The following is a 56,241-nucleotide window of genomic DNA, read 5'->3' as shown; positions in this document are numbered from 1 at the left end:
GCCGGAATCGCGGCGCGGTCCGTGGTTGAAACGCTGCGGGACGAGGCCGAACATGGCGGTATCCTGTCGCCTGTCGATTATGCCGATCTTTTCGGGGCAATCCTGTCGCAATCAGAGGTACGCAATCCGGACGAACCACATCCAAAAATTCTGATCTGGGGCACGCTCGAAGCTCGTGTTCAGGGTGCCGATCTGGTCATCCTTGGGGGCCTAAACGAAGGCAGCTGGCCAGAAATACCGACCCCCGATCCATGGCTCAATCGCCGGATGCGCCACGATGCCGGGCTGTTGCTTCCGGAACGGCGAATCGGGCTGTCTGCGCATGATTTCCAGCAAGCGATCGGCGCGCCACAGGTCTGGCTGACCCGATCAATCCGGTCGGACGATGCCGAAACGGTACCGTCGCGGTGGCTGAACCGGATGACCAACCTGCTGAACGGATTGCCCGGGCAGGGCGGGGATCAGGCACTGAGCGATAGCCGCCATCGTGGCAATACATGGCTGGCAATGGCGCGCCAGCTGGAAGACCCTGGCCAAACCACCCCGGCGCCGCGTCCGTCACCGCGCCCGCCGGTGATCGCACGGCCCAACCGGTTATCGGTCACCGAAATCAAACGGCTCATCCGCGATCCATATGCGATCTATGCCCGCCACGTACTGCGATTACGTCCGCTTGACCCGCTGATGCGCGCGCCCGATGCGTTGCTGCGCGGGATCGTTACCCATTCGGTACTGGAACAGTTCATTCACGAAGTCCGCGCCGATAACCGGGCGCTAACAGCACAGCGGCTGAATGAAATTGCAGAGACTATTTTGGCCGAAAACGTGCCTTGGCCGGAAATCCGTGCGCTTTGGTCAGCACGAATCGCGCGTATCTCGGATTGGTTCGTAAGCACGGAAAGACAACGTCAATCACGCGCCGTGCCAAGCTTTTTCGAAGAACAGGGCGAGGTGAAACTCAGCGAGGTCGATTTCACCCTTTCAGCCAAGGCCGACAGGATCGACATGGACGCGCAAGGTCGTGCCCATGTCTATGATTACAAAACCGGGGCGCCGCCCAGCGCCAAGCAGCAAAGGATTTTCGACAAACAGCTTCTGCTTGAGGCGGCAATGATCACCCGCGGCGGCTTTGCCGGTATTGGCCCTGCTGACGTGGCCGAAGCAGTATTTATCGGGCTGGGATCGAAACCGGCCGAGGTCGCCGCACCCCTGATCGAAGAACCAGTCGAACAGGTCTGGGACAAGTTCGAAACCCTGATCCAAAGCTATTTCAAGCCTGAACAGGGCTATACGGCGCGGCGGGCGCTGTTCAAGGATACCGACCCGTCCGATTACGATCAACTGTCGCGTTTCGGCGAATGGGACGTCACCACCGACCCCAAAGCGGAGGATCTGACATGACCCGGGACGAAGCCAGCGAAAAGCAGGTTCAGGCGGCGCGGCCAAAACATTCGACATGGCTGTCGGCCAATGCCGGGTCGGGCAAGACGCGTGTTCTGACTGACCGGGTAGCGCGGCTGCTGCTGGAAAAGGTACAACCGCAGCACATACTGTGCCTGACCTATACCAAGGCCGCAGCCAGCGAGATGCAGAACCGGCTGTTCAAGCGACTCGGTGAATGGGCGATGCTGGACGCAGGCAAGCTACGAGACCAGCTGAATGCGCTGGGCGTGGCAGGAACTGTCACCGATGAAGATCTGCGCAACGCCCGCACGCTGTTCGCCCGCGCCATCGAAACACCGGGTGGTCTGAAAATTCAGACCATCCATTCCTTCTGTTCCTCCCTGCTGCGCCGGTTCCCGCTGGAAGCACGTGTCAGCCCGCAATTTTCCGAAATGGAAGAGCGCGCGGCCTCGCTTCTGCGGGCCGAGATTGTGCAGGACCTGGCCGAAGGGCCCGAAGCGGGGGTTATCCGCCGCGTGGCGCATCATTTCACCGGCGAAGATTTCGACAGCCTTACCGCCTCAATCGTGCGTCAGCGTGCAGCGCTACAAACGCCGCTGGGGCCGGATGATTGTCTGAAACTATTCGACCTCGACCCCAGTTTCGACGAGGAAGCGCTGCAAACGCTGGTGTTCCTCGGCGGTGAAGACGACCTGCTGCGCGACGTTATTGACCATCTGGAAACCGGCAGCGCGGCCGATGTGAAAGCCGCGACCCGGTTGCGGCTGATTTCACAGCTCGACCTCAGCGCGTTACCGGATCTGGAAAGCGTTTTCCTGTATGGAGAGAAAACGAAATCACCGTTTGGGGCCAAGATAGGGTCTTTTCCAACCAAGAAAACGCAAAACGCGATGGGCACGCTTCTGCCCAAACTGGAAAATTTCATGCGCCGCGTCGAAGACGCCCGGCACCGACGGCTTGCGCTGGCGGCGGCGCACAAAACCCACGCGCTACAGGATTTCGCCCGCGTTTTCCTGCCCTCCTACGAGGCGCGCAAGCAGCAGATGGGGTGGCTCGACTTCGACGATCTGATCCTGAAGGCGCGTGATCTGCTGACCGATCCGGCGGTGGCGGCCTGGGTGCTGTATCGGCTCGACGGCGGGATCGACCATATCCTGGTGGACGAGGCGCAGGATACCAGCCCGGCGCAATGGAACGTGATCGAACTGCTGGCGCAGGAATTCACCTCGGGTGCTGGCGCTCGGTCGCAAGTCGAACGCACGATCTTCGTAGTTGGCGACAAGAAGCAGTCGATCTATTCCTTCCAAGGTGCCGATCCGCGCGAATTCGACCGGATGCAGGCCGAATTCGCCCAGCGCCTCGCCACGACCGATAAGCCGCTGAACGAAATGGAGCTGCAATTCAGTTTCCGATCGTCCCACGCAATTCTGTCGCTGGTCGACGAGGTTTTTCGCGATCGCGAAGCATCGGGTTTCCATTCCGGATCGGAACATCGGGCATTTAAGGACCGGATGCCAGGCCGCGTCGACCTGTGGCCAGTGGTGGAAAAAACCGACGAAGATGAAGATGACGACTGGGACAACCCAGTTGACCGGCTGGGCATGAAACATCACTCGGTTCTGTTTGCCGAACGGATCGCTCGGCATATCCGAAGGATGATCGCAGAAAAAGTGACTATTCCGGCTGAAATTGGGCATTCAGGCACATATCAGATGCGCCCGGTCAGCGAAGGAGATTTCCTGATACTGGTGCAGCGGCGCTCAGATCTGTTTGCCGAAATAATCCGTGCCTGCAAGGAACAGGGGCTGGCGATTGCCGGGGCGGACCGGCTGAAGGTCGGGGCGGAACTGGCGGTGCGCGATCTGGCCGCGTTGATGAGTTTCCTCGCCACGCCCGAAGACAATTATTCACTGGCCGTGGCGTTGAAATCCCCCCTGTTCGGCTGGGATGAACAGCGGCTTTTCGACTTTGCCCATCGGCGCAGCGAAAAATATCTGTGGCAGGCGTTGCGGCAGCGACGCGAAGAAATCCCCGAGGTCATGTCGGTTCTGGACGATCTGCGCAGCCGCGCCGATTACATGCGCCCATATGACCTGATCGAACGCATCCTGACCCGTCATGATGGCCGGCGCAATTTGCTGGCGCGTCTGGGGGCAGAAGCCGAGGATGGCATCAACGCATTTCTGTCTCAGGCCCTTGCCTTTGAACGCAGCGCAATTCCCAGCCTGATCGGGTTCCTGCAATGGATGGAAACCGACGAACTGGAAATCAAACGACAGATGGACAGCGCCGGGGATCGCATCAGGGTGATGACCGTACATGGTGCCAAGGGGCTGGAAGCGCCCATCGTGATTCTGCCCGACACCGCGAAACGAAACGTGCAGTTGCGCGACGATGTGCTGACCGACGAAGGTCAAGTGATGTGGCGCACGGCCAGTGGCCAGATGCCCGAACGCATGCAAGCAGCGCGCGACAAACGGCTGAGCGCGGAAGAAGCCGAACGTGACCGGTTGCTTTACGTTGCGATGACACGGGCAGAAAAATGGCTGATCGTGGCGGCCGCTGGCGATCTGGGAAAGGACGGGCAAAGCTGGTACGAAAAGATCGGCACCGCGATGGAAAGGATGGGTGCCCAAGCGCAACCCTTTGCGTTTGGTGACGGTCTGCGGCTTTGCCATGGCGATTGGAGCGGAGACGCCGCACCAACGCCCATGCCGGCGCAATCCGAAACGGTGATCTTACCCGATTGGGTCCAAGCCCCCGCCCCGGCACCGCAAACGGCACCGAAAACACTGAGCCCATCCGATCTGGGCGGCGCCAAGGCGCTACCGGGCGAAGATAATCTGGACGAAGACGCCGCCAAATTGCGCGGGAAACAAATTCACCTGCTGTTGGAACATCTGCCCGAGGCACCGCAAAGCGATTGGGCCGATCTGGCTGCGAGGGCGCTGGGACGGGATGCCGATGCAGCGGTAAGAGGTGACATCCCTGCTTTGCTGGCTGAAGCGACCAAGGTTTTGACTGAACCGGATCTGCAACCGCTGTTTACCGCCGACACCCTGGCCGAGGTTCCGATCAGTGCCACGATTGAGTCCCTGAATAACCAGCGTATTCATGGCGTGATCGACAGATTGATCATCACGGAAAAATCAATCCTGGCGGTGGATTTCAAAACCAACGCTGTTGTGCCCGAAAAAGCGGAAGATTGTCCGCTGGGTTTGCTGCGACAGATGGCTGCCTATGCCCATGCTTTGGCTCAGATTTATCCCGATCATCAGATACAGACCGCGATCCTGTGGACCCGGTCGGCACAGCTGATGCATCTGCCTGCGGCATTGACGACACAATCCCTTGAGTCGATCAGCCTGACTTGACGATATGTGGTTCCCTACCTAGGTTTGCAGCAACCCCAATTCGCAGGAGAAAACAAATGGCCACTGTAGCCGTCACCGACGATACCTTCGACGCCGAAGTCAAAAATTCCGACATCCCCGTAGTGGTGGATTTCTGGGCTGAATGGTGTGGCCCCTGTAAACAGATTGGCCCGGCTCTGGAAGAACTGGCCGCCGAAATGGAAGGCCAGATCAAAATCGCAAAGGTCGATGTCGACAGCAATCCGAACGCCGCTGCCGCCATGGGCGTTCGTGGCATTCCCGCCCTGTTCATCTTCAAGGATGGTCAGGTCGTGTCGAACCGGGCCGGCGCCGCGCCCAAGGCCGCGCTGCAAAGCTGGATCAAAGACTCGATCTGATCTGATCAGATCGTTTTTGGAAGTTTCGAGAAACCCCGGCCATTGTGCCGGGGTTTCTTATGTAGCGGCTTCAAGCCAGAACACTTTGATTGGCCGCACTCCATCTCAGGGCCTCGGGCAGGCTGCGGTCGGGCGGTCGTTCCAATCAGATCGGCCACCCATTCCGGCGCAGCGCCTGCCGTATCTTATTCTTGACCTCGGGCCGACCGGCATTGATCGACATGTCCTGCCAGAACCACCAGACATAGCGTTCGAAATCTGGCAGGTCCCCTTGCACCGTTTCGAAGGCGCGGTCCAATCCTTCGGTATACACATCCGCCGCGATGTGGTGAAAATCGACCCGCGCGAACAACACACAAGGTTTCCTGAAAAAATAGCCGTTGAAGGCTGCGCTGGAATTCTGCGTCACCACATAATCGCATCGCCTGAGCATGTCGATCATATCGGCCTTCTGCACCTTCAACCGGGGAAATCGCGTCACCAGAGTGTTCAGCTTGGACATTTCCGAGGCTGAATAGACCTCGTTCGGATGCAGGGCAGCGATCACCCGGCGGGCCGGATCGTGCTGCAAGGTTGAAACCAGCATTTCCAGCGGCGAACAGGTTTGAAATGACCGTCGTTCGGTCAAACGACCCTGCAGCGGCACATAGATAAACCCTTCTTTTGTCGGGTTTTCCGCAGACTCCGCAAACATACGCTTGCGCCAGTAAGTGTAGAATCGATGCGCTTCTTGCGGATCGACCTTTTCCGCATTGAACTTTTTTTCCGCTACCCGCCATTCCCAACGCTTGGTGGTCGGTTCGATTTGCCAGAACGGATAATGATAGACCCGGCGAAAGGTCAGCGTGCGTGGCCCCTCTGGTTCGTCCATGTGGAACATCGCGAAACCGGGCCGGTCACGGCTTGCACTTCGGTCCTGCAAGGAATTGCCGTGAAATCCAGTACTGAACCCGGCCTGTTCGACGACCTCTATAATCTTGCCGATGAAATTGTGCTGCCCCGCCCGGGCGCTCTGCAGAAGTTCGGGCTCGAGATAGAAATCGAGGTGTTTTATGCTGCTCATGGCGGAAAGCTACCCATCGCATTCACGGTGAGCAAGCACTACACTTGTGCCTAAGCTTTGCAACTTACATATATGCGGGCAATGACAGGAGGGTTTGATGGCAGAGGATAAATTCCCCGGGTGGCATGGCACGACCATCATCGGCGTCAAGAAAGGCGGCGAAGTGGTAATCGCGGGCGACGGACAGGTTTCGCTGGGTCAGACCGTGATCAAGGGCACAGCGCGCAAGGTGCGGCGATTGAGTCCGGGTGGCTATGACGTGGTCGCCGGTTTTGCCGGTTCAACGGCGGATGCCTTCACCTTGCTGGAACGGTTGGAAGCCAAGCTCGAAGCAACCCCCGGTCAGCTGGCCCGGGCCAGCGTCGAACTGGCCAAGGATTGGCGTACCGACAAGTATCTGCAAAAACTCGAAGCGATGCTGATCGTATCGGACGGGGCGGAAATATTCGTGATCACCGGGGCAGGCGACGTGTTGGAACCCGAACACGACGTCACCGCGATCGGATCGGGCGGCAATTACGCTTTGGCCGCCGCGCGCGGCATGATGGACAGCGATCTGAACGCCGAAGAGGTTGCCCGTAAAGCGATGGCGATTGCCGCCGATATCTGCGTCTACACCAATGGCAATTTGACGGTGGAGACGATCCGCAAATGATTTCCCGCGAAGATCTGCGCGCTGCTGTCGGGTCTGGCCTTCTGTCCGAAGCTCAGGCGGCTTCGCTGGCGGCCTTGGCCGACAGCCGCCGCGGCGCGCGCGAAGATCTGTCGCCGGGGGATGAACCGTTCGAATTGTTCCGTGGCTTCAATGAAATCTTCATCGTCGTCGGCCTGTTAATTCTGGCTTCGGGCTGGGCGGCGGTGACTGGCATCTCTCTGACCGGGCGCATTGTGAATGTTCAAACCGAAGTGGCAGGCGCTGCCGCGATTGCCGCCGTGGTGATCTGGGGCTTGTCAGAGTATTTCATCCGCCGTCGCCGCATGGTCGCCCCGGCCATCGCCTTGTCGGTATTATTCGCAGTCAATGCCGGTACCGGCCTGACCGCCTGGTTTTCCCAACCTTTCATGGTCGCGCAAAGTGATTTTTCCAGCCTGCCGATGCCACTGACGCTGACCACTTTCGCCATCGCGTTCTACTGGCTCCGGTTCCGGGTGCCTTTTGCCATGGCTTTGATCGCGCTGGGCGTTTTTGCGTTGGCGCTGCTGCTGGGCGCAAATCAGGCAGGCACTCCAGCGGACATTTCGGATTTCTTTCTACTGTCGAACAGCGGGCCCTTTGCCTGGATCACACTGTTGGTTGGGCTAGCGGTCTTTGCCGTGGCTATGATGTTCGACATGAGCGACCCGCACCGCGTCACCCGCCGTTCGGCGCAGGGGTTCTGGCTGCATGTGGTTGCTGCCCCAGCCTTGGTAAACACCCTTGCGCTCAGCCTGTTGAAAAACGGATCTTCCGGGGCTTACACCGGCCTTCTCGCCGTGTTGCTTTTGTTCGCCCTAGTGGCGATCGTAATCGATCGCCGGTCGTTCCTGATTGCTGCCATTGGCTATATCGTAACCTTGGCAGGAACGGTGTTCGAAGGCGGTGGCGCGGCGATCACTATCCTCATTCTGGGCCTGTTTCTTGTCCTGCTCGGCGCTTTCTGGGCGCGCATCCGCGCCGCGCTGCTTTCACCCTTGTCCGCGCTGCTGCCGATGCATCGGTTGCCGCCTTCTCACTGATACGGGATCAATATGACCAATCTCACCCCCCGCGAAATCGTTTCGGAACTGGATCGTTTCATCATCGGACAGAAGGACGCCAAGCGCGCCGTTGCTGTGGCGCTGCGCAACCGTTGGCGGCGTAAGCAACTGACGGATGACCTGCGCGACGAGGTCTATCCGAAAAACATCCTGATGATTGGACCGACCGGTGTTGGCAAAACCGAAATCAGCCGCCGTCTGGCGAAACTGGCCAAGGCACCGTTCATCAAGGTAGAGGCCACCAAGTTCACCGAAGTCGGCTATGTCGGTCGCGACGTGGAGCAGATCATCCGCGATCTGGTCGACAGTGCAATTTCCATGACCCGTGAAATCATGCGTGAAGATGTCAAAGCCAAGGCACATCAAGCAGCCGAAGAGCGGGTGATCAGCGCCATCGCAGGCGAAGACGCCCGCGAGGGAACCCGCGAAATGTTCCGCAAAAAGCTGAAGTCTGGCGAATTGGATGACACTGTCATCGAGTTGGAAGTGGCTGATCAATCCAGCCCAATGCCTATGCTGGACATTCCCGGACAACCCGGCAGCCAGATGGGCATGATGAATCTGGGCGATTTGTTCGGCAAGGCGTTCTCGGGCCGCACCGTGCGCCGCCGGATGACCGTCGCCGAGAGCTATGAGCTGTTAATCGGGGAAGAGGCCGACAAGCTGCTGGACGACGAAACCGTGACCAAGACCGCACTGGAAGCAGTTGAAGAAAACGGAATCGTTTTCCTGGATGAGATTGACAAGGTTTGCGCCAGGTCCGATGCACGCGGCGGCGACGTGTCCCGCGAAGGGGTTCAGCGCGACCTGCTGCCGCTGATCGAAGGCACCACTGTTTCCACCAAACATGGGCCGGTGAAGACCGATCATATCCTGTTCATTGCCTCGGGTGCCTTCCACATCGCCAAACCGTCGGACCTGCTGCCCGAATTGCAGGGCCGCCTGCCGATCCGGGTTGAATTGCGGGCGCTGACCGAGGACGATTTCGTCCGTATCCTGACTGAAACCGATAATGCCCTGACCAGACAATATACTGCCCTGATGGCAACCGAAGAAGTCACCGTCACTTTCACCGAAGACGGTATCGCAGCGCTGGCCAAGATCGCAGCGGATGTGAACCAGTCGGTGGAAAATATCGGTGCGCGGCGGCTTTATACGGTGATGGAACGGGTATTCGAAGAACTGTCGTTTACCGCGCCGGATCAGCCAGGCCGTGAGGTCATGGTGAATGCGGCATTTGTCGATGAAAATCTGGGTGAATTGGTCAAGTCCACCGATATCAGTCGTTACGTGCTGTAACGTCCGATCCCGGTCATATCTGATTGGACTGGCGTCCATTCTGAAAAAACGTCAGCTTTGGCAATTGTATCCCGTACCGGAGCTTTCGGTGTTGAGAAAAGCCCTTGTTTTCTGCCTGATCGTCGTTGCCGCCTGCAGCGACCGCGAAGCGGTTTTACTGTCGCCAGAAGCACGCGAAACCGGTCAGGTCTATACCACATTCGTCGCCACCAATCGGGGCCGTACCGAACAAGGCTGGTTCAACGACGAACGCAAAGAAAATCTGGACTATCTGAGCGTCGATGTTTCCGTACCGCCCAAACGCGAAGTCGGGGAAATCAACCTGAACCTACATCGGCTCGACCCGGAAAAATATTTCACGGTGGTCGGCAAACAAGACTTTGACGGTAGCCGGGATTTCACCAACGCTTTGCGGCAGACACTGCTACAGCAACCCGCTGACGACCGAGATGTGCTGCTATACGTGCATGGCTATAACAACAGCTTTACCGATGGTGTGTTTCGTACCGTGCAGATGAAGCATGATTTCGACCTGCCGGGGGTCATCGTTCATTATTCTTGGCCCAGCGCGGCGAACCCGCTGGCCTACCCCTATGATCGCGATAGCCTGCTCTATTCCCGTGACAGCCTGGAAAAACTGCTGCGCCAGATACGTGCGGCGCAACCGGGCCGGATCATTTTGGTCGGACATTCGCTGGGCACGATGTTGGTGATGGAGACACTGCGGCAGATCGAAATCGCCACACCGGGTTGGTCCAGACGGGCGTTGGGCGGGGCGATTCTGATATCGCCGGATCTGGATATCGATCTGTTCAAGATGCAGGCAAACCGGTTTGCCGCCCTGCCGGAACCTTTCGCGATCTTCGTATCGTCCCGTGACAGGGCGCTGCAACTCTCGGTGCGCCTGAATGGCAGCCGCAAACGTCTGGGCAGCCTCACCGACCCGCAAGAGCTGGCCGATTATCCGGTCACCCTGATCGATGTCTCAGAATTCGCCAAACGGGGCGGTACGCGGCATTTTACGGTTGGAACGTCCCCCTTGCTGATCGCGCTGCTGAGCAAAAGTGACGCCCTGAATGACGCCTTTGGTCGCGATCAAGCGGGCCGATCGGGGTTGTTGCCGGGCACAGTGATCACCGCTAAAAACGCGACCCAACTTATTCTGTCGCCGCTGTTGCTGCTGAACTAACGATTGCGTCGCAGGTAGACGTAGTAGGCACCCGACCCGCCGTGGTTTTGGTGAGCCTGGGACACCTGCAGCACAAGCGCCGATAACGGCGGCATCGACAGCCATTGCGGAACGCTATGTTTCAAAACGCCGTAACGCACCGGGATCGGCCCGCCCTCGTCGCGATGTTTACCCTTGCCGGTGATCACCAACACCAGCCGTTTGCCCTGCGCATGGGACCGCAGGATAAACCCGTTCAGCACCGGGTGTGCCTTGTCCAGGGTCATGCCGTGCAGATCGATACGGCCTTCGGGCAGCAGCTTGCCGCGCTTCATCTTGCCGAAGGTGTTGCGATCCATACGCATCGGCGTGTTGTCCAGTTGTTCTGAAATCGTCGAATTCAGATCAGTCTTGGCCAAAGCCGGCGCCGAACGGGTTCCAAGTTTAAAATCCGGCAGTCTCGGCCGAGCGGCTTTCTTCGGTTTTGGTTTGGGCTTTGGGTCTGGGCGGGAAGGATCGGAATGCAGCCGTTCGGCGGTATCGGCAACTTTCTTCCACAGCTCGATTTCCTCGGGCTTAAGGCGCCGGCGCGTCATTGTTCGTTCTCCGGCAGCAGCGCGTAGGCGCGCTGGATCGGCAACAGCACCATCATCCGCCCCGGATCGCGCAACCGTCCGGCGGCACGGCCTGCCGCATCGCCGGTGCCAAAGAATATATCGGCCCGTTGTGGCCCTTTGATGGCCGATCCGGTGTCTTGCGCAACCATCAGGCGCCGTAACGGATTTTCGCCATCTTTTTCTACCCAAACCGGTGCCCCCAGCGGCGTGTAACCGGCATCGACGGCAATACTGCGGCCACCCGTGACAGACCGGTTCATCGCACCCAATGGCCCGTCTTCGGGCGACACTCTATTGACCTTGCGAAAAAACACATAAGAGGGATTATGACGCAGCAATTCGAGCCCATCTTCCAGATTGCGCCGAACCCAGGATTTAATCACCTGCGCCGAAACCTGATGTTGTTGATAAATCCCGCGACGGATCATCTCGACCCCGACGGAACGGTAGTTATGCCCGTTCGACCCGCCATATCCGACCCGGATATGGTGTCCGTCGGGCAGGCGGATGCGGCCCGACCCCTGTATTTGCAAGAAAAACAATTCTACCGGATCGTCGACCCAGGCAATTTCAAGCCCACGGCCTTCCATCACGCCACTGCTTTCGATTTCGCGCCGCGACAACCAGACAGGGTTGGCCTTTGCTTCGCGCGGCATCCGGTACAATGGATAGCGGAAACGGTCTGTTCGCACCAAAGACCCGTCAAGTTCAGGTTCGAAATAGCCGGTGAACAGCGCCTTGGAACCATTTTCGATCAGAACCGGGCGGAAAAACAGTTCGAAAAAGGCCTTGGGATTTTCGATATTTTGAGCCACGGCGCAAAGCGATTGCCAGTCAGGGCCATCCATATCGGTACAGGTGTTCTGAAACACGCCTAATGCGGCAGCATGATCATCGCCATCCCAACCATCAAGATCCCCGAAATCGAGAACCCGATAAGACAAATCGTCAGACTGTGCAGCGCCTGTCATCAGCACCCCGGCCAAAACAGCGGCTGCCAGCCGCCGGATCATTCGCCTGTTGCGACCAGCTGCCAGTTCGGGTCGTCGCTTCCCATTTTACGGGCAAAGGTCCAGACATCTTTCTGACGCTTGATCTCGTTCGGCTTTCCTTCGACGATTTCACCAGCACTGTCGCGCACGACCGAGGTCAGTTCGCCGACGAATTTCACCGAAATTTCGGCCAGATTGTCTTCGAATTCAGCATCGACAAGCGCCATTTCACGGATGCCCACGAACTCGGACTCAACTTTCAGCCCCTGCGCTTCGCGGGCTTCGATCACCTGCGCAAAGCTTTGATACACGTCATCGCTCAGGAACGGTTTGATATCGGCCAAATCACCGCGCTCGAACCCGATCAGGATCATTTCATAGGCACCGCGTGCACCGCCCAAAAATTCCGTCACATTGAAGCTGGGTTCAACGCGCTTCATCTGGGCCAGCGCCTCCGCTGCGGCGCTGCCTTCGGCGACATTATCGGTGATATCGAGATCGGGACCGCCTTCGATCACTTCGAATTCCCGACGACGGTCGGATTTTTCCGGTGCCATCTGCACCGGCTTTTTCTCAAAACCTTCGCGGGTTCCCAAGACATTTTTCAAACGCAAAATCAAAAAGATTGCGATGCCGGCCAGAACCAGAAGCTGCAAAATCGGCGAATTCATTATATCCTCTCGAACGTTTGGACGTTTAAACCCGTCCGTTGGCTTCTTATGTAGGTGAGGCAGGCGGCCAAGTCCACTGCATCAACACTACAGGAGACTGCCAAAATGTGGCTGCTATTCGCTTTCATAGCTGTTCCGATCATCGAAATCGCGCTGTTTATTCAGGTCGGAGGGTTGATCGGCACATGGCCGACCTTGGGAATCGTCATTCTGACTGCGGTTCTGGGCACCTATTTGATGCGGGTTCAGGGGCGTATGGCAATCGGAAACCTGCAACGGTCGTTTTCTCAGCTTGATGACCCGACTGAACCTTTGGCGCATGGCGCGATGGTGCTGATATCGGGCGTTCTACTACTGACGCCGGGTTTTTTTACGGATGCTCTTGGGTTCGCGTTGCTGGTTCCGGCGATCCGGTCAGGGGTTTTCCATTATCTGCGCAAGCGGGTCAAAGTACAAAGCTTCTCGATGGGTGCACGCCAGGATTTTCCACCTCGTGAAGATGTGATCGACGGTGAATTTTTCGAAGTCGATCCGACAAAACGGCCTACCCATCAGCCTTCGGGCTGGACCAAGCATTGAGGCGCGCTTTCCTTCCTGCTAAGGACTGCTACAAGTATATTTTTTAGGAGCAAAAAATGGCTGAAAACGGCAGCGATCCGCAAGCCCCCACCTTCCGTATGAACGTGCTCAATCAGTTCATTCGCGACATGTCATTCGAAAACATTCTGGCGCAGAAAGGCGCGTCGGGCGAAGTGCAGCCGGATGTCAAAGTGATGGTTAATCTGGATGCCAAGAAGCGGACACAGGAAAACCAGTATGAAGTCGCCATCAAGCTGACGGTTGATTCATCTGCCAAGGATGCAGATACCAAGCTGTTCCTGCTGGAAATCGATTATGCAGGCGTTTTCAACATCGAAGGTGTGCCCGAAGACCAGATGCACCCTTTCTTGCTGATCGAATGTCCGCGCATGTTGTTCCCGTTCCTGCGCCGTATCGTCAGCGATGTGACCCGTGATGGCGGTTTCCCGCCGCTGAATCTGGAAAACATCGACTTCATGCAGCTGTATCGCAATGAAATCGCCCGCCGTCAGGCCGAGGAACAGCCTGCTGCGACGAACTAAGTCACTCTGACAGCTTTTTCCAAAGTGCACCGTCGCCCATCGCCTCGACAAAGGCAGCATGGGCGGCGGTTTCTTGTTCCGTGATCCGAGGCGGCAAGGGCGCGGGGCGCTGGAAGGGTCGCCAATCGTCCTGGTGACCGCTATCGACGGAAGACGTGGACGCCGTATTCAGCCCGAAATCGGGCTGTCGCCCACCGATCAGTTCCAGATAGACATCAGCCAGGATTTCGGAGTCGAGCAAGGCCCCGTGCAACGTGCGTGACGCGTTGTCGATCCCGAAGCGCCGGCAAAGCGCATCCAAAGACGCAGGCGAGCCAGGAAATTTCTTACGAGCGATTGCCAAAGTGTCGACCGCGCGTTCCCAGGCAATTTGCGGCAGTCCCATCCATTTCAGTTCAGCATTCAGAAATTTGACGTCAAAAGCAGCATTATGGATGACCAGCTTGGCGTCGCCGATGAAATCCAGAAACCCTTGCCCGACATCCTTGAACAATGGTTTGTCGCGCAGCGTAATCTGCCCCGGTTTCGGTTCCTGTGGCGGCTGCAGCAGATCGGCGCCGATGCCGTGCACGCCAAAAGCTTCGTCCGGCATAAACCGTTCGGGATTGATATAGACGTGAAAAGTTTCTCCGGTCGGCATGTGATTGTACAGTTCAAGACACCCGATTTCGACAATCCGGTCGCCCTGCTGCGGGTCAAAACCTGTGGTTTCCGTATCCAGAACGATTTCACGCATTTTTCAGCTTCTCCCGAATATCGCGGATCACGGCGTGAACCTGTTCGCGGGCATGATCCGGTGTATCGGTCACGATCACATAATCGGCGCGGGCGCGTTTATCGGCATCCGGCATCTGTTTCATGCGGATGGTTTCAAATTGTTCCGCGGTCATGGTACCACGTTCCATCACGCGTTTTCGCTGCTCTTCAGGTGAAACAGAGACTGTGGCAACCGCATCCATCGCGGCATCGCCACCGGTTTCGAACAAGATCGGGATATCAAAGACAAGAATTTCGGACTGCGCCGTAGAAATGAATTCAGCCCGGTCTTCGCCGACAAGCGGATGCACGATCGATTCAATCTGCTTCAGGGCATCGGGATTGCGACTAATGATCTGCTTGAGCACGTCGCGCGACACAGCGCCGTCGATGATCGCCTCAGGAAAGGCCTGCTCGAACGCCGTGACGGCCTTGCCGCCTTTGGAGTATAGCCGATGCACCGCAGCATCGGCATCCCACACGGCGCATCCAGCTTCAGCAAACATCCGGGCGGTGGTGGATTTTCCCATGCCGATGGATCCGGTCAGGCCCAGCTTGAAGCTCATCGCAGCAAAACCGCGCGGGTTTCAGCATCAATGGTCGGCCGGGTGCCGAACCAACGTTCAAAACCGGGCACCGCCTGATGGATCAACATGCCCAATCCGTCCACGGTGACACAACCCATTTCGGTTGCTTCGCGCAGCAGACGGGTTTGCAAGGGATTATAGACCAAATCAGTCACCAACGCGCCCTTACGTAGCCCATCCAGCGGCACCCGCAATTCCGGTTTTCCCATCATACCAAGCGAAGTGGTGTTCACCACCGTGGCGGCGTCTTCGAGGATATTGCCAGCTTGAATCCAATCGATCACTTTGATTTTCGCGCCAAAATCGCTTTGCAGGCTTTCCGCCCGCATCCTTGTCCGGTTGGTCAGCAGGATTTGGGGCACCCCCGCATCCAGAAGCGAAGCCACAATCGCCCGCGCCGCACCGCCCGCGCCCAGAACCACCGCCGGACCCGCCTTGGGGTCCCAATCCGGCGCATTCTGACGCAGGTTTTCGATGAACCCATAGCCATCTGTATTGTCAGCATGTATTTTGCCGTCTTCGCGGAAAATCAGTGTGTTCGCAGCCCCGATCAGCGTTGCGCGGTCGGTCACCAGATCGGCGATTTCCATCGCCGCAAGCTTGTGCGGAACGGTAATGTTGACGCCGACAAATCCCGCCAGCGGTAAAGCGCGCAAAACCGTTTCCAGATTTTCCGGAGCCACATCCATTGGAATGTAGTGACCCTTAATCCCAAGGGTTTTCAGCCAATGACCATGCAGTAACGGTGATTTGGAATGGGCAATCGGCGATCCGATCACGCCGGCCAGTGGGATACGCTCGGCAGTCATTGTTGCAGCTCTCCTCGCAGAGTCAGGTAGGACAGGAGTTCCAGAAGGGGCAACCCTAAGACTGTAAAGTAATCGCCGTCGATACGGGAAAACAACCTTACACCTTCTTCTTCCAACTTATAGGATCCAACACAATATCCGATTTCCGGCCAGTTGCGGTCGAGATAGCCATCGAGATAGTCATCCGAAAAATCGCGCATCCGCAATCGGACCTGACCGATATGACGCCAGATCGGTTTACCAGCCTGACAGATCACCGCAGCGGACAACAACATGTGACGTTCACCGCGTAACTGTTGCAGCTGACTGCGTGCATCTTGTCTTGAGGTTGGTTTCGACAGGATCAGACCATTGAAATCCAGAACCTGATCGCATCCGATAACCAAAGCGTCAGGAAATTTTTCGCTCACCTTCAGCGCCTTCATTTCCGCCAGCGTATCAGCGATATCACGTGGCTTGGCATCCTCGGCCAGCAGAGATGCCTTCACCATTTCTTCATCGACTCGGGGCTTTTCGATTCGGAATGAAACCTTCGCATTTCTGAGCAGATTCTGTCGTATCTCGGACCCGGACGCGAGGATGAGATCATCAGCCATGTGGATAAACCCGTGAGGAAAGAAGGGAATGTCTTGGTGATGAGTTCTGGATGCTTCGGCCAAAGTTTGCAAGCCGCGACAAACTCACCGTTTCGACCCCAGTTCACCCCGGTGTTTTCCATTCTGGGTAAGGATAAGTCCGATGATGTGCCTAAGCCGATCTACACAGTGAAAATCCAGAAACTATCCCCGGACACGGTTCCGCATCAGGTTGAACATAACGAATTGATACTATGGGCTAATTTTCAGAACATTCAGGTAGAATACCCAAGATGTCCATAACGTTTTCTACAGGCTTACTTGCCGGTTCAAAACCCTTGGGGTAACTCGATAATCCACAGAAATCCCGCTGCCTAATACGACTTCAAACCTTAAATCTTTCTAATATTATTTAAGGGGACCCAAGCCGATACCTTGCACTTACCGTGCCATGATCGGAATTGACTCAGAAAGGGCCAAGCCCTATATCCTTGGCCAAGCCCCCGTCCGGGGGATTTGTTTTTCCATCACTGTAAGATACAGCAGCCCTTTCTTGGGTTGATGCAGGATTATTCCATGACCCAAGAACGCCTGAACCTATCTGAACTCAAGGCGAAAAGCCCCAAAGACCTTCTGTCTATGGCCGAAGAGCTGGAGATCGAAAACGCTTCGACCATGCGTAAAGGCGACATGATGTTCCAGATCCTTCGGGAAATGGCGGATGAAGGTTGGGAAATCGGCGGTGACGGCGTTTTGGAGGTTCTTCAGGACGGATTCGGTTTCCTGCGGTCGCCCGAGGCGAATTATCTGGCCGGTCCTGATGATATCTATGTATCCCCCGAAATGATCCGAAAATATTCGCTGCGGACCGGCGATACGGTAGACGGCGTGATCAAGGCGCCCGAGGAAAGCGAACGGTATTTTGCTTTGACCTCGGTCGAAGCGATCAATTTTGAGGAACCGGAAAAGGCGCGGCACAAGATCGCCTTTGACAACCTGACACCGCTTTATCCTGACGAGCGCCTGAAGATGGAGATCGAAGATCCCACCATCAAAGATCGCTCTGCCCGGATTATTGACCTGGTGGCGCCGATCGGTAAAGGCCAGCGGTCGCTGATCGTGGCACCGCCACGGACCGGTAAGACGGTCCTGTTGCAGAATATCGCGCATTCGATCGAAACCAATCACCCGGAATGTTATCTGATTGTCCTGCTGATTGATGAACGGCCCGAAGAAGTTACCGATATGCAGCGGTCTGTGAAGGGGGAAGTGATTTCTTCGACCTTCGACGAACCGGCGACACGTCACGTCGCGGTGTCGGAAATGGTGATCGAAAAAGCCAAGCGACTGGTGGAACATAAACGAGATGTTGTTATTCTCCTTGATTCTATCACAAGACTTGGTAGAGCGTTCAACACTGTCGTGCCATCCTCTGGTAAAGTTCTGACCGGCGGTGTGGACGCGAACGCGTTGCAACGTCCTAAGCGTTTCTTTGGCGCGGCGCGGAATATCGAAGAGGGCGGGTCATTGACGATTATCGCAACTGCGTTGGTCGATACCGGCAGCCGGATGGACGAAGTGATCTTTGAAGAATTCAAAGGCACTGGTAACAGTGAAATCGTTCTCGATCGGAAGGTCGCGGATAAGCGTGTCTTCCCGGCGATGGACATCCTCAAATCCGGCACCCGGAAAGAAGAGTTGCTTGTCGATTCAAGAAATCTTCAGAAAACTTTTGTTCTGCGGCGCATTCTGAACCCGATGGGCACCACTGATGCGATCGAGTTCCTGATTTCGAAACTAAAGCAGACCAAGAGCAACGAAGAATTCTTCGACTCAATGAACGGCTAAACCCGCTACAGGATCTGACAAATGGACACGATTTTCGCCCTTGCCACAGCCCATGGCAAGGCCGGGGTCGCGGTGATCCGCGTGTCCGGCCCGCTTGCCTTTGGTGCTGGAGAACGTCTGGCCGGGATCTTGCCAGAACCTCGGAAGGCAGGGCTGAGGCTGCTCAGGGACGGGCAGGGGGTGCGTCTGGACGAAGCTCTGATCCTGACCTTCGCAGATAAATCCAGCTTCACCGGCGAACAGGTGGTTGAGTTTCAGTTGCATGGGTCGGTGGCAGTTGTCGCCTCCGTTCTGCGCGAATTGAGTAATATGGATGGGTTGCGGCAGGCAGAACCGGGTGAATTTACCCGTCGTGCTCTGGAAAACGGACGTTTGGATCTCGCTCAGGTCGAAGGTTTGGCCGACCTGATTGAAGCGGAAACCGAAGCGCAAAGACGGCAGGCATTACGGGTTCTGTCCGGTGATCTGGGTAATCGGGCCGAGGAATGGCGTCGTGATCTGATCCGGGCAGCATCCTTGTTGGAGGCGACAATTGATTTCGCCGACGAAGATATACCTGTCGATGTGTCGCCGGAAGTAAATGAACTGTTGGATTTGGTGATTGCAACATTGAGTGACGAAATCGCGGGTGTATCTGCTGCAGAGCGAGTTCGAACAGGGTTTGAAGTCGCGATCGTTGGGGCGCCGAATGTCGGGAAGTCGACCTTACTTAACGCGCTTGCCGGGCGCGATGCGGCTATCACATCCGAATATGCCGGAACAACGCGGGATGTGATCGAAGTCCGGATGGATCTGGGCGGTTTACCGGTGACGCTTTTGGACACGGCTGGACTGCGCGACACCCAGGACAAAGTTGAAGAGATAGGTATCGCGCGGGCACGCGAACGTGCCGCTATGGCCGATCTGCGAGTGTTCCTGATCGAAGGGGAACAGGAACCGGATTTTGAACCATTGCCCGAGGATATCATTCTGAAAGCAAAGGCTGATTTGTTACAGGATAAATCCGGTGCGGTGTCCGGTGCCAGTGGTGAAGGGGTTTCGAATCTGGTAAATAGGATCACCGAATGTCTGTCGCAACGCACTGCGAATATCGGCATCGCCACGCGGGAACGGCATCGCGCGTCTATGCGGATCGCGGTGCAGGCGTTGCAGGAGGCAAAGAATCTTGTCGCGATGGGCGAAGATATGTCTGATATTGCCGCTGAAGAAATGCGCACCGCTATCCGGGCGCTGGACGCGTTGACGGGCCGGATAGATGTTGAAAACCTGCTGGACGAAATCTTTTCCAGCTTTTGCCTTGGGAAGTGAGGAGTGTTTCACGTGAAACAATTCGACTTCGATGTGATCGTGATCGGTGGTGGACATGCCGGTTCTGACGCTGCTCATGCAGCGGCTCGGATGGGCGCGCGTACCGCTATGGTCACGCTTCGTAAGGACGGAATAGGGGTAATGTCCTGCAACCCGGCGATTGGCGGGTTGGGTAAGGGGCATCTGGTGCGCGAAGTCGATGCTCTGGATGGCGTTATGGGGCGGGTTGCGGATGTGTCCGGCATTCAATTCCGACTGCTGAATCGGCGCAAAGGCCCAGCGGTGCAGGGGCCGCGTTGTCAATCTGATCGTAAACTCTATCGTCAGGCCATGTTGGCCGCGATTGAGATCCAACCCAACCTGCAGATCGTAGAGGGCGAGGCCACAGATTTCATCATGAACGGGGACCGGGTTTCCGGCATCGTTCTGGCGGATGGGTCTAAGTTAACAGCGCAGCAGGTTGTCTTGACCACAGGTACATTTCTGCGTGGTGTGATCCATATTGGAAACGAACGTCGTCCCGGCGGTCGGATGGGCGATAAGCCTTCGGTAAAGCTTGCTGAAAGGATCGATTCCTTTGAATTGCCCTTGGGTCGGTTGAAAACGGGTACGCCGCCGCGTTTGGATGGACGGACGATCAAGTGGGATCTTCTGGAGATGCAGCCCGGAGATGATGATCCGGTCATGTTTTCCTTCTTGTCGAAGGGTCCGTCCGTACGACAGATCTCTTGCGGGATCACCCACACCAATGAACACACCCATGATATAATCCGGGAAAACCTGGATCGCTCTGCGATGTATGGCGGTCATATCGAAGGGGTAGGGCCGCGATATTGTCCGTCGATCGAGGACAAGATCGTGCGATTTTCCGACAAGACTTCGCATCAGGTATTTCTGGAACCCGAGGGACTCGACGACCACACGGTTTACCCGAACGGAATTTCCACTTCACTGCCCGAAGATGTGCAGCGCGATTATGTGCATTCGATCTACGGTCTTGAAGATACGGATATTCTGCAACCGGGTTATGCTATCGAATATGATTACGTTGATCCTCGGGCGTTGGATTCGAGATTGTCAGTCAAATCGGTTCCAGGCCTGTATCTGGCAGGGCAGATAAACGGCACGACAGGATATGAAGAGGCGGCAGCACAAGGTTTGGCAGCAGGACTGAATGCCGCAGCCGAAGCATTGGGTCGTGATCCGGTGCTGTTCAGCCGTTCCGACAGCTATATCGGTGTGATGATTGATGATTTGATCACCCGCGGCGTGAGTGAACCTTATCGCATGTTTACCTCGCGTGCAGAATTCCGGTTGTCGTTGCGGGCTGACAATGCTGATCAGAGATTGACCGGGAAGGGGATCGAAATCGGCTGCGTGGGCGAAGAACGCAAAATTGCCTTTGAACAGAAGATGGAGCGACTTGAAAAAGGGAAGGTTCACCTTCAGCAAGCCAGCTTCACACCGCAGCAGCTGAAAGATCATGGTTTCTCTGTCAATCAGGATGGTGCCCGGCGCAGTTTGTTTCAGATACTGTCATTTCCGAACGTTGGATTTGATCACCTGATCGTATTAGATCCTGAATTGTCAGAAATAGATTCTGAATCCAGAAGTCAGTTGGAAAAGGATGCCTTGTACGCCAACTATATCGAGAGGCAGAAACGCGATGTAGAGGCAGTTAAGCGGGATGAAAAGCAGGTTATTCCAGTTGATTTTTCCTACGATTCTATCGTGGGATTGTCTAATGAGTTGAAGCTTAAACTCGGCCAGGCATGTCCAGAAAACCTGGCACAGGCAGCGCGAGTAGACGGGATGACGCCGGCGGCGTTGACTTTGCTCTTGGCCAAGTTGCGCCGGTCCAGAAAGGAAAGAACTGCGTGAGACAAATAGGTCTTGATGTTTCACGTGAAACAATGGAGCGGCTGGAACGCTATGCCGCGCTGTTAACGAAATGGAATCCGAGCATCAATTTGGTGTCACGATCGACGCTGGAAAATATGTGGGATCGTCATTTCATCGATTCAGCCCAGATGTACCAGTATGCACCGCAAGGAGCAAAGCTTTGGGCCGATTTTGGTAGTGGTGGCGGTTTCCCTGGGTTGGTGATCGCAATTCTCGCTGCAGAGAAGTCGCCGGACCTACAGGTTACCTTGGTCGAAAGTGACACCAGAAAAGTAGCGTTCCTGCGCACGGTAATACGGGAAACTGGGATCAGCGCTTTGACGATAAATGACAGGGTCGAAAATATTCCGTCCTTGAAGGCTGATGTGGTTTCCGCCCGTGCTTTGGCAGATTTGCCGATGCTCTTGGATTTTGCCGATTTCCATTTGGGACAGGGTGGTGTGGCGCTGTTTCCAAAAGGCGTCAATTGGGAAAAAGAAGTGCTAGAGGCGCGTCAAACATGGCGATTCGCCTGTCAGCGTTTTAAAAGTGAAACCGATGCTGGTGCAGTCATTCTAAGAATCGAGGATATCGAACATGTCTGATCCCACCCGCCTTCCGGGTCCGAAAATCATCGCCATTGCCAATCAAAAGGGCGGGGTGGGGAAAACGACGACCACGATAAACCTGGGCGCCGCATTGGCGGCAACTGGTCAGAAGGTTTTAGTGGTTGATCTTGATCCGCAGGGCAATGCATCGACGGGGCTTGGAATTGAAACCGAGGACCGCGAATTTACCACCTACGAATTGCTTCTGGAAGATGTCGACCTCGGTGACGTGATTCAGCAAACGAATACCGAACGGCTTAGCATCATACCAGCAACGGTCGATCTCAGCTCGGCCGATATGGAATTGATGTCGAACGAAAAGCGGTCTTTCCTTTTACACGACGCTTTGCGGCAACATGCGATGGATGCCTATGAATATGATTTCATCCTGATTGATTGCCCCCCGTCGTTGAACTTGTTGACGGTCAACGCGATGGTCGCGTCGCATTCGGTACTGGTTCCGCTGCAGTCGGAATTCTTTGCGCTGGAAGGGTTGTCGCAGCTGATGTTGACAATTCGGGAAGTAAGACAAAGTGCAAATCAGGATTTACGGATCGAAGGGATTGTCTTGACCATGTATGACGCCCGCAACAACTTATCACAACAGGTCGAAGCTGATGCACGCGACAATCTGGGTGATTTGGTGTTCAGTACGGTGATCCCACGCAATGTCCGGGTCAGCGAGGCACCGTCCTATGCGGTGCCTGTGCTTGAATATGATCCAACGTCCAAAGGTGCGGTGGCGTATCTGCAACTGGCCAAAGAACTGCTATCCAAGAACGTCCGCGTTGCGGCGCAATAAGAAGAGGGAGGCGATATGAGCGATCGACCCAAATCCCGCGGCTTGGGCCGCGGCCTGTCAGCCCTAATGGCTGATGTGAATCCGACCCCGGCACCTGCAGAAGCAGGAGAGGGCAGCCGCCGCCCCGATATGATGGTGCCAATCGAAAAGGTACAGCCGAATCCGGATCAGCCACGCCGTAGTTTCACGCAGGACCAGTTAGAAGAGCTGGCTGCGTCGATCAAGGAAAAGGGCATTATCCAGCCACTGATCGTGCGCGAAAAAAAGGGCACGCCCGGATCGTTTGAAATCGTCGCCGGTGAACGTCGTTGGCGCGCCGCTCAGATGGCGATGCAGCATACGGTTCCGGTGATCGTGCGTGATTTCGATGATACCGAGGTTTTGGAAGTCGCGATTATCGAGAACATTCAGCGCGCAGATCTGAACCCGGTGGAAGAGGCCGTAGGTTATAAGCAGCTGATGGAGAAATTCGGCCATACCCAGGAAAAGCTGTCCGATGTCTTGGGTAAGAGTCGGAGCTATATCGCGAACTTGGTGCGGTTGCTGCAATTGCCGGAAGAAGTACAGGAATTTTTGCGCGAGGGTAAATTGACTGCGGGCCACGCGCGGGCGCTTATCACCTCGGATGATCCTCTGACATTAGCGAAGAAAGTGATCCATTCCGGCTTGTCGGTGCGGGAAACAGAAAAATTGGCCAAAAAACCGGTCAACAATATCTTCAATGAAACCGGTAAGTCGGAAAAAGCACCGAAACCGGTCGATAAGGATGCCGATACAAGGGCGTTGGAAGATGACCTTTCCGCCGCTTTGGGAATGAAAGTGACGATCGACCACGAAACCGGCAAAGAAAGCGGTAAGTTGCTGGTGTCCTACAACGATTTTGATCAGCTTGACGAATTGTGCCGCAAACTGTCAGTCACGAATTAGGCCGCGACCAGATAAAAAACAAAACGGCACTCAGGGTGATTGCCTGAATGATCAGGATCATGGGGCGCAACCCCATGATCAATCCGATCAGAAACACTGCGGCAATGGACAGGGTCGCAATCCGTTTCCCCTTGGCACTGATTGCGCCGCGTTCCTGCCAATCCACGATTGAAGGGCCAAAGGTCGGATGTTCAACCAACCACGCATGTAACCGTTCGCTGGATCGCGCAAAGAAAAATGCGGCCAGAAGCATGAATGGCACCGTCGGAATCAGCGGCAAAATGATACCGATCAGGCCAAACCCGACACTGATCAATCCCAAAATGGCCCAGATAATCCGCATTACTCGTCCACCAGCAATTCCTTGATCACCGCATTGAGCACCATTCGCCCCGCATCTGTCACGCGGACATTTTGCCCCGTGGCGTCTACCATACCAATATCGATCAGATAGCGCAGTTTTTCGCCATTCAAGGGCTGACCAGCCAAAGCTTGATACCGGTCTGCATTGATCCCTTCGGAAATTCGCAGCCCCATCATCAGGTATTCACCGGCCTGATCCAATCCGGCCAAGGCCCCACGCGTCTCAGCACTGGTCCCGGCCTCTACTGCGTGTAACCATTTGCCGGGGGCCAGTTCAGTTTCGGTGGCATAGCGTTGGCCCTTCAATGTGATTCGCCCGTGGGCACCGGGGCCAATGCCGACATAATCACCATAGCGCCAGTAAATCAGGTTGTGACGCGATTCTGCGCTGGTTTTCGCATGGTTAGATACTTCATAGGCCTGTAACCCGGCTGATCCGCACAGGTCCTGAGTAAGGTCATACATATCTGCGGCGATATCATCCTCGGGCAATCCCCGCAGTAAGCCGTGATTGTATCGGTCACCGAAAGCAGTGCCTTGTTCTATGGTAAGCTGATAAAGCGACAGATGATCGGCAGCCATGGACAAAGCGCCGGTGAGTTCTGTACGCCAATCGTCCAGCGTTTGATCTTGTCTGGCGTAAATGAGATCGAAACTGATCCGATCGAAATGCGTTCGGCCGATGTCGAAGGCGGCGCGGGCTTCTTCTACCGTGTGAATGCGGCCCAGACGGCGTAAATCATGGTTATTTAGTGCCTGAATTCCCATTGAAACCCGGTTTACACCGGCTTGGGCATAGGCTTGGAACCGACCAGCTTCGACCGATCCTGGATTGGCTTCCAGTGTCACCTCCAGATCGTTCGCCTGCGGCCAGATTTCGCGGACGCGATCCAGTATGGCGTGAACCACGTCTGGGTCCATCAGGCTGGGCGTACCACCGCCGAAATAGATCGCATTCAGGACGCGGTTGGGAACATCTTCGGCATAACGGTCGAGTTCAGCGAGATAGGCCCTGAGCCAGCGGGATTGGTCGATTTCACGCGCAACATGACTGTTGAAATCGCAATAGGGGCACTTGGCCTGACAGAATGGCCAATGAAGGTAGAGGCCAAAGCCCCCCTGTTGCCAGTCTTCACTCAAAACAGCCCTTCACAAGCTTTTTGAACGCATCGGCGCGATGGCTCATATCCTGTTTCTTTGACGGGTCCATTTCACCAAAGGTGATGTCATACCCGTTGGGGACAAAAATCGGGTCGTAACCAAATCCCGCATCTCCGCGCATCGGCCATGTAACCTGACCTTCGACTCTGCCTTCGAAGATCTCGTCATGCCCATCTGGCCAGGCAAGGCAGAGAGTGCAGTTGAACGCCGCCGTGCGCGGGTAGGGGGCGTTCTTGGCTTCCAGCAGCTTCCAGGTCTTTTCCATCGCCATCGGGAAATCGCGGCCATTCGGCGTTTCCGCCCAATCGGCGGTATAAACCCCCGGCGCGCCATCCAGCGCATCAACGGTAATGCCGCTATCGTCCGACAAAGCGGGCAATCCGGTTTCGCGCGCTGCGTAATGCGCCTTGATCCTCGCGTTACCGGCGAAGGTGTCTTCGGTTTCTTCCGGTTCTTCCAATCCATGATCAGCGGCTGATTTCACACTGATCCCGAAGGGGGCCAGCAAAGCTGCGATTTCCCGCAGCTTGCCTTTGTTGTGGCTGGCCAGGACCAGCTGATCACCATCGAACTTACGCATCGACCGCCGCCCGTTGCGCCAAAACCAGTTCATCAACGCCTTTTTCAGCCAGATCCAGCAACTGATTCATCTGTTCGCGGGAATAGGTTGCCCCTTCGGCCGACATCTGAACCTCGATCAGCTGTTTATTGCCCAGCATGATGAAATTTCCATCAACGCCGGCTTCGCTGTCTTCGGGATAGTCGAGATCCAAAACCGGCTGCCCGGCGTAAATGCCGCAGCTGATGGCGCAAACCGGCTGGATCAGCGGATCAGAAATGACATCACCGGTCTTCATCAGCTTATCCACGGCCAGCCGCAGCGCGACCCAGCCACCGGTGATTGATGCGCAGCGGGTTCCGCCATCAGCCTGAATCACATCGCAATCGACCGTGATTTGGCGTTCTCCAAGGGCAACACGATCTACACCTGCGCGCAGGGAACGACCTATAAGCCTTTGAATCTCAACAGTTCTTCCGCCCTGTTTGCCCGCAGTCGCTTCGCGCCGCATACGCGAAGTGGTTGACCGCGGCAACATTCCATATTCCGCCGTCACCCAACCCAGGCCCGAGCCTCTGATAAAGGGCGGAACACGGTCCTCTATCGTGGCTGTACACAGGACATGGGTATCTCCCATACGGATCATGCAAGACCCTTCAGCATGTTTGGTTACGCCGGTTTCGATTGAAACTGCGCGCATTTCACTTAAATCTCTTCCAGATGGCCGCATGACTTATTCCTTCTTGATTTACTGCGGGGATACAGGGCCGGGCGCGGCAAAGGCAAGTCCGATTGACCTTTGTGGCGCAACCTCTTTAATGACCCCATTGGGGTGAAGAATATGACGGATCAAGGAAACGTTCTTGCAGAACTGAACGACCGATCGCGCGAAGTGTTTCGCCGCGTTGTTGAAAGCTACCTGTCCAACGGAGATCCGGTGGGATCACGCAGCCTGACCCGCGAAATGAGCGAAAAGGTAAGCGCCGCGACCATCCGCAATGTAATGCAGGATCTGGAATTCATGGGGCTGCTGGACAGTCCGCACGTGTCTGCCGGGCGGGTGCCAACCCAGATTGGGCTGCGCATGTTCGTTGATGGGCTGCTGGAAGTCCGTGATCTGGACAAGGATGACCGGCAGATGCTGGATCAGACCGTTGGTTCGAATTCAGGCGATGTGTCAGGAATCCTGAACCGTGTCAGCACCGCGCTTTCAGGTGTGACTCAAGGCGCGTCTTTGGTTCTTGCGCCGAAACACGAAGCTCCGATCAAACATGTCGAGTTTGTTTCGCTCGGATCTGACCGGGCGCTTGTGGTTCTGGTCTTTGCAGATGGTCATGTCGAAAATCGACTGTTCACGCCCCCTGCGGGGCAAACCCCGTCCTCGATGCGCGAAGCCGCCAATTTCGTCAACGCATTGGTCGAAGGTAAAACGCTGAGCGAGTTGAGTGAAACGATTCGTCAGCAGATCGATATCAGGCGGCAGGAAATAGATGTTCTCGCGCGTGATCTGGTGGAAAGCGGACTGGGACTGTGGGACAGCGATGGAGACCGGCACGAACGATTGATCGTGCGGGGACGGTCGAATCTGTTGCAGAGCGAAGGTGGTGAAGAGGATCTGGAACGTATCCGAAATTTGTTTGACGACCTCGAACGCAAACGAGATATCGCCGATTTCCTTGATCTGACCGAATCCGGTGAAGGTGTGCGCATTTTTATTGGCTCAGAGAACAAACTTTTCTCACTTTCGGGTTCCTCTTTGGTCGTGTCTCCATATATGAACGCTGATCGTAAGATTGTCGGTGCGGTCGGGGTCATTGGACCCACTCGCCTAAACTATGGGCGGATCGTGCCGATTGTGGACTATACGGCACAGCTGGTTGGGCGGATGATTTCTGACCGCGGCTAAAGTTGGAAGGTGGCACATGCCCAAGGAAAACGAATTTCTCGATGATATAGAGGCCGCCGAGGCCGAAGCTTTTGCCGAGGAAGAATCTGAGATTTCGGACGAAGCGGTAGAAGTAGATACGCTACGCGCTGAACGCGACGATTACCGGGACAAATTCATGCGAGCTTTGGCGGATGCGGAAAATTCCCGCAAACGCGCCGATAAGCAGCGACGTGAAGCCGAGCAATATGGCGGAACAAAACTGGCCCGAGATATGTTGCCGGTTTTCGACAATCTGAAACGTGCAATGGATGCGGTGACAGACGAGCAGCGCGAACAGATGGGCGCGATGATCGAAGGAATCGAACTAACCCTGCGCGAATTGCTCAATGTGTTTAAAAAGCATGGGATTGAACTGATTTCACCGGAAATCGGCGACAAATTCGATCCGAATATGCATGAAGCGATGTTCGAAGCCCCGGTACCGAATACTGTGGCGGGTGAAATCATTCAGGTGTCGACTGATGGATTCATGTTGTATGATCGCCTGCTGCGTCCGGCACAGGTGGGTGTATCGTCTAATCCCGGCTAAACAGACGCCGAAAATAGTGTTAAAAAGCTCCTGAATTTTCAGGAGCTTTTTCTTTGAAACACATTGTTTTGGCTTTGTTCATCGGAATGACTTCGATTTCGGTGCAGGCGCAGACCTATCCGGACTATACCGAAACCTATGTAAACGATTTTGCTGATCTGCTTCCTGATGCAGACGAAGAGCGTATCCGCGCTAAGCTGAAGGAATTGCGCGAAGAGCGCGATATAGAATTCACTGTGGTCACCATCGGCCTGATGTCTGATTACGGCTATGTTGGTGAAATCGAACCCTTTGCCACCGGGTTGTTCAACTTTTGGGGTGTTGGCAATGCGGAACGGAACGACGGCGTGATGATGTTGGTTTCGCGTTTTGACCGGAAAATGCGGATCGAGGTGGGGTCTGTTTATGGCACCGCTAAAAACGCCCCGATGCAGGAAATAGTCGACGAAGCCATCCTGCCGAGATTCAAGCGGGACAATTATGTCACCGGGATCGAATCCGGTGTGGATGCGGTGATTTATGATCTGACCGGAAGTTTTCCGGGCGAATACGACGCTAACCTTGCTCAAAAAGTGATGAATCGAGGTCGGAACCTGCTTGAATGGCTGGGCGGATGGATATTTGTGATCCTGGCACCTTTGTTGACGCTTCCGTTGCAAGCTTACCGGCGCTGGAGTCGCAACAAACCACGGATTTGCCCAAATGACGGCACTCGGATGGTGCGGCTGGATGAAGGTTGGGACGACAAACATCTGCAAAAGGGCCAGATCACAGAAGAAGAGCTGAAAAGCGTTGATTACGATGTCTGGGAATGCCCAAAATGCGACCATGTAACGGTTGAAGCTTACAAAGCCTGGTTTAGCCGATATTCTGCCTGCAGAACCTGCGGATATCGCACGGTTGAGGGCGAAACTGAGATTTTGGAAGCCGCGACCACTTCATCGACGGGTCGAAAAAGGATCGATTATCATTGCCTGAATTGCGATGAGCGCTGGCACGTGATCAAGACCATTCCGCGCAAATCTTCTTCCTCCAGCTCGTCGTCCGGATCGTTCGGCGGAGGATCTTCCAGTGGCGGCGGAGCCAGTGGAAGCTGGTAACTACCCCGATTTCAGCGCTTTCAATTCATAGATCAGATTAAGAGCGTCGCGCGGGCTTAGTTCATCCGGTATGATCTCACCCAGTCTCTGTTCCAAGGGATTGGGACCCTTTTCGGGCGCTGGGGCAGGGGCTGGCGTGGCGGCGAACAGGGGCAAGTCGTCGATCACCGCTTGTTTCTTACCACCTTCGCGTTCGCCTTTTTCCAGAGCGTCCAGAACCACGCGGGCGCGGGCCACCACAGCATCGGGAAGCCCGGCCAATTTCGCAACTTGCACGCCATAAGACCTATCGGCTGCACCTTTTCGCACTTCGTGCAGGAAAATCACTTCACCCTCGAATTCCTTCACTGCAACGGTGGCGTTTTCGACGCCGGGCAGCTTTCCCGCCAGATTGGTCATTTCGTGATAATGGGTCGCGAACAGCGCCCGGCACCTGTTCACATCATGCAGATGTTCCAGCGTCGCCCAAGCAATCGACAGCCCGTCATAGGTGGCCGTGCCCCGGCCGATTTCATCAAGGATCACCAAGGCGCGGTCGTCGGCCTGATTCAAGATCGCGGCGGTTTCGACCATTTCCACCATGAAGGTCGACCGCCCCCGCGCCAAATCGTCAGAGGCACCGACGCGGCTGAACAATTGGCTGACCAACCCGATTTCTGCTGTTTTCGCAGGCACATAGCTGCCCATCTGCGCCAACAGCGCGATCAATGCGTTTTGCCGAAGAAATGTCGACTTACCGGCCATGTTGGGTCCAGTGAGAAGCCAGATATCCGCGCCGTCACCGCCATCGGCCAGATCGCAATCATTGGCGATGAAGGGGGTGCCGCCTTGCTTCTTCAGGGCCAGTTCTACGACTGGATGGCGGCCGGCTTGGATATTTAACCGGCGGCTATCATCGACTTTGGGCCGGGCCCAGTCTTCGGCACGGGCCAAATCGGCAAGCGAAGTGGCCAGATCAATCTCTGCGAGGGCACGGGAGGCACCGCTAATCTGATCGGCGTTGTTCAGAACCACCTGACGCAGGGATTCAAACAGCCCTTTTTCGATTTCCAATGCGCGACCGCCCGCGTTCAGGATCTTGGTTTCCATCTCCGATAGCGGCACGGTGGTGAAACGAACCTGATTTGCCGTCGTTTGCCGGTGTTTGAACGTGCTGGAGAGCGGTTCCGACAGCATCTTGTCGGCATGGGTGGCGGTGACTTCGACGAAGTATCCCAGCACGTTGTTGTGCTTGATCTTCAGCGCAGAAATACCGGTTTCTTGCTGATATTCGGCCTGCATACTGGCGATCACACTACGGCCTTCGTCGCGCAGCTGACGCATTTCATCGAGTTCGTCATCGTAGCCCTGCGCGATGAAACCGCCATCTCGGATCAGGAGCGGCGGTTCGGCAACCAACGCCTGATCCAGAAGAACGATCAACTCATCATGCCCAACCAGTGCCTTTGATGCGGCTGTCAGCAGCTGCGGCAGATCGAGCGCCGACAGTCGGTCAGAAATTTGTTTGGCCTGAGCCAAGCCATTGCGAATGGCAGTCAGATCGCGGGGTCCGCCACGATCCAGGCCTAATCTCGACAATGCCCGATCCAGATCAGGAACCTTCCGAAGGTCGTCGCGCAGATATGCGCAGGTTCGACCCTGATTCACCGCAAAATCAACTGCATCCAGGCGGTCGTGAATCACCGGCAACACCCGTGAAGGGCTGGATAGTCGCCGTTCCAGCAGGCGCGCACCTGCGGCGGTCACGGTTCGATCGATGGCAGACAGCAGCGATCCGGCGCGCGTACCGCTCATCGCGTGGGTCAGTTCCAGATTGCGTCGGGTAGCGGCGTCTATCTGCATCACACGCGCCTGCGCTTCGCGCTGAGGTTTGCGCAACAGCGGCAGCTTGCCCTTCTGTGTGATTTCCAAATATTCGACCACTGCACCCATCGCCGAAACTTCGGCGCGGGAAAACTGACCAAAGGCGTCCAGAGAGGAGACTTCGAATAATGCACAAAGCCGTTTTTCGGCGCTGGTACTGTCAAAGGCAGCTCGCGATAGTGGGGTAAGGGCGGCGCCGGATTCAGAGACTATTTCGGCTAAATCAAGTTCCTGCACTTCGGACACTACAATTTCCGACGGCATCAAACGCGCCAGTTCCGGGCCTAGCCGGACCGGCGGCAAGAGCATCACATGAAATTCGCCGGTGGAAATATCGACCCAAGCCAAAGCCGCTTCGTCCCGCACCAGAGCATAGGCGCAAAGGTAGTTGTGCCGACGCGCCTCCAGCAGCGATTCCTCGGTCAGCGTACCGGGGGTGACCAAACGCACCACTTCGCGCCGGACGACGGATTTCGATCCGCGCTTTTTTGCCTCTGCCGGATCTTCCATCTGTTCGCATACACCGACGCGAAATCCTTTGCGGATCAGGGTCAGAAGGTAACCTTCGGCAGAATGCACCGGGACGCCACACATCGGGATATCTTCGCCCGCATGCTTGCCGCGCTTGGTTAGTGCGATATCCAACGCTTCGGCCGCCGCGACGGCATCGTCGAAGAACATCTCGTAGAAATCGCCCATCCGGTAAAACAGCAGTGCATCCTTGTGCGCGTCCTTGATTTCCAGATATTGCGCCATCATCGGTGTTACTGCTGACACGATTTTCCCCCGGTGTTGTTTCGGCAAACAGTACAAATCCCCGCCCTGCAACGAAAGGCGAAAACGTGTTTTGGTTGAGGCGCAGGCCGCAGCGCTGTAAGAGGCTTTGATCGCACTTATTTCAGGCCCTGACAGATGACCAAGCAGAAATTCACCCCGGAAGAGGCATTGGCCTTCCATTTGGAACCAACCCCCGGGAAATTTGAAATCACCGCCACTGTGCCAATGACGACACAGCGTGACCTGTCGCTGGCCTATTCGCCCGGTGTCGCGGTGCCTTGCGAGGCGATCGCCGAAGACCCCGGCCTGGCCTATGATTACACTAACAAGGGCAATCTGGTCGCGGTGATTTCGAACGGCACGGCGGTTCTTGGTCTGGGCAACCTCGGTGCATTGGCCTCGAAACCGGTCATGGAAGGCAAGGCGGTGCTGTTCAAGCGTTTCGCTGACGTCAATTCCATCGATATCGAGCTGGATACCGAAGATCCTGACGAAATCATCAAGGCGGTCAAGCTGATGGGGCCGACATTCGGCGGCATCAATCTGGAAGACATCAAAGCCCCTGAGTGTTTCATCATTGAACAAAAGCTCAAGGAAGAAATGGATATTCCAGTCTTCCATGACGACCAGCACGGGACGGCTGTGATCTGTGCGGCGGGATTGATCAACGCGCTGCATATTTCGGGCAAGAAGATCGAGGATGTTAAGGTTGTTCTGAACGGCGCGGGCGCGGCCGGGATCGCCTGTATCGAATTGCTGAAACGGATGGGCGCGCGGCACGAAAACTGCATCGTATGCGATACCAAGGGTGTGATTTATCAGGGGCGTACCGAGGGTATGAACCAATGGAAATCGGCTCATGCGGTGAAAACCGATCTGCGTACGCTGGATGATGCGATGAAGGGGGCAGATGTGTTTCTTGGTGTTTCGGCAAAGGGTGCGGTGACGCCGGAAATGGTGGAATCGATGGGCGACAATCCGGTGATCTTCGCCATGGCGAATCCCGATCCGGAAATCACCCCAGAAGAAGCCCAAGCGGTACGGGCGGATGCGATCGTGGCGACGGGCCGTTCGGATTACCCCAATCAGGTCAACAACGTTCTGGGCTTCCCCTATCTGTTCCGCGGGGCGCTGGACATTCACGCCCGTGCGATCAATGACGAAATGAAGATTGCCTGCGCCGAAGCTCTGGCAAAACTGGCCCGAGAAGACGTGCCGGACGAGGTCGCCATGGCCTATGGTAAGGCGCTGACCTTCGGCCGCGATTACATCATCCCGACGCCGTTCGATCCGCGGCTGATCCACACCATCCCGCCGGCGGTGGCCAAGGCGGGGATGGATACTGGCGCGGCGCGCCGCCCGATCATCGACATGGACGCCTATGAGGTGTCTCTGAAGTCTCGGATGGACCCGACCGCCAACGTGATGCGCGGCATTCACGCCCGCGCCCGCAAGGCACAGGCGCGGATGATCTTCGCCGAAGGCGACGATCCGCGCGTGTTGCGCGCTGCGGTTCAATATCAGCGCTCCGGTTTGGGCAAGGCTTTGGTCGTGGGCCGTGAACCCGATGTGAAAGCCAAGTTGGAAGCCGCCGGCATGGCCGACGCAGTGCGCGAGCTAGAGGTGGTGAATGCCGCCAATACGCGCCATCTCGAGACCTACAAGGATTTCCTCTATAGCCGCCTGCAACGGAAAGGGTACGACCGGCACGATATCCATCGTCTGGCCGCCCGCGACCGGCATGTGTTTTCTGCTCTGATGCTGGCGCATGGTCATGGTGATGGCTTGATCACTGGGGCGACACGGAAATCGGCGCATGTGCTGGAACTGATCAATCACGTTTTCGACGCCGACGCGCATCATGGTGCGGTTGGGGTGACGGCGTTGTTGAACAAGGGCAAAATCGTTTTGATTTCCGATACGCTGGTACATGAATGGCCCGACGAAGAAGATTTGGCCACCATCGCCGAACGCTCTGCTGATGTGGCGCGTCACCTGGGATTGGAACCGCGGGTGGCCTTTGTCAGCTTCTCGACCTTTGGTTATCCGGTGTCGGAACGGGCCGAGAAAATGCATCTGGCCCCGGCCGTTCTGGAAAAACGCGGCGTGGATTTCGAATTCGAAGGCGAAATGACCGTCGATGTGGCATTGAACATGAAAGCCGCCGAAGCCTATCCGTTCCAGCGTCTGTCCGCCCCGGCAAATATCCTGGTGGTTCCGGCGCGGCATTCGGCCTCGATTTCGGTCAAATTGATGCAGGAAATGGCAGGGGCGACCGTGGTTGGCCCGATCTTGTCGGGCGTCGACAAATCCATCCAGATCTGTTCGACCGGATCAACCGCCAGCGATGTGTTGAATATGGCCATTCTGGCGGCATGTAAGGTCGGCGACTGAATGAGGGCGCCCGGATGACCATCTGGAACCTGGGGTCGATCAATGCAGACTATTTGTACCGGGTGCCGCATTTGCCGGAACCTGGTGAAACCATTCTGGCAGACGCGATGGAATTGGGATTGGGCGGCAAGGGCGCGAACATGTCTGTTGCCGCCGCCCGCGCCGGGGCGCATGTCAGCCATATCGGCGCGGTCGGTCCTGACGGGCAATGGGCGATTGACCGGCTGACCGAATATGGTGTCGACACCAGACCCATCGCCAAGCTTGACGCGCCGACGGGGCATGCGGTGATTTCGCTGGATACGAAGGGTGAAAACGCCATCGTCGTCTACCCGGGGGCGAATATGAACTTGGCGCAGGATAATATCGGTCTGGCGCTTTCCGAAGCGTCCTCTGGCGATATTCTGCTGCTGCAAAACGAAACCAATGAACAGGCGTTTGCCGCTGAAACAGGATCGAAACTGGGGTTGAAAGTGGCTTATGCCGCCGCCCCGTTTTCAGCAGCGGCGGTCAAGGCCGTATTGCCCTTTCTTGACATACTTGTGCTGAACCAGATCGAAATGGCGCAGCTGGTCGGGGAAACCGGTCTGCTACCGGGGCCGACGCTGGGCGTCGACACGGTGATCGTGACCAAAGGCGCCGAGGGCTGCATACTTTATGATCGCGCAAACGGCTGGGATGCCATCGGGTTCGACGCCATTTTGGTCGATCCCGTTGATACCACTGGGGCAGGGGATACTTTTACCGGCTATTTCCTGGCGGGGATTGATCGGGGAATGACGACGGATGATGCAATCTGTCTGGCGATCAAGGCATCGGCCTTAATGGTGACCCGGCGCGGCACGGCGGATGTAATTCCGGATCTCAAAGATGTTCTGGATTGGGGTTAGTTGCCTGCGAAAGCCGCCGCATCGCCCCATAATTCCCGAACACGGCGATCCCGACCGCAGGATTCGCGATAACGTTTATAAGCTTTCCACTGTTTGATTGGACCAAACCGGGTCAGTACGGTCTTTTTGCCTTTATAGTAATCCTGATGATACCCTTCTGCCGGGTAAAACTGTGTTTCGGGCAATATGGATGTTACGATTTTCCGGCCCAATACGGCTTCGGCGCGTGATTTGGCGGCTTCGGCTTGGGCTTTTGCCGCAGGATCAGAGACGAAAATCGCAGTACGATAGCTGTCGCCCCGATCGCAGAATTGCCCACCCGCATCGGTGGGATCGACCGAACGGAAAAATAGATCAAGCAGGGTTTCACGGGAAACCATATCGGGATTGAAGCGGATCTGAACCGCTTCGTAATGGCCGGTCCCGCCATGGCTGACCTGTTTGTAGCTGGGATTCTCTACCGATCCTCCGGTGTATCCCGAAACGGCGTTTTGGACGCCTTTGACGCTTTCGAAATCGGCCTCAACGCACCAAAAACACCCACCCGCGACTGTCAGAACTTGTGGTTCAGCGGCATGCGCGCGATCACAATGTGCAATCCAGCCAATGAGGATGGCGATTGACAGAAATATCGGTTTCAGATCGTTGAATGTCAGCATGGTTTGACCCTCCGGGCTTCAGTTTGCCCCTGCGCGTCGGCCCTGCCTAGCGCTGCAATGAAATTTCACGCAAGCTTGAGCATGTGTGACTGCAATTCTCGGGTCTTTTCAATTTGGATAAATATTCCTAGCCTGAGTGAAAAAGGAGCAGTGTCATGCGTATTGCCATGTGGTCGGGGCCCAGAAACCTGTCAACGGCGATGATGTATTCCTTTGCCTCTCGCAGTGATTTCGCCGTTGTCGACGAACCATTCTATGCCGCCTATCTGCGAATGACCGGGTTGGGTCATCCAATGCGGGATCAGATTCTGGCATCGCAATCACAGGACCCGGAAGAGGTGGCGCGCGCTTTGTTAGGGTCTGTTCCGGCGGGGAAACCGCATTTTTACCAAAAACACATGACCCAGCATATGGTTCCCGGGATGCCGCGTGATTGGATGGCCGAGGTCGCCAACGTGTTCCTGATCCGTCACCCGGCGCGGGTGATCGCCAGTTTCGGGGCGAAATGGGACGGGTTCGGGTTGGACGATATTGGCTTCACCCAACAAAATGAGCTGTTTGATTATTCGCGGACGCTGGGACAGAATCCGGTGGTGATCGACAGTGCAGATATAAGGCGCGATCCAGAAGGAATGCTGAAGCGGCTTTGCACCGCCGTCGGGTTGGATTTTGAACCGGCGATGCTGCGCTGGCCTGAGGGTGGGAATCCGGCAGACGGTGTTTGGGCGGCGCATTGGTATGGGGCGGTGCATGGATCGACCGGGTTTGCACCCGCCGAAGGCGATTTGCCGGTGCTAGAGGGCGAGGCGGCGGAGCTGCTGGAACAGGCGTTGTCGCATTACGAGCGGCTGGCGGCGCTGAAGCTGTAGGAGGAAGCCGGACTAGCCCTTAAGCAGACCGGCCAGTTTCATCGCAACGCCGGGATCGCCGGAAACCTTCAGTTTGCCCATCACCACGGCGGTCATCGGGTTCAGGTTTCCGGAAACGAGCTTGGCCAGGTTCTTGGTCGACAGTTTCAGAGTGCAATCTGTGGGCTGGTCTTCCAAGCCGACCTGCTTGTCCGCGATGACCAGAACGCCATCGCCGCCGCAGTCGAATTTCACACTGTCGCTGAACGTGCTGGCGGCAACGTTGCCCCGGATTTTATCGGCGATTTCGGCAAGCGTCATGGTGTCCCCCAAATGAAAACGCCCCCCTTGGATAGGGGGGCGTTCAAGGCGTCACAATTGTGACTTGGCGTCAGCCCTTCAGGCGGCGGTTGCGCGCGGCCAGCAGCTTCAGGCGCAGCGCGTTGAGCTGGATGAAGCCCGCCGCGTCTTCCTGGTTATAGGCGCCGGCGTCTTCTTCGAAGGTCACGTGGGCTTCGGAATAGAGCGAATGATCCGACCAGCGGGCGACGGTGAAGGCCGACCCCTTGTACAGCTTCAGCTTGACGGTGCCGGTGACGTGTTCTTGGCTTTTGTCGATCAGCGCCTGCAGCATTTCGCGTTCGGGGCTGTACCAGAACCCGTTATAGATCAGTTCCGCATAGCGCGGCATGATCGAATCCTTCAGGTGACCGGCGCCGGAATCCAGCGTGATCTGTTCGATGCCGCGATGGGCTTCCAGCAGGATGGTGCCGCCGGGGGTTTCATAAATGCCGCGCGACTTCATGCCGACGAAACGGTTTTCGACGAAATCCAGGCGGCCAATACCGTGCTTGCGCCCGTATTCGTTCAGTTCGGTCAGGATCGTCGCGGGTGACATCGCCACGCCGTTGATCGCGACCGCGTCACCCTGCTCGAAACTCACTTCAATGAATTCGGGCTCATTCGGCGCATCTTCGGGGTTCACTGTGCGCTGATAGACGTAATCGGGCGCCATTTCGGCGGGGTCTTCCAGAACCTTGCCCTCGGACGAGGTGTGCAGCAGGTTCGCGTCGACCGAAAACGGCGCTTCGCCGCGCTTGTCCTTGGCGATCGGGATCTGGTTCTGTTCGGCGAAGTCCAGCAGCTTGGTGCGCGAAGACAGGTCCCATTCCCGCCAGGGCGCGATCACCTTGATGTCGGGGTTCAGCGCATAGGCGGCCAGTTCGAACCGCACCTGGTCGTTGCCCTTGCCGGTGGCACCGTGGGCGACGGCATCGGCGCCGGTTTCCTCGGCAATCTCGACCAGACGCTTGGAAATCAGCGGCCGCGCGATCGAGGTGCCCAGCAGGTATAGCCCTTCGTAAACGGCATTGGCGCGGAACATCGGGAAGACGAAATCGCGCACGAATTCTTCGCGGACGTCTTCGATATAGATGTTTTCGGGCTTGATCCCCAGAAGCTCGGCCTTCTTGCGGGCCGGGTCCAGTTCTTCGCCCTGACCGAGGTCGGCGGTGAAGGTGACGACTTCGCAGCCATATTCGGTCTGCAGCCATTTCAGAATGATCGAGGTATCGAGGCCACCGGAATAGGCCAGGACAACTTTCTTGGGCGCGGACATGGGAGCTCCTGATATGTCAAGTTTTCAAGCGCGATACCGGGTTTTGCTGTCAAGGGCAAGGTGGCGTGCCAAATCGGAAGCTGCATATCCGGGGCAGGGGCCGGTTCGTATACCGCGGTCTACTTTGTTCTGCGGTCTTGCCTTAGGCAGCGCTATGTTACACTCAGGTGAACATGAGCGATTTTCTGAAAAAGGCCCGGGTGGCCGAACAACAGATGCGGGCGCTGTTTCCGGCAACGCCCTTGTTGCGCAACGATCACCTGTCGGCCAAGTACGATGCCGATATATGGCTCAAGCGCGAAGACCTGAGCCCGGTGCGCAGCTACAAGATCCGCGGTGCGCTGAACGCGATGGGCAAGGTGCTGGCCGCCGATCCGTCGCGCGACGTGTTTGTCTGTGCCAGTGCTGGCAATCATGCGCAGGGTGTGGCCTTTGTCAGCCGTCATTTCGGGGTGAAGGGGGTCATTTTCATGCCCGTCACCACGCCGCAACAGAAGATCGACAAAACCCGGGTTTTTGGCGGCGACACGATCGAAATCCGCCTGATCGGAGACTATTTCGATGACACGCTGGAGGCTGCGCAGGCCTATTGCGACGAGGTGGGGGGATGTTTCCTGTCGCCCTTCGACGATCTGGACGTGATTGAAGGTCAGGCCAGCGTTGCCGTTGAAATGACTGCGCAGCTGGGACGTGCGCCGGATATGGTTGTGCTGCCTGTCGGTGGTGGCGGATTGTCAGCCGGGGTCACACGGTATTTGGACGAAGTGTCACCGAAAACGGAAATCCGCTACGTCGAACCGGCGGGGGGGAAAAGCCTGAAAGCGGCGCTGCGGGAAAAACATCCGGTCAAACTGCAAAAGGTCGACAGTTTCGTCGATGGTGCTGCGGTGGCACAAATCGGTGCTTATCCGTTCGAAATCCTGGCGCATACCGATCCCGATCGTGTACTCGACGCGCCCGAAGACCGGATCTGCACTACGATTCTGGAAATGCTGAATGTCGAAGGGATCGTTCTGGAACCGGCCGGGGCGTTGTCGGTCGACGCATTGGTCGATCTGCGGGGTGAAATCGTCGGCAAAACGGTGGTCTGCGTCACCTCGGGCGGGAATTTCGATTTCGAACGGCTGCCCGAAGTCAAGGAGCGCGCCCAACGTTATGCGGGATTGAAAAAATACTTCCTGCTTCGGTTGCCGCAGCGCCCCGGTGCGTTGAAAGAGTTTTTGAATGTGCTGGGCCCGGATGACGATATCGCACGGTTCGAATACCTGAAAAAATCAGCACGCAATTTCGGATCGGTTCTGTTAGGTATTGAAACCAAGAAGCCGGAAAATTTCGAAGCGCTTTACGCGCGGCTCGACGATGTCGGATTTACCTATCAGGACATCACCGATGACGAGGTTTTGGCAGAATTCCTGATCTGAGGCCGAGTCGGATACTCGATCTTATGCGGCGAATTTCCGGGGCAATTCATCCATGAATTCCTTCAGTGATTGATCGAAGCAAGTCAGGATCGTGGTTAGATCAACCTGATCAGATTGATCATTGGCGACATGACGTTCCGCCGAATGGCACTTTTCCGAAAAATCGCTGAACCCTAGATTCAAGGCGCTGCCTTTCAGAAAATGCAGGTCGGATTCTAAATCGTCCGGGTTTGGATTGTGACGCAGTTTTTCGATTACACCATGGACTTCGTCCAAGAACAGTTCCACCACATCGTCAAAATCATCGGTGCCGATTTCATCGCGCAATTCGGCGACTCTTTTCCAATCTATCATCGCACCCTCCTATCCATTGCGCCATCGTCTGACACCGATCTTAAGAAACCCTGACCAATGGCGAGAAAATCCGCACACTAAATATTTTACAGCTTGTTAAACCGCAGAAGGTATTTCCTTGCAAAGACTTGAGCTACAGGAGATGCCATTGTCCCTTGCGCCAAAAACGGCTGATACAGCGGCGGTTGTTCCCCGCAAGATGCGGGTACTCATTGTCGATGACAGCAAGCTGCAAAGGCGGATTCTGACGGCATCTTTGCAGCGCTGGGGCTATCAGACGGTTGAAGCGGGATCGGCTGAAGAGGCGCTGGAAAAATGTGCCGAAGGAATGCCGGACCTGGTGCTGAGCGATTGGATGATGCCGGGCATGAACGGGCTGGATTTCTGTCAGGCTTTTCGCAAGCTGCCGCGCGAAAGCTACGGCTATTTCATTCTTCTGACCTCGAAAAGCGAAAAGGAAGCTGTTGCGAAAGGATTGGATTGCGGCGCTGATGATTTCCTGACTAAACCGGTGAATGCACCGGAATTGCGGGCCCGATTGAATGCGGGTGAACGTATCCTGCAAATGGAACGCGAACTAACCCAAAAGAACACGCTGATCGGTCAGACGCTGAACAAGCTGCAACGGCTCTATAACGATATTGAGCGTGATCTGATCGAGGCGAGAAAGCTGCAGCAATCCCTGATGCGTGAAAAGACCCGCGATTTCGATGGCGCGACGGTGTCGTTGTTGTTGCGGTCCAGCGGCCATGTCGGCGGCGATCTGGTTGGGTTCTTTCCGATTAATGAAACCAAGATGGGTGTCTATGCTATCGACGTGTCCGGGCACGGGATCAGTTCGGCGTTGTTGACGGCACGCTTGGCAGGACATCTGTCATCGACCGTGCCGGAGCAGAATGTCGCCCTGACCAAGGACAAAAATGGCAACTTTGTTCCGTTGCCGCCGACCGAGGTGATTGCCAAGCTAAACCGCATGGTGCTGACCGAAATGGAGACGGAACATTACTTCACCATGATGTTGGTCGAATTGGATATGGAAACCGGGCATGTCAGCCTTGCCCAGGCGGGGCATCCTTATCCGATCGTACTGCGCCGCGACGGACGCTGTAGCGAAATCGGTATTGGCGGGATGCCCGTCGGTCTGCTTGAAAACGCTCGGTTCGAACAGTGTGAATTGACGCTTGAACCGGGTGACCGATTGATAATTCAATCGGATGGCATCACCGAATGCACTGATTCCAAGGGCAAAATGCTGGAAATGAACGATCTGCACCGGATGCTAGGCGCGGTCCGCAAGCTTGAGGGAACACAGTTTCTGGATGCCTTGGTGCAGCGCCTGTCGGAATTCGCCGGAACCGATCGATTCGAAGACGATGTGTCTGCCGTTCTGCTGGAATATCGCGGTGGTTAAAGTTGCGCCAGAAAATGCTGGTCGCCGGGATTGCCGAGAGCATCGATGGCCAGATCGAATGGCATCCAGATCGCGCTGTGACCCGGTTCCAGAGGATCGTGCATTTGCCGGACAGGCCGGGCAACATAGATGGTGCACAGCTTTTCGGCCCAGATATCGTAATCCGGCATGAAGGTGAACCGGCGGAAAGCCCCCAGTCGCCGGGGTGTGGAAATCGACCAACCGGTTTCTTCGATCACTTCGCGGTGCAAGGCGTGCAAGGGTGATTCGCCCGGATCAATACCGCCGCCGGGCAGTTGGAATTCCGGATAGGGCTGTGACTGATGTGTCAGCAGAACCTGATCCCCCAGCGGCAGGATCGCATATGCACCGTGCCTGAGGGTGTAAGTCCGCCCGGATTCGGGTGGGGTTCCGAAGCGTCTGATCATCCTTGGGTCCTTGGAGTGTGTCTTGCCGCGCTTATATAGTCGCTGTATGCCAAGGCTTGGCGCATAAGGAAACCCTATGACTCTTGGATCGAAAATCGCCTGGGACGATACTGTTTTGCCGTTCCAGTTGGACAATGCAGATATTCGCGGTCGCGTGGCGCGGCTTGACGGCGTGTTGGGCAATATTCTGAAACAGCACGATTACCCGCCCGTGGTCGAAGCGTTGGTGGCCGAGATGGCGTTGCTGACCGCGTTGATCGGACAGACGGTCAAGCTGCGTTGGAAACTATCATTGCAGGTTCAGTCAAAAGGTCCGGTGCGGATGATCGCAACCGATTATTATGGTCCCTCTGACGAAGGTGAACCGGCACGGATTCGGGCCTATGCCAGCTATGATGACAAGCGATTGACCGACACTGCACCTTTCGATCAGGTAGGCGAAGGGTATTTCGCGATCATGATTGATCAAGGCACTGGTATGGTGCCGTACCAAGGGCTGACCCCCATCGCCGGCACGTCGCTGGCGGAGTGTGCCGAAGCCTATTTCGCCCAGTCCGAACAATTGCCCACCCGGTTTGAACTGAGCTTCGGCAAAGCGACAGAACCGGGGATTGGTGAACACTGGCGGGCCGGTGGGGTGATGCTTCAGCATATGCCCAAAGCGTCACCTTTCGCCAAAGGAACCGAAGCCACTGGGGAAGGCGGATTGCTGCATGCACGCGACCTGATCGATGATGAGACCGGGGAAAACTGGAATCGGGTAAATATCCTGCTTGATTCGGTCGATGACATGGAGTTGATCGGACCGCATGTGTCTGTGACCGATCTGTTGGTGCGGTTGTTTCATGAGGAACAGCCGAGAGTCTTTGATGCACAGCCGGTTCGATTTGGCTGTACCTGTTCTGAAGACCGGGTGCGCCAAAGCCTGTCGATCTATTCGGCCAAGGATATTTCGACGATGACCACCGATGATGGACGTGTCACTGCCGATTGCCAATTCTGTGGTGCGCATTACGATCTCGACCCGGCGACGGTCGGGTTTGAAGCGACAAAGGCACCGGACGATGACTGATCCGCTCGACCCGGTGCTGCGCGCGCTGGAGCGGACCAGTGCAGCGTCTTCCGATTTCGATCTCAACCCGAATGTGGTGTTGCCAGAAGGGCGAAAATTGCGCGCCGCCGGTGTTCTGGTGGGGTTTGTTGAGCGGCAGGGCGAAGTCAGGGTGATCCTGACCAAGCGGGCGTCGCATCTGAAACATCATCCCGGGCAGATTGCGTTCCCGGGCGGCAAACAGGAAGAGAGCGACGCTGACGTGGTTGCTGCCGCACTACGCGAAGCACATGAAGAGGTTGGGTTGCCGCCCGAGATGGCGCAGGTTCTGGGGCGTTTGCCATCCCATGAAACCGTGACCAGTTTTCAAATGACGCCGGTCCTGGCCAAGGTCAGTCCAGATTTTTCACCAGTGCCCGAACCGGGCGAGGTTGAAGAGGTGTTTGAAGTCCCCTTGGCCCATCTCAGCAATCCGGCGAATTTCCAAGTTCAATCGCGCCGCTGGCGCGGACAACAACGGCACTACTTTACGGTGCCGTTTGGTCCTTATTACATCTGGGGTGCGACTGCGCGCATTTTGCGCGGGTTGGCCGAACGGATGACGGAATGAAGATTACAGACGCGTGGATAGCTCGGCCTGAAACACAGGCGGTTTGCCGCGCCCTGACCGAAGCCGGCTATCAGGCGTATTTCGTCGGTGGTTGTGTGCGCAATGCGCTTTTGCGGACACCCGTCAGTGACTTGGACCTTGCGACAGATGCGATACCGGAAATGGTGATTGAACTGGCCGAAAAGGCCGGTCTCAGGGCGGTTCCGACCGGGATTGACCATGGAACAATCACGGTGGTTTCGGGTCACATTCCTCATGAAATCACTACCTTTCGACATGATGTTGAAACCGACGGTCGTCGCGCCGTCGTGGCATATTCCAAACATATGATCGATGACGCGAAACGGCGTGATTTTACCATGAACGCGCTATACGCTGACCCGCAGGGTGAAGTGTACGACCCTTTGGAGCAAGGCATCGACGACCTGTCTGCGCGCCGGGTTCGGTTCATCGAAGACCCTGAGCTGCGTATCCGCGAAGATTACTTGCGTATCCTGCGGTTTTTCCGTTTTCACGCCTGGTACGGCGATCCGTTCGGTGGCCCTGACCCCGAGGCTTTGGCGGCGATTGCAGAGAATCTCGACGGTATAGAGGCGCTTTCGCGCGAGCGGATCGGGGCAGAGATGCGCAAATTGTTAGCGGCCCCCGAACCGGCGGCTTCGGTCGCTTCGATGCGAATGACCGGGGTGTTGGCGCGGGTTCTGAAGGGCGGCGATGATCGGGCGCTGCCGCTGTTGGTGTCGATCGAACAGCATTTTCATCTGGCTACTGACCCAATGCGGCGGCTGGCCTGTCTGGGCGGAGATGGCCACGGGCTGCGCCTGTCGAATGATGAAAAAAGGCGATTGGCCCTCCTTCGTGAGGGTATGGCCAGTAGCGAAGCAGCAGGCGTATTGGGATATCGCTACGGCGCGACAAACGCCGTCAGCATTCTGTCGCTGCGCGCAGCGATGTTGGAACAGCATTTGACAGAAGGCGATGTCGCAACGGCAAAATATGGAGCGGATCAGGAATTTCCGGTCAAGGCCGCCGATTTGATGCCGGGTTTTCAGGGACCTGCGCTGGGCGCGCGGTTGAAGGAACTGGAAGCGCATTGGATCGCAACCGGTTTCACCCTGAGCAAAGCGCAATTGTTGCGCTGAGATTCCTTTGCGCCGCGTAAAAGCGCGCTATCTGAAAGCCGGGAAATTCGCTAGATTATTGCCATGACATCGTTCCGTTTGATTGATCCGTTTCGTCCATCTGACCGGCCTCCGCCGCAGAAACTTGTTGCGTTCATCCGTTGGGCCCTGGCCGATGCCTGGGGCGCGGTGGGGCTGGCGACCTTATTGTCCTGTGCGTCGGGCGCCTTCGATGCAGGCACCGCCTATCTGCTTGGGCGGGTGATAGACAGTGCGGTGGGCGGTACGCCAGAAAGCTACTTTTTAGGCTCTAACATGGCGCTAATCGGGTTTAGTGTCGTGTTCTTCATTCTGATCCGACCAGTGGTTTTTGGTCTGTCAGCGCTCGCCAACGGGGTGATTCTTGGCCCGAATATTTCGCCCTTGGTGTTGTCGCGGCTGCATCGTTGGACACTGGGTCAGTCGGTGGAATTTTTCGATAATGATTTTGCCGGGCGCATCGCCCAAAAACAGATGCAGGCGGCGAATGCGCTGGCGCAGGTGACGTTGGAATCAATCCATGTGGTTGCCTTTGCCATGGCTTCGGTCGTGGGGTCTATAGCGCTGCTTTTGACGATTGATTATCGGGTCGCTTTGGCATTTTTGGGCTGGTTTAGTGTCTATATCGCGCTGATACGCTGGTTTTTACCCCGGGTGCGCGACCGCGCAGGATCACGGGCTGGGGCGCGGGCGGCCGTGTCTGGGCAGGTGGTCGATACCATAACCAATATCAAGACCGTGAAGCTGTTCGCGCTGGATGATCATGAAGACCGCGCGGCGCTGGGCGCAATGGATGTGTTCCGCGATAAGGCGTTGCAATTCGGCTGGCTTGCAACCGGATTCCGATTGTCGCTGATGTTCGTGGCAGGGCTCTTGCCGATCATCCTGATCGGAACCACCCTTTGGTTCTGGTCGCAAGGACAGGCAACGACCGGGGAAATCGTGGCGGCGGGAACGGTATCGCTGCGGCTGTCCCAAATGACTGGCTGGTTCAGTTTTTCGCTGATGGGGATTTATGCCAGCATGGGTGAGGTCGAGGATGGGATGAAAACCCTGACCCCGCGGGTGCGGCTGGAAACGCGGCCAATGCAAAGGATTTGCGAGTTAGCAAAGGCGAAATCTCGCTGAAGCATGTCAGTTTTGCCTATGGCCGTGAAATCGGCGGAGTCACCGATATTGATCTGGTGATTCATCCTGGCGAAAAGCTGGGAATTGTCGGCGCGTCGGGCGCGGGGAAATCGACCTTGGTGGCGCTGCTTTTGCGGCTCTACGATCCCGAAGACGGTTGTCTGGAAATCGACGGGCAGGACTTGCGCGAGGTGACACAGGAAAGCTTGCGGCAGCAGATTGGCATGGTCACGCAGGAAACCGCGATGTTTAATCGCTCGGCCCGGGATAATATCCTTTATGGCCGCCCCGATGCCAGCGACAGCGAGATGATCGAAGCGGCGGAAAAGGCGGAAGCGCATGAATTCATACAAAATCTGCGCGATCACGCGGGGCGGGACGGATACGAGGCGTATCTTGGCGAACGTGGGGTGAAGTTGTCGGGCGGGCAACGGCAGCGGATCGCGTTGGCCCGGGCGATTCTTAAAGACGCGCCAATTCTGGTTCTGGATGAAGCGACAAGCGCTCTCGACAGCGAAGTGGAAGCCGCGATTCAATCCGCTCTGGAACGGGTGATGGAAGGTAAAACCGTGCTGGCTATTGCCCACCGGCTGTCCACCATTTCGCAGATGGACCGCATTATCGTGCTCGATCAGGGTCGGATCGTCGAACAAGGGACCCATAGCGAATTGCTGGCTAAATCCGGTCTTTATGCCCGCTATTGGGACCGGCAGTCGGGAGGGTTCATCGGCTCGGATGCGCAGGATATCGCCGGTACGGCTGCTGAATAGGGCTTCCGATGTGCCTCGCGACGGGGTATCTGACCGCATGGATGAAATCACGATCACAAGACTTGGCCATCGGGGCGATGGCATTGCGGACGGACCGGTCTTTGCGCCGATGACCCTGCCGGGCGAAGTTGTTAGCGGGAAGCTTGACGGGGACCGGTTGCGCGACCTGCGGATCGTGACACCCTCGGATGATCGCGTTTCCGCCCCTTGTCGACATTACAAGAGCTGTGGCGGCTGCCAGCTGCAGCACGCCTCAGATGCGTTTGTTGCCGACTGGAAGATTGATGTGGTACGGCAGGCGCTGGCGGCGCAGGGGCTGACCGCCGAATTCCGGCCCATCGTGACATCGCGGCCGCAGGCGCGGCGCAGGGCCAGCCTGTCGGTGCGCCGTACCAAAAAGGGCGCAATGGCGGGTTTTCATGCCAAGGGATCGGATGTGATCATCCAGATTCCCGATTGCAAGCTGCTGCACCCCGATCTGTTGGCGGCCATTCCAGTGGCGGAAAAACTCGCGCTGATTGGCGGTAGCCGAAAGGGCGAGTTGAACGTTTTGGCGACGCTGTCGGAAACTGGTCTGGATATTGCGGTGAGCGACGGTAAACCGTTGGACGAAGCCCTGCGATTGGCACTTTCGGCTGAAACAGAGACGCATAAATTGGCGCGGCTGTCCTGGGATGATGAGGTGATCGGTCAGCGCGAGCCGCCCTTGCAACGCTTTGGCAAGGCGCTGGTTGCGCCCCCACCGGGTGCCTTTTTGCAAGCCACGCCAGATGGCGAGGCCGCGTTGCTGGCCACTGTTCAGGAAATCGTAGGTAGCGCGGCGCAGGTGGCCGATCTGTTTTCCGGCTGTGGGACATTCGCGCTGCCTTTGGCAGAACGGGCCGAGGTTCATGCAGTTGAAAGCGACGCAGCGATGATCGCCGCGCTGGATCTGGGTTGGCGGCGCGCAAAAGGATTGAAAATGGTCAGCCATGAGGCGCGCGATCTGTTCCGCCGTCCGCTGATGCCGGATGAGCTGCGCCGTTTCGATGCCGTGGTGATCGATCCGCCACGCGCTGGTGCCGAAGCGCAGGTTCGGGAATTGGCGGAGTCCGAGGTATCTGTGGTCGCTTTCGTGTCCTGCAATCCGGTCACGTTCGCGCGCGATGTCAGAATATTAGCTGATGCTTCGTATCGGTTGAATTGGGTCCAGGTCGTCGATCAATTCCGCTGGTCCGCACATGTTGAACTTGTCGCATTCCTGACGCGGGAAAATGTGTGAAAGATCAATAAAAGCTACTCTTTTTGACCGTTTTGAGGTATTAATAGCCAAAAAAGAACGAGGCAGTAAAAAAATGCGGGTTATCAAGCTGTTGATGATGGCTGTGGTATTGTTTGGCCTCGCGGCCTGCAGCACCAAGTTCAAAACCTATAATGGTGAGGAAGTGACCGGCGTCGTCGTGCAGAAACAAAAGCGGATGATGCACTTGGTATCCAAAGACAGGACGCTGAAAAGCTATCGGATTGGATTGGGGTTTGCGCCGGACGGGGACAAAATCCGCAGGGGCGATGGCAGGACGCCAGAGGGTCATTACAGAATCAACCGCAGGAATCCCAACAGCAAGTATTACCTGTCATTGGGAATTTCTTATCCGAACAATTCCGATAGGCAGATCGCAGAGGAAGCGGGCGATAACCCGGGCGGGGATATCTTTATCCACGGCCGGCCAAAGAACTTTGATAAGACAGAACGCGACTGGACGGCAGGCTGTATTGCCGTAACCAATCGTGAAATCGAAGAAATTTACGCGATGGTCCGCGACGGTACGCCGATTTCGATCTATCCATAAGAAACGTGCAAGGCGTTCCGGACGTGAATTCACCAAGCCCTCTGCGCGCCGTGCTTCGTGACGTGGCTGACGATGTTTTTCTCAAGCCCTGATAAGACGGTTACGGTTGTCAGGACCGGCTTCCAAGAACCAGCGTCCACCAAATCTTGCCGTTCGACTCCTGATACCAGGAAAAGCCCATATCCGTTGCCTTTGGGTCTAGGATCACCCGACGCGTGTCGACTTGTTCCATCCAGGCCCCCAGCGTCACGATTTCGGTTTCGTAGGTTTCCGAGATATTTTCACCGCGGAATTCGCCAGAATACCCAACACGCTTGACCCGATCCAAAGGCGATGAACCATCGGATCCGAAATGCCATGGCCGGTTCTGTACCGACATATCGCGCGAATGAGTCGCCGCTGCGGCGTTCAGTTTCGCGTCCAGTTCGACTGCTCCTGCTCCGGCGGCTTTGCGTAGTGCGTTGATTGAATCGAGCATCCGGTATTGGATCGCCGAATCGTCGCTGGATCGAATACGATAAAGTCTGGATGCTGAATGCTGGCCTTGGCCCAACTCTGAGACCATATCGGTACAAGCCGAAAGCATCAGGACAGAGATAAGAGCAAGACCGATGAGTCGCAGCATTTCTTCACCATTCGAATAAGTTTAGCACAGACCTAGCCTGCAAGACGTTGCGATTCAAACCCACATTGGCGTGAGTTAGCCAAATAACGAGCGTTTGATTTGCGACTGAGGCTTTCGCGCCATATTATGGTTTGAAATCGCAGGAAAACTGCGAAGGGAAGTTTTCTATGACGGATTACACTGTGAACAATATGAATCGACGACGTTTTTTGGCCGCAAGCGCAGCCTTGATTGGTACCCCGGCACTTGCCCAAAATGTGGATGGTGCGGGGTCTGTCGAAGTGGAAGCGGATGTTTCACCAACCGTTCGTCACAATATCTCAAGCTTCCGCGCACTGGATTGGCACCCCTATTTCAGTTCGCTGCGAAATGGCGCGATCTTGGTGGATGTTGATTCCCGGGCGTTGCATTTCTGGTCTGAGGATGCTGAGACATACAAGCTCTATCCATCCAGCGTACCATTGACGGACGAGCTGACCCGGCGTGGTCGCACCAGCGTGGTGCGCAAGGTTGTCGGCCCTGAATGGCGACCGACACCGTCGATGAAGAAGCGAAACCCGGAATGGCCGGATTTTATTCCGGCCGGGCCGGGCAATCCACTCGGAACGCATGCGCTGTACCTGAGCTGGACCTATTACCGGATTCACGGGACTCACGATACGAGAAAAATCGGCCGTCGTTCGTCCAATGGCTGCATTGGTTTGTACAATGAACATATCGCTGAATTGTTCGCACTGACAAAAGTTGGCACTCAAGTGTTGCTAATTTGACGATATCAAGGGCAATTGCGTCAGAGCGCTGTTATGTTGAGTTTGCATTTGACTCTGTTTGCTGGTTAGACATGATCATAAACTAAGTCTTGGGGGCTTTGCGCTTTATCATAGGCGCTCAGCAAATATCTGGAGGATATTATGAAGAAACTCGTTCTGGCCGCCGTTCTGGCTGCTACCGCTTCGACTGCATTCGCTGGCAACATGGCAGAGCCGATGATGGAACCTGTCGTAATCGTTGAAGAAGCTTCCAGCTCTTCGGCTGGTGGTGTTCTGATCCCGCTGGTTATGCTGGCTGTTATTGCAGCTGTTGTTGCTGACTGATCAGTCTGAAGAACATGAATTGGAAAAGGCGGTGGATTTCCACCGCCTTTTTCTTTGTTCGCTACCAACATTCGTTCTGAGGGGCGGAAAACAGGCTGAAATCCCTCGCACATTTCACATGTGCTAAATTAGTCCAGCCAGCCCTTGAGGTTTTCCTCGACCAGTTCCGCCAATGCTTGCATATGCAGTGGGTCGGCATTCAGACAGGGGATGTAGGTGAATTTTTCCCCTCCCGCATCTTCAAAGCTTTCGCGGATTTCTTCGTTGATTTCTTCCAAAGTCTCGATGCAGTCGGCGGCAAAGGCTGGCGCGATCACTGCGATATGTTTTTTGCCTTCTTCTGCTGCCTGACGCGCGACTTCTTCTACCGTGTAGGGTTTCAACCATTCTTCGGGTCCGAAAACCGACTGGAAACTGGTTATGATCCGGGTATCGTCCCAACCGAGCCGTTCCCTGAGCAGCCGCGTGGTTTTTTGACATTTACAGTGATAAGGGTCGCCTTGCATCAGATAGCGTTTCGGCATTCCATGATAGGACACGACCAGTAGTTCCGGCTTGTTGTCAGCTGCTGCAAAGGCCTTTTCGACCGATTGCGCCAAAGCCTCTATATAGCTTGGTTTGTCGAAATAATCCGGCATGGTGCGAACAGCGGGTTGATTGGTTTCTTTCATCAGTGCGCGGAAGAACTGATCGTTGGCTGTCGCGGTCGTGGCGCCAGCATATTGAGGGTAAAGCGGGAAGAACAGGATCTTGGTGCACCCTGCATGAACCATTTCCCGGACCTTGGATTCGGTCGAGGGGTTGCCGTAGCGCATACAGAAATCCACCATCACACTATCACCATAACGATCATGCAGCAGACCGGATAACGCCGTGGTCTGCTCCTTGGTGATGGTCAGCAGCGGGCTTTCATCTTTTTCTTTGTTCCAGATCGAGCGATAGGCCGCGCCCGATGTAAAGGGGCGTTTGGTCAGAATGATCAGCTGCAACAGTGGTTGCCATTTCCAGGAAGGATAATCGATTACCCGTTTATCGGAGAGGAATTCGCCCAGATAACGGCGCATCGACCAGTAATCTGTACCGTCCGGCGTGCCCAGGTTGGCGATAAGAATTCCCACTTTTTCAGCTGGCACCAAGGGATGATCGCTTGGCGCGTGGGCTGGGCGTACGGCTGACTTCGAGACGTCCGGCATCTGGGGACCCTTTGCTAGTTCCTGTGTTGACTTCAGCAACCGACATAAACGGTTGATCGCCTAGGTCAATGTGACAGGACAGGATTCGGGGGTGGACCGAGGTCGATTCTTATCGACGGATTGATAGACTTTGCCTGTCTTTCCCGATGGGCAATTCTCCCCGGATAATCTTGAACAAGTTGAAAAGACCTAGAGTTTGGTTTCCTGCGTGCCCAACACTTCGGCAAGACGGTTGGTGGCGCTTCCGGGGCGCAACGGTTGAGGCTGGCTCGAATCGGGGGACCAGCCAGTCAGGAAAACAAGTTCGAAAGTTGCCAGGATGCGGCCGGAATCATCGCTGTGATGGGCTTGGTAAATCTCGGCTGCGCGGGTCAGGATCGAAGGCCGGGTAGCGTGGCGGGCCCGACCGGCAAGCGCGTTCGATTCGCCCATCGCACGCAAGTCTCGCATCAGATGGAACGGGGTTTGATAACTGACGTTGAGAGCCAGATTGTCGGCAACGGGCAGGGACAGCCCGGCCCGTTGCAGTAAACCACCCAGATCACGGATTTCGGCCATTGGCAGAATTCGGGGCGATAGCCCACCGGTCCTTTCCACCTCGGCTTCGGCAAGGGCGGTGCGCAGTTGTGAAAGGGTTTGTCCGCCAAAAAGCGCAGCCAGGAAAAACCCGTCAGGTTTAAGTGCCCGGCGGCACTGGATGATCTGGCCGACCGGATCATTTGCCCATTGCAGGGACATGGCGTGGATCACCAGATCATGTGCGCCTTCAGAGAGACACAGGACCTCTTCATCCGGCACCACCGTGGCATCGGGAAAGGCTTTGGTCCAGAAATCGGGAAATCCGGTGACGATGGCCGGATTTGTAAAGCTCCTGTTAACCATGCCCAGCCGATCCTGAAGTTCTTCAAGCGCGGTTTCATGCAGGAACAGTGCCGGGTCACGCAAGGCGCGGGCGCGATTGCGCAAAAGGGCGGTGCGATCGGTCAGGCGGGGGGCGTCAGTCATGGGGCTTAGATAGAATGGCTTGGGCGAAGTTTCAAACCGCCTTGCGGGTGATTTATCCGGCGCGCTGTTTGAATTGCGGTGACATCGTTGAAAGCGAATACGGGCTGTGCGGTCCGTGCTGGCGCGATACGGCCTTCATTGGCGGGTTATGCTGCGATGCGTGCGGTGCACCTCTTCCTGGCGAAGCGGGGGCCGAACTGGACCTGTGTGACGAATGTCTGCGGCTGCCACGGCCATGGTCGCGGGGTCGGGCTGCGTTGCTCTATCAGGACAATGGCCGCAAGTTGGTGTTGGCGTTGAAACATGGGGATCGGCACGACATTGCCCGCCCCGCAGCCCGATGGATGCAGGCCGCGGCACGGCCAATCCTGACGGCTGATATGTTGATCGCGCCGGTGCCGCTGCATTGGCTGCGTCTGGTGCAGCGGCGGTTCAACCAGTCTGCTTTGTTGGCCGAACGGTTCACACAGTTGACGAATCTGGACTATTGTCCAGACCTTTTGCAGCGGAAGAAACCGACCCGTTCAACTAAGGGGCAGGGGTTGGAACAGCGTTTTGCCATCATGCAATCGGCGTTCCGGGTCCACCCGCGAAGGGCGCATTTGATGTCGGGTCGTCATATCTTGTTGATTGATGATGTAATGACGACCGGTGCAACATTATCCGCCCTGACCGATGCATGTTTGGCGGCAGGCGCGGCGCAAGTTTCCGTGTTGCTACTGGCGCGCGTTGCCAAGGCTGCCTAAATGAAGGACAAATCATCTGTGAAATTTCAGGAAAGACCCAAATGCCGACCATTGAAATCTATTCCTCGCCGCTTTGCGGTTTTTGTCACGCGGCCAAGCGACTGTTGAAAGAAAAAGGCGTCGAATTCACTGAGTTCAACGTGCTTACCGACCCGTCGCTGAAGCCAAAGATGATCGAACGGGCCGGCGGGAGTCGTACCGTGCCGCAGATTTTCATTGGCGAACGTCATATCGGTGGTTGCGATGAACTTTACGATCTGGAGCGGACGGGCCAGCTCGATCCTCTATTGGCGGGCTGAAAATGACCCGCGCCGCGATGCTACAGCTGAACGCCTCGGATGATCCCGAGTCGAATCTGACCGTTACCCGCGGGTTTCTGCGTGAGGCTGTGCAGGGCGGTGCGGAATTCGTACTGACGCCCGAGGTGACCAATTGCCTGTCTTCCAACCGGACCCGGCAACAGGAGGTTCTACAACACCAGGACGATGATCTGACATTGCAGGCGCTGCGCTCGGACGCCCGAGAATTCGGGATCTGGCTTCTGATCGGATCGCTGGCCCTGAAAACGGGTGATCCCGATGGGCGATTTGCGAACCGGTCCTTCCTGATTGATCCGGGTGGCGATATCGCAGGCTGGTACGACAAAATCCACATGTTCGACGTGCAGGTATCGGAAACCGAAACCTACTGCGAATCGGATGGGTATCGCCCCGGCAATCGCGCGGTTTGCGCACAGACGCCGTTCGGTACGGTCGGCATGACGGTTTGTTACGACGTGCGCTTTCCCTATCTGCATCGGGCCTTGGCGAAAGCGGGCGCGATGATCCTGACGGTGCCCGCGGCGTTTTCACAAGTGACCGGCGCAGCGCATTGGCACGCGCTGTTGCGCGCCCGCGCTATTGAGACCGGTTGTTACGTTCTGGCGCCGGCACAAACTGGCAGTCACGACACCCATAATGGTCAACCGCGCCGTACCTATGGTCATTCGCTGGCAGTGTCGCCCTGGGGCGAGGTTCTGGTTGATGCCGGAACCGAGGCTTGCGTCACATTCGTCGATCTTGATACCAAGGCTGTCATAGAAGCGCGCCGGAAGGTTCCGTCGCTGACCCATGACCGAAAGTTTGACGGCCCTTGAGTGACGAAACCTATTCCCTTGCCATCGCGTTGTTCAGCGAATTGCTGACCGCCGATCAGTTGGTGCGCAACCGGCTGTCCAAGGTGTTGCCCAAAGGGATGGAGATTTCGCATTTTTCGGTGCTGAACCATCTGGCGAGGGTGGGCGATGAACGCGCACCCGCGCAATTGGCCAAAAGCTTTCATGTAACACGCGGGGCGATGACCAATACATTGTCGAAACTGGAGTGGGCCGGGTATGTTCATATCCGGCCTGACTGGGACGACGCGCGGCGCAAGATGGTGGCGATCAGCCCGGCGGGCAAACAGGCGCGGGATGCGGCTTTAGCTGCGATTTCACCGATGATTTCCGAATTGGTAGGCGAATTGGGCGATGAAAAAGTGCGCGCCGTTTTGCCAATATTACGGGAATTGCGGGGCAAACTGGAGGGTGGCTGAGGCGGCGAAATCCGGTTTGGATTTCTCAGCGTTTCGATGCCGGAAAACGTTAGCTCGGTTTCACGCTGGCAGTGATGTAATTCACGCTCAGGTCGCGATCCGAGATCGACCATTGCCAGCTAATCGGATTGAACACCATCCCCTTGCGATCCACCGGTCCGAGACCAGCATTGCGGATCAGGTCATAAAGCTCATCAGGGGTGATGAATTTCGACCAGTCATGGGTACCCTTGGGCAACCAGCGCATGACGAATTCTGCGCCCACAATGGCCACGGCAAAGCTTTTCGGATTGCGGTTGATGGTTGAGCAGATCATCAGCCCGCCGGGTTTCAGCAACTGTTGGCAAGCCGTCATATAGGCCAGCGGGTCGGCCACATGTTCGACCACTTCCATGTTCAGAACCACGTCGAACTGTTCGCCTGCTGCGGCCAGTTCCTCGGCGGTGATGTTGCGGTAATCAATATCGAGCCCGGATTGTTCCGCATGGACTTGCGCAACGGGGATATTTCCCGCCGCCGCATCGGCACCGACCACCGTCGCGCCCAACCGCGCCATTGGTTCAGCCAGCAACCCGCCACCACAGCCGATATCAAGCAATCGCAACCCTTCGAATGGGCGGTCCTGTGACAGATCACGACCGAATTCCCCCGCGATCTGCCCCGTGATATAGTCCAAACGGCAGGGATTGAGCATGTGCAGCGGCTTGAACTTGCCTTTGGGATCCCACCATTCCGCGGCCATCGCTTCGAATTTGGCAACCTCGGTCGGATCAACTGTGGTCTGAGCGGTTTGCATTCTGCTCTCCATATGCTCTTTTGTGTCTGCGCCACTATATAGGACGATCATGGACAAATTCTCGGGCCAAAAAAGCGCAGTTCATTATCTGCATCCGCCGGTCGACCCTTTCGATCAGCGTATGCTGGACGTGGGCGAGGGTCACAAGGTTTATCTGGAACAATCCGGCAATCCCGATGGGGTGCCGGTGGTTGTGTTTCATGGCGGTCCGGGCGGCGGTTGCAGCCCGGCGATGCGGCGCTATTTCGATCCCCGGGTGTACCGGATCGTACTGTTCGATCAGCGCGGCTGTGGCCGGTCCACGCCGCATTCCGGTGTGGAGGCCAATACGACCTGGCATCTGGTGCGCGATATCGAAATGATTCGGCAGAAACTGGACATTGGCACCTGGTATGTTTTTGGCGGCAGCTGGGGA

General features: G+C 56.2%; 57 protein-coding genes and 1 pseudogene (2 of these 58 only partly in view). 36 read left to right on the top strand and 22 right to left on the bottom strand.

The features are described from left to right. The 3 genes in view from addB to trxA are tightly spaced (at most 56 nt apart) and all read left to right on the top strand, a layout consistent with a single transcriptional unit that may run on beyond the window. Positions 1–1,401 carry the 3' portion of a double-strand break repair protein AddB gene (addB, locus tag VOI23_RS03615; protein WP_323781868.1) on the top strand. 1,560 nt of this gene lie to the left of the window's left edge, so only the last 1,401 of its 2,961 coding nucleotides appear in the window; its start codon lies off the left edge, out of view; it ends in the stop codon at positions 1,399–1,401. Beyond that, positions 1,398–4,778 (top strand): double-strand break repair helicase AddA, encoded by a 3,381-nt coding sequence (gene addA, locus VOI23_RS03610; RefSeq protein ID WP_323781658.1) that lies wholly within the window; start codon positions 1,398–1,400, stop codon positions 4,776–4,778. Before addB ends, addA begins: the two co-directional genes overlap by 4 nt. A gap of 56 nt (positions 4,779–4,834) precedes the next feature. Then, complete coding sequence (gene trxA, locus VOI23_RS03605) at positions 4,835–5,155, top strand: thioredoxin (RefSeq protein ID WP_323781656.1); 321 nt, start codon at positions 4,835–4,837, stop codon at positions 5,153–5,155. A gap of 145 nt (positions 5,156–5,300) precedes the next feature. Here trxA and VOI23_RS03600 read toward each other — a convergent pair whose 3' ends face one another. Continuing rightward, on the bottom strand, positions 5,301–6,218 hold the full coding sequence (locus VOI23_RS03600; RefSeq protein ID WP_323781653.1) for a hypothetical protein: 918 nt from the start codon (positions 6,216–6,218) through the stop codon (positions 5,301–5,303). Positions 6,219–6,315: 97 nt separating this feature from the next. On the opposite strand from VOI23_RS03600, the gene hslV reads away from it, so the two are divergent. From hslV to VOI23_RS03580, 4 genes are all read left to right on the top strand, one after another. After that, positions 6,316–6,873, top strand: coding sequence for an ATP-dependent protease subunit HslV (gene hslV, locus VOI23_RS03595; RefSeq protein ID WP_323781650.1), 558 nt, complete (start codon positions 6,316–6,318; stop codon positions 6,871–6,873). Further along, positions 6,870–7,934: a hypothetical protein gene (locus tag VOI23_RS03590; protein ID WP_323781647.1), complete on the top strand. Its 1,065-nt coding sequence runs from the start codon at positions 6,870–6,872 to the stop codon at positions 7,932–7,934. The genes hslV and VOI23_RS03590 overlap by 4 nt, the downstream gene beginning before the upstream one ends. A 12-nt stretch (positions 7,935–7,946) precedes the next feature. Further along, complete coding sequence (gene hslU / locus VOI23_RS03585) at positions 7,947–9,254, top strand: ATP-dependent protease ATPase subunit HslU (protein WP_323781644.1); 1,308 nt, start codon at positions 7,947–7,949, stop codon at positions 9,252–9,254. A 91-nt stretch (positions 9,255–9,345) separates the two neighbouring features. Continuing rightward, positions 9,346–10,443, top strand: coding sequence for an alpha/beta hydrolase (locus VOI23_RS03580; RefSeq protein ID WP_323781642.1), 1,098 nt, complete (start codon positions 9,346–9,348; stop codon positions 10,441–10,443). On the opposite strand, the gene VOI23_RS03575 is transcribed toward VOI23_RS03580, so the two are convergent. The 3 genes from VOI23_RS03575 to VOI23_RS03565 are packed head-to-tail and all read right to left on the bottom strand — an operon-like array spanning position 10,440 to position 12,702. Next, positions 10,440–11,018, bottom strand: a complete 579-nt coding sequence (locus tag VOI23_RS03575; RefSeq protein ID WP_323781639.1) for a Smr/MutS family protein — start codon at positions 11,016–11,018, stop codon at positions 10,440–10,442. The genes VOI23_RS03580 and VOI23_RS03575 overlap by 4 nt on opposite strands. After that, positions 11,015–12,052 (bottom strand): murein transglycosylase A, encoded by a 1,038-nt coding sequence (locus VOI23_RS03570; protein WP_323781636.1) that lies wholly within the window; start codon positions 12,050–12,052, stop codon positions 11,015–11,017. Before VOI23_RS03570 ends, VOI23_RS03575 begins: the two co-directional genes overlap by 4 nt. Then, a complete protein-coding gene (locus VOI23_RS03565) occupies positions 12,049–12,702 on the bottom strand; it encodes a Tim44/TimA family putative adaptor protein (protein WP_323781633.1) in 654 nt (217 codons plus the stop codon). Before VOI23_RS03565 ends, VOI23_RS03570 begins: the two co-directional genes overlap by 4 nt. Positions 12,703–12,807: 105 nt before the next feature. Between VOI23_RS03565 and VOI23_RS03560 the strand changes: the two genes are divergently transcribed. Both VOI23_RS03560 and secB read left to right on the top strand, forming a co-directional pair. Next, positions 12,808–13,281 (top strand): FxsA family protein, encoded by a 474-nt coding sequence (locus VOI23_RS03560; RefSeq protein ID WP_323781629.1) that lies wholly within the window; start codon positions 12,808–12,810, stop codon positions 13,279–13,281. Between the two features lie 56 nt (positions 13,282–13,337). Beyond that, on the top strand, positions 13,338–13,823 hold the full coding sequence (gene secB / locus VOI23_RS03555; RefSeq protein ID WP_323781627.1) for a protein-export chaperone SecB: 486 nt from the start codon (positions 13,338–13,340) through the stop codon (positions 13,821–13,823). Between the two features lies 1 nt (position 13,824). Here the strand turns inward: secB and dnaQ are convergent, their stop codons facing one another. Genes dnaQ through VOI23_RS03535 form a run of 4 tightly spaced genes read right to left on the bottom strand, consistent with a single transcriptional unit; the run spans position 13,825 to position 16,571 of the window. Continuing rightward, positions 13,825–14,559, bottom strand: a complete 735-nt coding sequence (dnaQ, locus tag VOI23_RS03550) for a DNA polymerase III subunit epsilon (RefSeq protein ID WP_323781624.1) — start codon at positions 14,557–14,559, stop codon at positions 13,825–13,827. Beyond that, the gene (gene coaE, locus VOI23_RS03545; RefSeq protein WP_323781621.1) at positions 14,552–15,145 is read right to left on the bottom strand and encodes a dephospho-CoA kinase; all 594 of its coding nucleotides are present in this window, start codon (positions 15,143–15,145) and stop codon (positions 14,552–14,554) included. Before coaE ends, dnaQ begins: the two co-directional genes overlap by 8 nt. Beyond that, positions 15,142–15,975, bottom strand: a complete 834-nt coding sequence (locus VOI23_RS03540) for a shikimate dehydrogenase (RefSeq protein ID WP_323781618.1) — start codon at positions 15,973–15,975, stop codon at positions 15,142–15,144. The genes coaE and VOI23_RS03540 overlap by 4 nt, the downstream gene beginning before the upstream one ends. Continuing rightward, on the bottom strand, positions 15,972–16,571 hold the full coding sequence (locus tag VOI23_RS03535; RefSeq protein ID WP_323781615.1) for a Maf family protein: 600 nt from the start codon (positions 16,569–16,571) through the stop codon (positions 15,972–15,974). The genes VOI23_RS03540 and VOI23_RS03535 overlap by 4 nt, the downstream gene beginning before the upstream one ends. Positions 16,572–17,126: 555 nt before the next feature. On the opposite strand from VOI23_RS03535, the gene rho reads away from it, so the two are divergent. From rho to VOI23_RS03505, 6 genes are read left to right on the top strand one after another with little or no spacing between them, the layout of a single operon-like run. Next, positions 17,127–18,398, top strand: a complete 1,272-nt coding sequence (gene rho / locus VOI23_RS03530; protein ID WP_323781612.1) for a transcription termination factor Rho — start codon at positions 17,127–17,129, stop codon at positions 18,396–18,398. A 21-nt stretch (positions 18,399–18,419) separates the two neighbouring features. Further along, positions 18,420–19,706 (top strand): tRNA uridine-5-carboxymethylaminomethyl(34) synthesis GTPase MnmE, encoded by a 1,287-nt coding sequence (gene mnmE / locus VOI23_RS03525; RefSeq protein ID WP_323781609.1) that lies wholly within the window; start codon positions 18,420–18,422, stop codon positions 19,704–19,706. Positions 19,707–19,718: 12 nt separating this feature from the next. Further along, positions 19,719–21,587: a tRNA uridine-5-carboxymethylaminomethyl(34) synthesis enzyme MnmG gene (gene mnmG, locus VOI23_RS03520; RefSeq protein WP_416376498.1), complete on the top strand. Its 1,869-nt coding sequence runs from the start codon at positions 19,719–19,721 to the stop codon at positions 21,585–21,587. Continuing rightward, positions 21,584–22,192, top strand: a complete 609-nt coding sequence (rsmG, locus tag VOI23_RS03515) for a 16S rRNA (guanine(527)-N(7))-methyltransferase RsmG (RefSeq protein ID WP_323781602.1) — start codon at positions 21,584–21,586, stop codon at positions 22,190–22,192. Before mnmG ends, rsmG begins: the two co-directional genes overlap by 4 nt. After that, positions 22,185–22,997, top strand: a complete 813-nt coding sequence (locus tag VOI23_RS03510) for a ParA family protein (RefSeq protein WP_323781600.1) — start codon at positions 22,185–22,187, stop codon at positions 22,995–22,997. Before rsmG ends, VOI23_RS03510 begins: the two co-directional genes overlap by 8 nt. A gap of 15 nt (positions 22,998–23,012) precedes the next feature. Further along, a complete protein-coding gene (locus VOI23_RS03505) occupies positions 23,013–23,924 on the top strand; it encodes a ParB/RepB/Spo0J family partition protein (protein ID WP_323781597.1) in 912 nt (303 codons plus the stop codon). On the opposite strand, the gene VOI23_RS03500 is transcribed toward VOI23_RS03505, so the two are convergent. From VOI23_RS03500 to rph, 4 genes are read right to left on the bottom strand one after another with little or no spacing between them, the layout of a single operon-like run. Next, entirely contained in the window at positions 23,914–24,267 is a 354-nt protein-coding gene (locus tag VOI23_RS03500; protein WP_323781593.1) for a YbaN family protein, read from the bottom strand. The genes VOI23_RS03505 and VOI23_RS03500 overlap by 11 nt on opposite strands. Continuing rightward, complete coding sequence (gene hemW / locus VOI23_RS03495; protein WP_323781590.1) at positions 24,267–25,427, bottom strand: radical SAM family heme chaperone HemW; 1,161 nt, start codon at positions 25,425–25,427, stop codon at positions 24,267–24,269. Before hemW ends, VOI23_RS03500 begins: the two co-directional genes overlap by 1 nt. Continuing rightward, on the bottom strand, positions 25,420–26,028 hold the full coding sequence (gene rdgB / locus VOI23_RS03490; protein ID WP_323781865.1) for an RdgB/HAM1 family non-canonical purine NTP pyrophosphatase: 609 nt from the start codon (positions 26,026–26,028) through the stop codon (positions 25,420–25,422). Before rdgB ends, hemW begins: the two co-directional genes overlap by 8 nt. After that, positions 26,021–26,737, bottom strand: a complete 717-nt coding sequence (gene rph, locus VOI23_RS03485; protein WP_323781587.1) for a ribonuclease PH — start codon at positions 26,735–26,737, stop codon at positions 26,021–26,023. Before rph ends, rdgB begins: the two co-directional genes overlap by 8 nt. A gap of 111 nt (positions 26,738–26,848) precedes the next feature. Here rph and hrcA point away from each other — a divergent pair, with 111 nt between their 5' ends. Genes hrcA through VOI23_RS03470 form a run of 3 tightly spaced genes read left to right on the top strand, consistent with a single transcriptional unit; the run spans position 26,849 to position 29,584 of the window. Continuing rightward, positions 26,849–27,913, top strand: coding sequence for a heat-inducible transcriptional repressor HrcA (hrcA, locus tag VOI23_RS03480; protein WP_323781584.1), 1,065 nt, complete (start codon positions 26,849–26,851; stop codon positions 27,911–27,913). Between the two features lie 16 nt (positions 27,914–27,929). Then, positions 27,930–28,484 (top strand): nucleotide exchange factor GrpE, encoded by a 555-nt coding sequence (locus tag VOI23_RS03475; protein WP_323781581.1) that lies wholly within the window; start codon positions 27,930–27,932, stop codon positions 28,482–28,484. 53 nt (positions 28,485–28,537) lie between these two features. Beyond that, positions 28,538–29,584 (top strand): TPM domain-containing protein, encoded by a 1,047-nt coding sequence (locus tag VOI23_RS03470; RefSeq protein ID WP_323781578.1) that lies wholly within the window; start codon positions 28,538–28,540, stop codon positions 29,582–29,584. On the opposite strand, the gene mutS is transcribed toward VOI23_RS03470, so the two are convergent. Beyond that, entirely contained in the window at positions 29,585–32,206 is a 2,622-nt protein-coding gene (mutS, locus tag VOI23_RS03465; RefSeq protein ID WP_323781862.1) for a DNA mismatch repair protein MutS, read from the bottom strand. Positions 32,207–32,359: 153 nt separating this feature from the next. Between mutS and VOI23_RS03460 the strand changes: the two genes are divergently transcribed. Together VOI23_RS03460 and VOI23_RS03455 are read left to right on the top strand one after the other, a co-directional pair. Continuing rightward, entirely contained in the window at positions 32,360–34,618 is a 2,259-nt protein-coding gene (locus tag VOI23_RS03460) for an NADP-dependent malic enzyme (protein WP_323781575.1), read from the top strand. Between the two features lie 14 nt (positions 34,619–34,632). Beyond that, complete coding sequence (locus tag VOI23_RS03455) at positions 34,633–35,508, top strand: ribokinase (RefSeq protein WP_323781573.1); 876 nt, start codon at positions 34,633–34,635, stop codon at positions 35,506–35,508. Here VOI23_RS03455 and msrA read toward each other — a convergent pair. Next, positions 35,505–36,167, bottom strand: coding sequence for a peptide-methionine (S)-S-oxide reductase MsrA (msrA, locus tag VOI23_RS03450; RefSeq protein ID WP_323781570.1), 663 nt, complete (start codon positions 36,165–36,167; stop codon positions 35,505–35,507). The two genes, VOI23_RS03455 and msrA, sit on opposite strands and share 4 nt — an antisense overlap. A 155-nt stretch (positions 36,168–36,322) precedes the next feature. Between msrA and VOI23_RS03445 the strand changes: the two genes are divergently transcribed. Beyond that, the gene (locus tag VOI23_RS03445; protein ID WP_323781567.1) at positions 36,323–37,036 is read left to right on the top strand and encodes an HAD family hydrolase; all 714 of its coding nucleotides are present in this window, start codon (positions 36,323–36,325) and stop codon (positions 37,034–37,036) included. 12 nt (positions 37,037–37,048) lie between these two features. On the opposite strand, the gene VOI23_RS03440 is transcribed toward VOI23_RS03445, so the two are convergent. Beyond that, positions 37,049–37,336 (bottom strand): SCP2 sterol-binding domain-containing protein, encoded by a 288-nt coding sequence (locus VOI23_RS03440; RefSeq protein WP_323781564.1) that lies wholly within the window; start codon positions 37,334–37,336, stop codon positions 37,049–37,051. Positions 37,337–37,406: 70 nt separating this feature from the next. Beyond that, positions 37,407–38,633 carry an argininosuccinate synthase gene (locus VOI23_RS03435; protein WP_323781561.1) on the bottom strand — a complete coding sequence of 409 codons (1,227 nt, stop codon included), beginning with the start codon at positions 38,631–38,633 and terminating at the stop codon, positions 37,407–37,409. Positions 38,634–38,806: 173 nt separating this feature from the next. Here VOI23_RS03435 and ilvA point away from each other — a divergent pair, with 173 nt between their 5' ends. Next, positions 38,807–40,054 carry a threonine ammonia-lyase IlvA gene (gene ilvA, locus VOI23_RS03430; protein WP_323781557.1) on the top strand — a complete coding sequence of 416 codons (1,248 nt, stop codon included), beginning with the start codon at positions 38,807–38,809 and terminating at the stop codon, positions 40,052–40,054. A 21-nt stretch (positions 40,055–40,075) separates the two neighbouring features. Here the strand turns inward: ilvA and VOI23_RS03425 are convergent, their stop codons facing one another. Beyond that, positions 40,076–40,408 carry an Hpt domain-containing protein gene (locus VOI23_RS03425; protein WP_323781554.1) on the bottom strand — a complete coding sequence of 111 codons (333 nt, stop codon included), beginning with the start codon at positions 40,406–40,408 and terminating at the stop codon, positions 40,076–40,078. A gap of 142 nt (positions 40,409–40,550) precedes the next feature. Here VOI23_RS03425 and VOI23_RS03420 point away from each other — a divergent pair, with 142 nt between their 5' ends. Beyond that, positions 40,551–41,819, top strand: coding sequence for a fused response regulator/phosphatase (locus VOI23_RS03420; RefSeq protein WP_323781550.1), 1,269 nt, complete (start codon positions 40,551–40,553; stop codon positions 41,817–41,819). Here the strand turns inward: VOI23_RS03420 and VOI23_RS03415 are convergent. After that, entirely contained in the window at positions 41,816–42,247 is a 432-nt protein-coding gene (locus tag VOI23_RS03415; protein WP_323781547.1) for an NUDIX hydrolase, read from the bottom strand. The two genes, VOI23_RS03420 and VOI23_RS03415, sit on opposite strands and share 4 nt — an antisense overlap. Before the next feature lie 76 nt (positions 42,248–42,323). Here VOI23_RS03415 and VOI23_RS03410 point away from each other — a divergent pair, with 76 nt between their 5' ends. The 6 genes and pseudogenes from VOI23_RS03410 to VOI23_RS03385 all read left to right on the top strand — a co-directional run bounded on the left by VOI23_RS03410 (position 42,324) and on the right by VOI23_RS03385 (position 48,795). Further along, entirely contained in the window at positions 42,324–43,319 is a 996-nt protein-coding gene (locus VOI23_RS03410) for an Hsp33 family molecular chaperone HslO (protein WP_323781545.1), read from the top strand. Further along, positions 43,312–43,908, top strand: a complete 597-nt coding sequence (locus tag VOI23_RS03405) for a CoA pyrophosphatase (RefSeq protein WP_323781542.1) — start codon at positions 43,312–43,314, stop codon at positions 43,906–43,908. The genes VOI23_RS03410 and VOI23_RS03405 overlap by 8 nt, the downstream gene beginning before the upstream one ends. Beyond that, entirely contained in the window at positions 43,905–45,050 is a 1,146-nt protein-coding gene (locus tag VOI23_RS03400) for a CCA tRNA nucleotidyltransferase (RefSeq protein ID WP_323781540.1), read from the top strand. The genes VOI23_RS03405 and VOI23_RS03400 overlap by 4 nt, the downstream gene beginning before the upstream one ends. 63 nt (positions 45,051–45,113) lie before the next feature. Further along, positions 45,114–46,966: pseudogene (locus tag VOI23_RS03395) on the top strand (ABC transporter ATP-binding protein). Between the two features lie 37 nt (positions 46,967–47,003). Beyond that, positions 47,004–48,227: a class I SAM-dependent RNA methyltransferase gene (locus tag VOI23_RS03390; protein WP_323781538.1), complete on the top strand. Its 1,224-nt coding sequence runs from the start codon at positions 47,004–47,006 to the stop codon at positions 48,225–48,227. A 73-nt stretch (positions 48,228–48,300) separates the two neighbouring features. Continuing rightward, positions 48,301–48,795, top strand: coding sequence for a L,D-transpeptidase family protein (locus VOI23_RS03385; protein ID WP_323781535.1), 495 nt, complete (start codon positions 48,301–48,303; stop codon positions 48,793–48,795). A 109-nt stretch (positions 48,796–48,904) separates the two neighbouring features. Here VOI23_RS03385 and VOI23_RS03380 read toward each other — a convergent pair whose 3' ends face one another. Continuing rightward, a complete protein-coding gene (locus VOI23_RS03380) occupies positions 48,905–49,420 on the bottom strand; it encodes a CAP domain-containing protein (protein ID WP_323781532.1) in 516 nt (171 codons plus the stop codon). Between the two features lie 167 nt (positions 49,421–49,587). Between VOI23_RS03380 and VOI23_RS03375 the strand changes: the two genes are divergently transcribed. Further along, positions 49,588–50,190, top strand: a complete 603-nt coding sequence (locus tag VOI23_RS03375; protein WP_323781530.1) for a L,D-transpeptidase — start codon at positions 49,588–49,590, stop codon at positions 50,188–50,190. Between the two features lie 141 nt (positions 50,191–50,331). Further along, positions 50,332–50,514 carry a hypothetical protein gene (locus VOI23_RS03370; RefSeq protein WP_323781527.1) on the top strand — a complete coding sequence of 61 codons (183 nt, stop codon included), beginning with the start codon at positions 50,332–50,334 and terminating at the stop codon, positions 50,512–50,514. A gap of 128 nt (positions 50,515–50,642) precedes the next feature. On the opposite strand, the gene hemH is transcribed toward VOI23_RS03370, so the two are convergent. Both hemH and VOI23_RS03360 read right to left on the bottom strand, forming a co-directional pair. Then, entirely contained in the window at positions 50,643–51,707 is a 1,065-nt protein-coding gene (hemH, locus tag VOI23_RS03365; RefSeq protein ID WP_323781526.1) for a ferrochelatase, read from the bottom strand. A 189-nt stretch (positions 51,708–51,896) separates the two neighbouring features. Beyond that, positions 51,897–52,712 carry an SAM-dependent methyltransferase gene (locus tag VOI23_RS03360; RefSeq protein ID WP_323781523.1) on the bottom strand — a complete coding sequence of 272 codons (816 nt, stop codon included), beginning with the start codon at positions 52,710–52,712 and terminating at the stop codon, positions 51,897–51,899. Positions 52,713–52,726: 14 nt separating this feature from the next. Here VOI23_RS03360 and VOI23_RS03355 point away from each other — a divergent pair, with 14 nt between their 5' ends. From VOI23_RS03355 to VOI23_RS03340, 4 genes are read left to right on the top strand one after another with little or no spacing between them, the layout of a single operon-like run. Next, complete coding sequence (locus VOI23_RS03355; RefSeq protein ID WP_323781520.1) at positions 52,727–53,458, top strand: ComF family protein; 732 nt, start codon at positions 52,727–52,729, stop codon at positions 53,456–53,458. 41 nt (positions 53,459–53,499) lie between these two features. Next, the gene (gene grxC / locus VOI23_RS03350) at positions 53,500–53,757 is read left to right on the top strand and encodes a glutaredoxin 3 (RefSeq protein WP_323781517.1); all 258 of its coding nucleotides are present in this window, start codon (positions 53,500–53,502) and stop codon (positions 53,755–53,757) included. A gap of 2 nt (positions 53,758–53,759) precedes the next feature. After that, a complete protein-coding gene (locus tag VOI23_RS03345) occupies positions 53,760–54,593 on the top strand; it encodes a carbon-nitrogen hydrolase family protein (protein ID WP_323781514.1) in 834 nt (277 codons plus the stop codon). Beyond that, positions 54,590–55,030, top strand: a complete 441-nt coding sequence (locus tag VOI23_RS03340) for a MarR family winged helix-turn-helix transcriptional regulator (RefSeq protein WP_323781511.1) — start codon at positions 54,590–54,592, stop codon at positions 55,028–55,030. The genes VOI23_RS03345 and VOI23_RS03340 overlap by 4 nt, the downstream gene beginning before the upstream one ends. Before the next feature lie 49 nt (positions 55,031–55,079). Here the strand turns inward: VOI23_RS03340 and ubiG are convergent, their stop codons facing one another. Continuing rightward, positions 55,080–55,826, bottom strand: a complete 747-nt coding sequence (gene ubiG / locus VOI23_RS03335) for a bifunctional 2-polyprenyl-6-hydroxyphenol methylase/3-demethylubiquinol 3-O-methyltransferase UbiG (RefSeq protein ID WP_323781508.1) — start codon at positions 55,824–55,826, stop codon at positions 55,080–55,082. A 49-nt stretch (positions 55,827–55,875) separates the two neighbouring features. Between ubiG and pip the strand changes: the two genes are divergently transcribed. Beyond that, positions 55,876–56,241, top strand: the 5' portion of a protein-coding gene (gene pip / locus VOI23_RS03330; protein ID WP_323781505.1) for a prolyl aminopeptidase. 618 nt of this gene lie beyond the right edge of the window; only the first 366 of its 984 coding nucleotides appear in the window; it begins with the start codon at positions 55,876–55,878; its stop codon lies off the right edge, out of view.

Source organism: Thalassovita sp. (assembly GCF_034670005.1).
GTDB lineage: Bacteria > Pseudomonadota > Alphaproteobacteria > Rhodobacterales > Rhodobacteraceae > Thalassobius.
The sequence above is the reverse complement of the archived record's forward strand: the minus strand, read 5'-3'. Positions and strand labels throughout refer to the sequence as shown.

Excerpts from the sequence above, each read along its gene's own strand:
- addA (WP_323781658.1), top strand. The coding sequence starts at position 1,398 with ATGACCCGGGACGAAGCCAGCGAAAAGCAGGTTCAGGCGGCGCGGCCA.
- trxA (WP_323781656.1), top strand. The coding sequence starts at position 4,835 with ATGGCCACTGTAGCCGTCACCGACGATACCTTCGACGCCGAAGTCAAA.
- VOI23_RS03600 (WP_323781653.1), bottom strand. The coding sequence starts at position 6,218 with ATGAGCAGCATAAAACACCTCGATTTCTATCTCGAGCCCGAACTTCTG.
- hslV (WP_323781650.1), top strand. The coding sequence starts at position 6,316 with ATGGCAGAGGATAAATTCCCCGGGTGGCATGGCACGACCATCATCGGC.
- VOI23_RS03590 (WP_323781647.1), top strand. The coding sequence starts at position 6,870 with ATGATTTCCCGCGAAGATCTGCGCGCTGCTGTCGGGTCTGGCCTTCTG.
- hslU (WP_323781644.1), top strand. The coding sequence starts at position 7,947 with ATGACCAATCTCACCCCCCGCGAAATCGTTTCGGAACTGGATCGTTTC.
- VOI23_RS03575 (WP_323781639.1), bottom strand. The coding sequence starts at position 11,018 with ATGACGCGCCGGCGCCTTAAGCCCGAGGAAATCGAGCTGTGGAAGAAA.
- VOI23_RS03570 (WP_323781636.1), bottom strand. The coding sequence starts at position 12,052 with ATGATCCGGCGGCTGGCAGCCGCTGTTTTGGCCGGGGTGCTGATGACA.
- VOI23_RS03565 (WP_323781633.1), bottom strand. The coding sequence starts at position 12,702 with ATGAATTCGCCGATTTTGCAGCTTCTGGTTCTGGCCGGCATCGCAATC.
- VOI23_RS03560 (WP_323781629.1), top strand. The coding sequence starts at position 12,808 with ATGTGGCTGCTATTCGCTTTCATAGCTGTTCCGATCATCGAAATCGCG.
- secB (WP_323781627.1), top strand. The coding sequence starts at position 13,338 with ATGGCTGAAAACGGCAGCGATCCGCAAGCCCCCACCTTCCGTATGAAC.
- dnaQ (WP_323781624.1), bottom strand. The coding sequence starts at position 14,559 with ATGCGTGAAATCGTTCTGGATACGGAAACCACAGGTTTTGACCCGCAG.
- coaE (WP_323781621.1), bottom strand. The coding sequence starts at position 15,145 with ATGAGCTTCAAGCTGGGCCTGACCGGATCCATCGGCATGGGAAAATCC.
- VOI23_RS03540 (WP_323781618.1), bottom strand. The coding sequence starts at position 15,975 with ATGACTGCCGAGCGTATCCCACTGGCCGGCGTGATCGGATCGCCGATT.
- VOI23_RS03535 (WP_323781615.1), bottom strand. The coding sequence starts at position 16,571 with ATGGCTGATGATCTCATCCTCGCGTCCGGGTCCGAGATACGACAGAAT.
- rho (WP_323781612.1), top strand. The coding sequence starts at position 17,127 with ATGACCCAAGAACGCCTGAACCTATCTGAACTCAAGGCGAAAAGCCCC.
- mnmE (WP_323781609.1), top strand. The coding sequence starts at position 18,420 with ATGGACACGATTTTCGCCCTTGCCACAGCCCATGGCAAGGCCGGGGTC.
- VOI23_RS03510 (WP_323781600.1), top strand. The coding sequence starts at position 22,185 with ATGTCTGATCCCACCCGCCTTCCGGGTCCGAAAATCATCGCCATTGCC.
- VOI23_RS03505 (WP_323781597.1), top strand. The coding sequence starts at position 23,013 with ATGAGCGATCGACCCAAATCCCGCGGCTTGGGCCGCGGCCTGTCAGCC.
- VOI23_RS03500 (WP_323781593.1), bottom strand. The coding sequence starts at position 24,267 with ATGCGGATTATCTGGGCCATTTTGGGATTGATCAGTGTCGGGTTTGGC.
- rdgB (WP_323781865.1), bottom strand. The coding sequence starts at position 26,028 with ATGCGTAAGTTCGATGGTGATCAGCTGGTCCTGGCCAGCCACAACAAA.
- rph (WP_323781587.1), bottom strand. The coding sequence starts at position 26,737 with ATGCGGCCATCTGGAAGAGATTTAAGTGAAATGCGCGCAGTTTCAATC.
- hrcA (WP_323781584.1), top strand. The coding sequence starts at position 26,849 with ATGACGGATCAAGGAAACGTTCTTGCAGAACTGAACGACCGATCGCGC.
- VOI23_RS03475 (WP_323781581.1), top strand. The coding sequence starts at position 27,930 with ATGCCCAAGGAAAACGAATTTCTCGATGATATAGAGGCCGCCGAGGCC.
- mutS (WP_323781862.1), bottom strand. The coding sequence starts at position 32,206 with ATGATGGCGCAATATCTGGAAATCAAGGACGCGCACAAGGATGCACTG.
- VOI23_RS03460 (WP_323781575.1), top strand. The coding sequence starts at position 32,360 with ATGACCAAGCAGAAATTCACCCCGGAAGAGGCATTGGCCTTCCATTTG.
- VOI23_RS03455 (WP_323781573.1), top strand. The coding sequence starts at position 34,633 with ATGACCATCTGGAACCTGGGGTCGATCAATGCAGACTATTTGTACCGG.
- msrA (WP_323781570.1), bottom strand. The coding sequence starts at position 36,167 with ATGCTGACATTCAACGATCTGAAACCGATATTTCTGTCAATCGCCATC.
- VOI23_RS03445 (WP_323781567.1), top strand. The coding sequence starts at position 36,323 with ATGCGTATTGCCATGTGGTCGGGGCCCAGAAACCTGTCAACGGCGATG.
- VOI23_RS03440 (WP_323781564.1), bottom strand. The coding sequence starts at position 37,336 with ATGACGCTTGCCGAAATCGCCGATAAAATCCGGGGCAACGTTGCCGCC.
- VOI23_RS03435 (WP_323781561.1), bottom strand. The coding sequence starts at position 38,633 with ATGTCCGCGCCCAAGAAAGTTGTCCTGGCCTATTCCGGTGGCCTCGAT.
- ilvA (WP_323781557.1), top strand. The coding sequence starts at position 38,807 with ATGAGCGATTTTCTGAAAAAGGCCCGGGTGGCCGAACAACAGATGCGG.
- VOI23_RS03425 (WP_323781554.1), bottom strand. The coding sequence starts at position 40,408 with ATGATAGATTGGAAAAGAGTCGCCGAATTGCGCGATGAAATCGGCACC.
- VOI23_RS03420 (WP_323781550.1), top strand. The coding sequence starts at position 40,551 with ATGCCATTGTCCCTTGCGCCAAAAACGGCTGATACAGCGGCGGTTGTT.
- VOI23_RS03415 (WP_323781547.1), bottom strand. The coding sequence starts at position 42,247 with ATGATCAGACGCTTCGGAACCCCACCCGAATCCGGGCGGACTTACACC.
- VOI23_RS03410 (WP_323781545.1), top strand. The coding sequence starts at position 42,324 with ATGACTCTTGGATCGAAAATCGCCTGGGACGATACTGTTTTGCCGTTC.
- VOI23_RS03405 (WP_323781542.1), top strand. The coding sequence starts at position 43,312 with ATGACTGATCCGCTCGACCCGGTGCTGCGCGCGCTGGAGCGGACCAGT.
- VOI23_RS03400 (WP_323781540.1), top strand. The coding sequence starts at position 43,905 with ATGAAGATTACAGACGCGTGGATAGCTCGGCCTGAAACACAGGCGGTT.
- VOI23_RS03390 (WP_323781538.1), top strand. The coding sequence starts at position 47,004 with ATGGATGAAATCACGATCACAAGACTTGGCCATCGGGGCGATGGCATT.
- VOI23_RS03385 (WP_323781535.1), top strand. The coding sequence starts at position 48,301 with ATGCGGGTTATCAAGCTGTTGATGATGGCTGTGGTATTGTTTGGCCTC.
- VOI23_RS03380 (WP_323781532.1), bottom strand. The coding sequence starts at position 49,420 with ATGCTGCGACTCATCGGTCTTGCTCTTATCTCTGTCCTGATGCTTTCG.
- VOI23_RS03375 (WP_323781530.1), top strand. The coding sequence starts at position 49,588 with ATGACGGATTACACTGTGAACAATATGAATCGACGACGTTTTTTGGCC.
- VOI23_RS03370 (WP_323781527.1), top strand. The coding sequence starts at position 50,332 with ATGAAGAAACTCGTTCTGGCCGCCGTTCTGGCTGCTACCGCTTCGACT.
- hemH (WP_323781526.1), bottom strand. The coding sequence starts at position 51,707 with ATGCCGGACGTCTCGAAGTCAGCCGTACGCCCAGCCCACGCGCCAAGC.
- VOI23_RS03360 (WP_323781523.1), bottom strand. The coding sequence starts at position 52,712 with ATGACTGACGCCCCCCGCCTGACCGATCGCACCGCCCTTTTGCGCAAT.
- VOI23_RS03355 (WP_323781520.1), top strand. The coding sequence starts at position 52,727 with ATGGCTTGGGCGAAGTTTCAAACCGCCTTGCGGGTGATTTATCCGGCG.
- grxC (WP_323781517.1), top strand. The coding sequence starts at position 53,500 with ATGCCGACCATTGAAATCTATTCCTCGCCGCTTTGCGGTTTTTGTCAC.
- VOI23_RS03345 (WP_323781514.1), top strand. The coding sequence starts at position 53,760 with ATGACCCGCGCCGCGATGCTACAGCTGAACGCCTCGGATGATCCCGAG.
- ubiG (WP_323781508.1), bottom strand. The coding sequence starts at position 55,826 with ATGCAAACCGCTCAGACCACAGTTGATCCGACCGAGGTTGCCAAATTC.